Below are 57,671 nucleotides of genomic sequence, written 5' to 3' on the forward strand. Positions count from 1 at the left end.
TATTTCTCGCTCGCAAAGCACATCAGGTGCATGCGGCCAAGCCGGACCAGCTTGACGTCGAGCGCCGCCGGCCGGGAGAGGTGGATGGCGACGTCGGCCTCGTGACGCGACACGTCGGCCGAGCGCATCGCGCAATAGAGATCGACCATGACGTTGGGAAAGCTCTGCTGAAATTCGACCAGCCGGGGCGCCAGCCAGAACGTGCCGAGCCCCTCGGTCACCGCGACCCGGACCTCGCCCGACGCAGCGCCGGCGAGACCATCGCCCGCGCGCAGCAACTCGAATGACGCGGCCTCCATGTGCTCGACGGCGGAGACCACCAGCGCGCCTTCGTCGGTCAGCCGAGCGCCGTGGACATCGCGCGTGAACAGCGTCGCGCCGATCTGCCGCTCGAAATCATCGATGCGTCGCCGTACGGCATTGATCGAGAGCGTCAGCCGCTCGGCCGCGGAGCGAAAGCTGCCGGCCCTGACAACCTCGAGGAATATCCGCGCTGCATCCCAGTCGGTGAGGCTTGCCTGCGCCGATTTGCTCACGGTCGACTTGGCCGGGGCGGCCCGGCCCGTCGCAGTTCTTGCCGGCTTGCTCGCCGTTGCGCCCTTGGCGCCGCCACTCTCTCGGCTCAGTTCAATGCTCGATCCTGCCCCAGCAGACGAGCCGCCGTGCTCCCCTGGTGCCAGCGTCGCAGGGGTCTCGGCTAGTTCCCGGCGTTCCTTCTGAGGAACGCCCCGTTCCGCCGCAACGCGCATACAAGCTCTCTCCGCCTGCTAGAGTGATTCCGACAAATTACGGGCAGGGCACGTTCGTGCCATGATTTGGTTGAGCGATCGAGGGTCGATGAGTCTGCCACCTTCAGTTCTCTGCAGCATGGTCTTACCGCCAGCAGATGCGCGGTCTGACACATCATGTAGGACAGGGACACGCTTAACGCGAGTCGAACCTAAGATCGACGGTTTTTGCCTCGACCGCAATGAAATGGTATTCGAAGATGGGCCGTTGTCATGCTATCGTGATGAACGGATCGTGGCGCTAATTCATCGAATGCCGGGGAGCGGTGATGTCTCTTCACCCTGCGTCATGCCAGGACGCCGTCGTGCCGTCCCAGGGGGTAGGTGCATGGCTCGGCTGAGCCGCATCGGCAAAGCGCAGGGGAGCAACGACATGACGTATTTGGAAGCCATCCGCGAGTCGGGAGTTGCTCGGCTCCATCTCGTCGCACGCTACTAGAACGGAAACGACGCCTGTGGCCAATTCAGACGAACAAATGCTTGCAGTGCTTGCGTCCCTCGAGCAGTGCCGCGCCATGCTCGCGGCGACGGGCAATCGCGAATCGGCGCATTTGGTCTCGGTTGCCATCCTCGACCTGCGCATGAAGCTGAACCGTCTGAGCGAGGACGATCTGAAATCGCTTTGCGATGAGATGGTTCAAGCCGACAATCCCGACAAGCTGCGCGATGCGAAGCTGCAGCCAGGTCAGCGCCGGCCACCGTTGCTTCGAGTGGTGAAATAGCACAGTTCGGTGTGTGCACAAGGGTGCATTTGGCGCATTTGTGATATGTCGTGATCCCACGGTGAGGCGCGCGCCGGCTCGCAGACGAGCCGGTTGAAGCGAGGCGACACTCCCTATCGGGGCGGGGGACTTCGCCAATGAGGCCCCGATCCGGGGGCGTCGGGCTCTATCCTGGCGAAAGCCCGCAGGCCGTGATCATCGTTGACCGCCGTAACTTCGGCACGTCTGTTGCGTATTCCCCGCATCGGCGGCAAGAAGCGTCGTGCCCCGGCTTGCGCCTGGAGGGGCGTATCGCGGGACTCGCATGATCCAGAACGTATCGATTCCGGCCGCGTTCATTGCTGGCTTGGTCAGTTTTCTTTCGCCCTGCGTGCTACCGCTGGTTCCTCCGTATTTGATCTATCTCACCGGCGCCACGATCGAGCACATCGAGAGCGACGAGCCTCCGGCCGCGTCGCGTCGCGCCGTGATGATCTCGGCCGCACTGTTCGTGCTGGGCTTCTCCACCGTGTTCGTGATGCTGGGGGCGAGCGCCTCGCTGATCGGCGGCCTGATCCGGGCCTGGTCGGAGCAGTTGTCCATCCTCGCCGGCGTCGTCATCATCGTGATGGGCCTGCACTTCCTCGGCCTGACGCGGATCTCGTTCCTGATGCGCGAAGGGCGGCTGCCGATCCCCAAGCCGGTCGGCCTGTGGGGCGCCTATGTCATGGGGCTCGCCTTCGCCTTCGGCTGGACGCCGTGCATCGGGCCGATCCTGGCGGCGATCCTCTCGATCGCAGCTGCGGAGACGACGGTCGCCAAGGGGGCCGGGCTTCTTGCCGTCTATTCCGCCGGCCTCGGCATTCCGTTCCTGGTCGCGGCGTTCATGATCGAACAGTTCTCGGCGCTGTTCATCCGCATGCGTGGCCATCTCGTGAACATCGAGCGCGCGATGGGCGTGCTGATGATCGCCACCGGCATCGGCTTTCTCACTGGCGCGGTCTCGACCTTCAGCATCTGGCTGCTCGAGACGTTCCCGGCGCTGCAGAGGTTCGGCTGACGCGGCTCAATCGTCGAGCTTGCAGGTGATGGTGTAGACCACGCCCGGCGGCAGGAAGTCGACCGTGGCCTCGCCGCCGAGCTGATCGCGCGCGCTGCGCTCGATCAGGCGGGAGCCGAAGCCGCGCTGGATCGGCGCCGAGACCACCGGGCCGCCGGTTTCCTGCCACACCAGCCGCAGCCGTGCCGGCAGCTTCTTCGCCGCGTCGGCCGCGTTCGCCAGCTCCCAGGACAGATCGACCGTGCCGGTGTCGTTGGAGAACGCACCATATTTGGCGGCGTTGGTTGCGATCTCATGCACGATCATCGACAGCACGACGGCGAGCCGCGGCGACAGCGCCACCTTCGGGCCGGAGATCCTGATGCGGTCGGGCGTGTTGAGGCGGTAGGGCTTGAGCACGCGCTCGATCACGTCCTGCAGCTCAGAACCCTGCCATTTCTCCTTGCTGAGCAGATTATGCGCCTCGGCGAGCGCGCCGAGCCGGCCCTCGAACTTCTCACGCTCAAGGCGGCTGGCGCTGCGGAAGGTCTGCACCGCGATCGCCTGCAGGATCGCCAGCGTGTTCTTGACCCGGTGATTGAGCTCCTCGATCAGCAGGTCGTGCAGCATCTCGGCGCGCGCGATCGTCGTCGCCATCCGCACCGCGAAGGCCAGACCGATCGCCAGCATGATGCCGCCGAGCAGGCTGGTGACGGCGAGGTTGCGCCACAACGGCGCAACCAGCGAATCCTCGGCGATGCCGGCGCCGATGGTCCATCCGGTGAGGGTGGAATGGGTGAAGCTCGACAGCAGCGGCACGCCCTCGAGCGATACGCTCGACAGCGTCGCCTCCTGCTCGCTGCGCATGCGATCAAACACCGAGGGCGAGGCCTGCTTGCCTATCGTCTCCGCCGGATTTGGCACGCGTGCGAAGACGGTCGCCTGGCGGTCGAGCAGCGACAAGGTCCAGTCCGGATTCGGCCGCTGCTTTTCCAGGATGGTCTGGAACATCTCGATCGGCGGGCTGAACGAGATGTCATAGACGACCTCGCCGTCGCGAAAGACGGGCACCTCGACGGTGACGATCAGGCTCTTCTTCACGACGCCGTAGAACAGGTCGGAATATTGCGGCTGCCGGGTCTCGAACACGCGGCGGGTGATCTCGCGGTTGTTGCGCGTCGGCAGGTGAGCCGTATCCGTCGTCGCCGACGAGAACAGCTGGCGTCCGTTGCGGTCGGCGACCACGATCGTGCCGTTCTTGCCGTACTGCTCGAGGAAGCCCGTCGCGATCGGCCGGAAGCGTTCGAAATCGCCGGTGGTCAGGGCATCGGTCAGCGCCAGGACCTGAACGCCGCCAGTCATGCGCTGCATTTCGGCATCGAGCGTCAGCCGGATGCTGCGCACCGTCTCCAGCACGCGCTGACGGGCGTCGCTGCGATCCTGCATGTAGCTGTGCAAGACGATTCCGCCTGCGAACAGGATGAGCGGCAGTGTGGTCCCTGCGACCAGAAGAGCAAGCCGGATCGGCAGGGAGAGTTTTGGCACGGATGCCCCGTTTGAGCTGGCGCTGCTGATCGCCGTTGGGACTGACGCAGGCGGGAGACGCGTCGGGCGGAGGCGAATTTGTGCGGCGAGCGCATATCAGGCTGGAGCGGCTGCCTCCGCAAGGGCTCGGCGGTTGCAGCCGTTCACATGACTGTCAGCATAAGAGAGCACCGCGTGCACGCCAAGCGCAACGCGCGGGGATCGCCGGTTCCCTGAGCGGCTTTACCGCCACGACGCCGCTCCTAGACGTTGCTTTCGGTGATCGCCGCGTACACCATCGTGCGCAGCTCGCGGCGGATCGGGTAGGCGCTCGACGGCAAGACCTGGGTCATGAAGATCGTGATCAGCTCCTCGGCCGGGTCGATCCAGAACGCCGTGGAGGCCGCACCGCCCCAGGCATATTCGCCGGCGCTGCCGGGAATCAACGTCTTGGCCGGATCCATCGTCACCGAGAAGCCGAGACCGAAGCCGATCCCGTTATAGGCTGCTTCCGCGAACATCGAGCGCGACAGCGCCGGCAGGTCGACGCCGCCCGGCAGATGGTTCGAGGTCATCAGCTTCAGCGTCTTCGGTCCGAGCAGCCTGACGCCGCCGAGCTCGCCGCCATTGAGCAATGCGCGGCAGAACGTCAGATAGTCGGCCGTGGTCGAGCACAGGCCGCCGCCGCCGGAGATGAAGTCGGGCGGGCTCAGGAACGAGCTGGTCGCCGGGTCGTCCTGCAAGGTCAGGCCGCCCTTGCGATCGGCGGCGTGGAACGACAAGGCGCCGCCGGCATCGGCCGAGTAGCACGCCGCCAGCCGGTGCGCCTTCGCCGCGGGCACGTGGAAATCGGTGTCGCTCATGCCGAGCGGATCGAAGATGCGCTGCTTCAGGACTTGCTCGAACGGCTGGTCGGCGATCTTGCCGACGAGATAGCCGACCACGTCGGTCGAGACCGAGTAGTTCCAGGCCTCGCCCGGCGAGAATTCGAGCGGAATACGCGAGAGATCATCGATCATCGACTGCAGCGTTCCCGCCTTTTCGACTGCGCCGATCTTGGCGTCGCGATAGGCGGCATCGACGTTCGATCGCTGCTGGAAGCCGTAGGTCAGGCCGGAGGTGTGGCGCAGCAGGTCGACGATCAGCATCGGCCGCGACGGCGGCCGGCTGACAAAGGCCGGCGCGGTGCCGGCGACGAACACGCCGAGATTCTTCCACTCCGGAATGTATTTCGCGACCGGCTCGTCGAGCGCGACCTTGCCTTCCTCGACCAGCATCATGAAGGCGACCGAGGTGATCGGCTTGGTCATCGAATAGATGCGGTAGATCGTGTCGTCCCTGACCGGGACCTTGCGCTCGACGTCGGCATAGCCGAGCGAGCTCGCATGCACGATCTTGCCGCGGCGATAGACCATCAACTGCGTCCCGGGAAAGCGGCCGGCCTCGACATAGCGCTGCCGCAGATGGGCATCGATGCGATCGAGCGCGGCTTTCGACATGCCGACGGTTTCGGGCGAGGCGGGTGTCGGGGCGAGCATCGGGCGTCTCCGCTATGATCGGTTTCTGGCGGCCTGCGCGAGGATCGGCCGCGCATCCCGTTTGTTCCGGGTGATAGCCGAAAATCGCGCCGCGTCCAATGGCAGGCCAGGCATGCGTCGTGTACCCTTTGCGCCGGGAGGAATTGGCAATGACACAATTCAATGAAGGCGAGCTCACGGAGGCCGTCGTCGCGAGCCTCGAACGGACACCCGATCCGCGCGCGAAATTCCTGCTGCAGGAATTGGTGAAGTCGCTGCACGATTATGTGCGCCGGACGGAGCTCACTTTCGACGAATGGGCCGCCGCCATCGACTTTCTCACCCGCACCGGACAGACCTGCACCGCAAGCCGGCAGGAGTTCATCCTGCTGTCCGACGTGCTCGGCGTGTCGATGCTGGTCGACGCCATCAATCATCGCGACCGGGCAGGGGCGACGGAGACGACCGTACTCGGCCCGTTCTACGTCGGCGAGCACAAGGTGACGCCCCACGGCACCGACATCTCGGCGGATCTCAAGGGCGAGAAGATGTTCGTCCAGGGACGGGTGACCGATCTGGCGGGTGCCCCGCTGGCAGGCGCCGCGGTCGATGTCTGGCATGCCGACGACGAGGGCTTCTACGATTCGCAGCGGCCGTCCTATGAAAGCGATGGTCCGTCGTCGCGGGCGCGCTTCATCACCGATGCGGATGGCCGCTTTTTCTTCCGCACCATCCTGCCCTGCAGCTATCCGATCCCGACCGACGGTCCGGTGGGACGGATGATCCTCGAGACCAAGCGTCATCCGATGCGCCCGGCCCATGTGCATTTCCTGGTGGACGCCAAGGGCTACGAGCCGCTCATCACCCATGTCTTCGTCGGCGGCGACGAATATCTCGACAGCGACGTCGTCTTTGGCGTCAAGGACGAGCTCATCGCCCAGGTCGAGCGGCGCAGCGACGCTGTGATGCCGGACGGCAAGCTGGCCATCGGGCCATGGCACTTGATGACCTACGATTTCCGCATGAAGCCGGGAGCGGGCGTGGCGCCGAGGCCGCTTGGCGCGATCGCGCCTGAACCCGCCTGATCCGCAGCCGGCAGGTCCGCCTACCAGCCGCCGTGGCGAGCCGCGAGCAGGATGATCACTGCGATCGCGAGCAGCGCAGTCGTCGCCTTCCAGAACAGCAGCGGATTGCGCTCGATCAGGGGCGTCCGGCCGCCGCCGATATAGGCGGGATTGGGGTGCCGAAGGTCGAAGACGAATTCCGAGAGGCTCTCGTAACGTTTGGCGGCGACGGGATGGACGGCGCGCCGGAGTGCGCCATCGATCCAGAGCGGGACGGTTTGGTCATCGCCGGAGGCCGGGTGATAAAGCACCTTGCGAAACTGCGCCCGGGTTCGTGCACGTGCCATCTGCGCGCCGTAGGGCAGCCGGCCCGTCAGCATCTGGTAGGCGATCACGCCGAGCGAGAACTGGTCGGACCATTCGGAGCCGCCCTCGCCGAGAAAATATTCCGGCGCCGTATACTGCTGGGTGCCGAGGATGCTGTCGTGGTCGGCAGCCGGATCGGCCTCGACCACGCCGCTGACGCGCACCGATCCGAAATCGATGATCTTCACCGTCCCGGTCCGGTCGATCATGATGTTTGCAGGCCGCAGATCCTGGTGCAGCACTTCCTTGCGATGCAGCGCCTGCAGCCCCCTGGCGATCTGCTCGATGATGTCTCTGACGGCATCGAGATCGGCTTTGGGATGGTCGATCATCCATTGCGCCAGGGTCTGGCCTTCGACGAATTCGGTGACGACGTAGAGATGATCGCGGCGACGCGTCGATGGGAAGGCCTTCAGCACGTGCGGGTTGTCGATCCGCCGCGCAATCCAGTCTTCCATCAGGAACCGTTTGAGATAGGCCGGGTCGCCGCGCAGGTCGATCGAAGGCACCTTGAGGGCGACGGCGAGCTCCGTCTCGACGTCGACGGCCAGATAGATGTGGCTGCGGCTGCTGGCGTGGATCTCGCGCACGATCCGGTAGCCCTCGAAGATCATCCGCGCGTCCAGCACCGGCGCCGGCGGCAGCTGCTCGGCCTGGACCGGAATCTCGGCGGCATCGCCGGCACCGAGTTCGTCGATCCGCACGATCTGGATCGTGAGATTGTCCGCGCTGCCCTGCGCCAGCGCCTCAGCGACGATGATACGGGCCGCCTGGTCGAGGTCGTGGGAATTCTCTTTCAACACGTTGGCGACAAAACGCTTGCCCACGTGTTCGTGAACGCCGTCGGTCGCGAGCACGAAGATGTCGCCGCGCTCGATCCGAATGGCCTGATAGTCGATTTCGACCTCGGGATTGACCCCGAGCGCACGCCCCAGATAGCTCTGCTGCGACGAGATGATGACGCGATGATCGTCGGTGAGCTGTTCGAGCGAATGGCCTGCGGGGCGATAGATGCGACAATCGCCGATATGGAAGAGATGCGCCGTGGCCGCCTTGATCACCACCGCGCTGAGCGTGCAGACGTAACCCTTGTCGCGGTCATAGGCGTATTGGCTGGCTCTGGTCTGGGCGTAGAGCCAGGAGTTGGCCGCGGCGATCACGCGTCGCGCCGAGGTCTTCACCGACCAGGCATCCGGCGTACAATAATAGTCGGTCAGGAAGCTCTTGACCGCCGACTCGCTCGCAATGTGGCTGACCTCGCTGCTGCTGATCCCGTCCGCGATGGCGATCGCGATGCCCTTCAGGCTGAGCGCCGGCTCATCGGGAATCAGTGCGCCGTGGAAGTCCTGGTTGCCCGGCTTCTGCCCTTTGTCGGAATGCGCTCCGATGGTGATCCGCAATGGCATTTGGGCTATCGAGCGATTTGAGGAGAGTCCGACCTTAACTGAAGCCGGGCTCTCCAAGGGAGACGGAAATCAGGCCGCGACGCGGGCTGCGATCTTGGCATCACGCTTCGGCTGCGTCCTGATGTGAGTGGCATAGAGCGTCAGGCCGGTGAACGAGAGACCGCCGACGAGATTGCCGAGCACGGTCGGGATCTCGTTCCAGATCAGGTAGTCCATGATCGAGAACTTCGCATGGAGCATCAGCCCCGACGGAAACAGGAACATGTTCACCACCGAATGCTCGAACACCATGTAGAAGAACACCAGGATCGGCATCCACATCGCCAGCACCTTGCCCGGGACCGTCGTCGAGATCATCGCGCCGACCACGCCGGTGGAGACCATCCAGTTGCACAGCATGCCGCGGATGAACAGCGTCGCCATGCCGGCCGCGCCATGCGCCGCGTAGCCGAGCGTCCTGCCTTCACCGATATTGCCGATGACAGCGCCGACCTTGTCCGGCTCCTGCGTGAAGCCGAACGTGGTCACGAATGCCATCATGAAGGCAACGGTCAGTGCTCCGGCGAAATTGCCGATGAAGACGAGGCCCCAGTTGCGCAGCACGCCCGCGAGGGTCACGCCCGGACGCTTGTCGATGAGCGCCAGCGGCGACAGCACGAACACGCCGGTCAGCAGATCGAAGCCCAGCAAATAGAGCATGCAGAAGCCGACCGGAAACAACAGCGCGCCGATGATCGGCTGGCCTGTGTTCACATTGATGGTGACGGCAAACCAGGCCGCGAGCGCCAGGATCGCGCCAGCCATGTAGGCGCGGATGACGGTGTCCCGGGTCGACATGAAGATCTTGGACTCGCCTGCGTCCACCATCTTGGTCACGAATTCTGAAGGCGCGAGGTACGACATTCAAACGTCCTTTGTTTGCTCTCGGGAATAGATTGCGCGCTGCCTTGCGAGAGGTTCTGGCTCTCGCGGGACATCGCCACGGGCAGGCGGATCGGATGTCGAATGCGGGGAAGGGCGTCACGACGACCGCGCCGAGGTGACCCCGGTCGCGAGCGCGCGTCCGTCCCGGAGATCAGGCGCCATCGGCCTCGACAGTCCGGCGAACCGCAGTCATCGTTGACTTGTAGGCGTCGAAGCAATGCCTGTGCCAATTTTGACGCCAATCAAAAGATCATCGATTTCAATCGATTACGTTTGGACGTCCGGGCCGCGGCTGCTTGAAAGGGCTGATTTGCTGCCCTGGTGCTCATGGAACAATCGCGCCATGCCCACTTTGTGTGCGGCGCACACAAAGTGGGCGAATCGCAAATTTTGGATGCGGCCTTCTGCCTCTGATGGATTTGCTGTGTGCAGTTAAACGATTGAATTTACTTGTAAATTCAAAATTGATGCGTTGGCACGAAGCTTGAAAGAGCATTCGCGACGCCATCGATGCCGTCCGCGCAATCCTCATCCGAATCGTGACGCTGCCCCTTCCGAGGCCACCTCGGAACACGCGCCTTCGTGCGTGGCGCAGCGACCCGCAACGGACGGCCTTTTCACCCATCGAGCGCTCTTCAGACAAAGGACGACAGCACTCATGACGAAGACTGCCAATCCTGCTCGCCGCAACGGCTTCAGCCGTCGTCAGCTTCTCAAGGCGGGCGCCGGCACGGCTGCGCTGCTAGCAGCCGCGAAGCTGAACTTGCCGGGCGGAGCGTTCGCCCAGGGGGCGGGGCCGGAAGTCGCCAGCGCCAAGCTCGGCTTCATCGCGCTCAGCGATGCCGGTCCGCTGTTCGTGGCCAAGGACAAGGGCATCTTCGCCAAATACGGCATGCCCGACGTCGACGTACAGAAGCAGGCCTCGTGGGGCACCACGCGCGACAATCTCGTGCTCGGCTCTGAAGGCAACGGCATCGACGGCGCGCACATCCTGACCCCGATGCCGTACCTGATCTCCTCGGGCAAGGTGACGCAGAACAACCAGCCGACGCCGATGTACATTCTGGCGCGGCTCAATCTCGATGCGCAGTGCATCTCGGTCGGCAAGGAATATGCGGACCTCAAGCTCGGCCTCGATACCGCGCCGTTCAAAGCCGCGCTGGAGAAGAAGAAGGCCTCCGGCAAGTCCGTGAAGGCCGCGATGACCTTCCCGGGCGGCACCCACGATCTCTGGATCCGCTACTGGCTCGCCGCCGGCGGCATCGATCCCGACAAGGACATCGAGACCATCGTGGTGCCGCCGCCGCAGATGGTGGCCAACATGAAGGTCGGCACCATGGACTGCTTCTGCGTCGGCGAGCCGTGGAATGCGCAGCTCGTCAACCAGGGTATCGGCTACACCGCCGTCACGACGGGCGAGATCTGGAACAAGCATCCCGAAAAATCCTTCGCGATGCGCGCCGCCTTTGTCGACAAATATCCGAAGGCCGCGAAAGCGTTGACGATGGCGGTGATGGAAGCGCAGCAGTGGGCCGACAAGATGGAGAACAAGCAGGAGCTTGCGACCATCATGGCCAAGCGGCAGTGGATGAATTGCCCGGTCGAGGACGTCGCCGGACGCACGGCCGGCAAGTTCGACTACGGTACCGGCAAGGTCGTCGACAACTCGCCGCACATCATGAAGTATTGGCGCGACTTCGCGTCCTATCCATTCCAGAGCCACGATCTCTGGTTCATCACCGAGGACATCCGGTGGGGCAAGTATGAGGCTGGCTTCGACGCCAAGTCGCTGATCGCCAAGGTCAACCGCGAGGACATCTGGCGCGAGGCCGCCAAGGAGATGAACGTCGCAGCCGCCGAGATTCCGACCTCCAAGTCGCGCGGCAAGGAGACCTTCTTCGACGGCAAGGTGTTCGATCCGGAAGATCCCGCCGCCTACCTGAAGTCGCTGTCGATCAAGCGCGTCGACGCCTGATCAGGACCTCCCGCTGCGCGCGCAAGGCGCGCGGCCTCTCTCATTGCACGGAGAAAGATTTCCGATGTCCATGCCAGCGTTGACCAACGATAGCGCTCCCCAGGTCGTGCCGACCGCGGCGGCGTCCACCTCGGCGTCCATCGTGACCATGACGCCCAAGCAGGCGCCGAAAGCCGAACGCTATGGAAAGATGGCCCGCGAGGCCGCGGTGCGCGTGGTGCCGCCGTTGATCGTGCTGGCGCTGTTCCTGCTGATTTGGGAGCTGGTCTGCCGCCGGGCCGGCTCGGCGCTGCCGCCGCCCTCCCGGGTGTTCAGCGATACCCGCGAGCTGATCTTCGATCCGTTCTTCGATCATGGCGGCATCGACAAGGGACTGTTCTGGCATCTCGAGGCCAGCCTGCGCCGCGTCGCCTTCGGCTACGCGATTGCTGCCGTCGTCGGCGTCGGTGTCGGCACGCTGATCGGCCAGTCGGTGTGGGCCATGCGCGGCCTCGATCCGATCTTCCAGGTGCTGCGCACGATCCCGCCGCTCGCCTGGCTGCCGCTGTCGCTGGCGGCGTTCCGCGACGGCCAGCCGTCGGCGATCTTCGTCATCTTCATCACCTCGGTATGGCCGATCATCATCAACACCGCGGTCGGCATCCGCAACATTCCGCAGGACTATCGCAACGTCGCCGCGGTGGTGCAGCTCAATCCGCTGGAGTTCTTCGCCAAGATCATGATTCCGGCGGCCGCGCCCTACATCTTCACCGGCCTGCGCATCGGCATCGGCCTGTCGTGGCTCGCGATCGTCGCGGCCGAGATGCTGATCGGCGGCGTCGGCATCGGTTTCTTCATCTGGGACGCGTGGAATTCCTCGCATATCAGCGAGATCATCCTGGCGCTGTTCTATGTCGGCATCATCGGCTTCGTGCTCGACCGCCTGATTGCGGTCGTCGGCAAGATCGTCACCCGCGGCACCGCGACGAATTGAGAGGTAGAGATCATGGCCTATCTGAAGCTCGACCACGTCGACAAGACCTTCACCCGCGGCACCGCCACCACCGAAGTGCTGAAGGACATCAACCTCTCGATCAACAAGGGCGAATACGTCTCGATCATCGGCCATTCCGGCTGCGGCAAGTCGACGATGCTCAACATCGTTGCGGGGCTCACCACGGCCACGACCGGCGGCGTGCTGCTGGAGGAGCGCGAAGTCAATTCGCCGGGACCCGACCGCGCCGTGGTGTTCCAGAACCACAGCCTGCTGCCCTGGCTGACGGTCTACGAGAACGTGCGGCTCGGCGTCGACAAGGTGTTCGCCAAGACCAAGACCCGCGCCGAGCGCGACGCCTGGACCATGCACAATCTGAACCTGGTGCAGATGGCCCATGCCAAGGACAAGCGGCCCAACGAGGTCTCCGGCGGCATGAAGCAGCGCGTCGGCATTGCCCGTGCGCTCGCCATGGAGCCGAAAGTGCTGCTGCTCGACGAGCCGTTCGGCGCGCTCGACGCGCTGACGCGGGCGCATCTGCAGGACTCGGTGATGGCGCTGCACCAGAAGCTCGGCAATACCATCCTGATGATCACGCACGATGTCGACGAGGCGGTGCTGCTGTCCGACCGCATCGTGATGATGACCAACGGCCCGAGCGCGCATATCGGCGAGGTGCTCGAGGTCGCCCTGCCGCGGCCGCGCAAGCGGCTCGAGCTGGCGACCAACGCCACCTACGTCAAGTGTCGCCAGCGCGTGCTGGAGTTCCTGTATGAGCGGCATCGCTACGTCGAGGCGGCGTGACGATTGGAAAGCGGAGAGCGCATCGAACCGCTCTCCGCGTCGGGCAACTAACGGGTTCTCGTTTCCATCATAAGGATTTCCCATGACGCCGTCTCAGATCGCATTGGTTCAGAATAGCTTTGCCAGGGTCGCGCCGATCTCCGATCAGGCCGCGACCATCTTCTACGATCGGCTGTTCGAGGTCGCGCCGCAGGTGCGCGCGATGTTTCCCGACGATCTCACCGAGCAGCGCAAGAAGCTGATGGCGACCTTGGCGGTCGTCGTCAATGGATTGACGAATCTGCCCGCGATCCTGCCGGCGGCAAGCGCGCTCGCCAAGCGCCACGTCGATTACGGCGCCAAGCCGGAGCACTATCCGGTGGTCGGCGCCGCGCTGCTGTGGACCCTCGAGAAGGGACTTGGCGACGGCTGGACGCCCGATGTCGCCGATGCCTGGACCGCGGCCTACGGCACGCTGTCCGGCTACATGATCGCGGAAGCCCATGGCAAGGCGCAGGCGGCGGAGTAGGCGCTTTGAGTGAACCGCTCGTCATCGTCGGCAACGGCATGGCTGCCGCAAAGCTGGTCGAGGAATTGTCGCAGACTGCGCTCGGCCGCTACGCGATCGCCGTCATCGGCGAGGAGCCGCGGCTCGCCTACAACCGCGTGCTGCTGTCGTCGGTGCTGGCCGGCGAGGCCGCGTCCCACGAGATCGAGCTCAAGCCGGCGGCCTGGTGGCGCGAGCGCGGGGTAACGTTGAAATACGGTGCGCGCGTCACCGCCATCGATGTCGGCCGTCGCGAACTGCGGATCGAGAACGACGAGAACGTGGCGTTCTCGCGCCTGGTCCTCGCCACCGGCTCGCTGCCGCTGCGGCTGCCGGTGCCGGGCGCCGATCTGCCGGGTGTGCACACATTCCGCGACAGCCGGGACACGGACGTGCTTCTGGCGCTGGCGGCGAAGAAGGGGTGCGTGGTGGTCGTCGGCGGCGGGCTGCTCGGGCTGGAAGCGGCCTATGGCCTGGCGCGTGCCGGCGCCAGGGTGACGCTGTTGCATCTGATGGACCGGCTGATGGAGCGGCAGCTCGATGCGCCGGCCGCCGCGTTGCTCAAGTCGCTGGTGGCGCGCAAGGGCATCGAGGTTCTGCTCAATGCCAGCACCGCGGCCATCCATGGCGATGGTCGCGTCGAAGGAGTCGAGCTGGCCGATGGGCGGCGCCTTGCCACCGACGCCGTGGTCTTCGCGGCCGGCATCCGGCCGAATGTGACACTGGCGAAGGAGGCGGGGCTCGCGGTCAATCGCGGCATCGTCGTCGACGACGCGATGCAGACCTCGGCGCCCGGCATTTTCGCGCTCGGCGAATGCGCCGAGCACCGTGGCACTTGTTATGGGCTGGTCGAACCTGCTTATGAGCAGGCGCGGGTGCTGGCGCGGCATCTCGCCGGCCGCCAGGCGGCCTATGGCGGCAGTGTCGTCTCGACCAATCTGAAGGTGTCGGGTGTGTCGGTGTTCTCGGCCGGCGACTTCATGGGCGCCGAGGGCAGCGAGGCGATCGTGCTCAACGACGCCAGGCGGGGCATCTACAAGAAGCTCGTCATCGCCGAGGGACGCCTCACCGGCGCCGTGCTGATCGGTGAGACTCAGGACGCGTTGTGGTATCGCGACCTGATCCGGAGCCGCGAACCGGTCGCAGCGATCCGGACAGCGATGATGTTCGGCCGCGCGGGGGCGCGGCCGCAGGCAGCGTGAGAAGGGGCCACGCACGACGATGACGACGCTCGATCCGAAGCTGCCGATGGTGCGCACCGCCTGTCCTTATTGTGGCGTCGGTTGCGGCGTGCTCGCCACGCCCGACGGTCGCGGCGGCGCGGCGATCTCCGGGGATCCTTCGCATCCGGCCAATCTCGGCCGGCTCTGCTCCAAGGGCTCGGCGCTCGGCGAGACGCTCGGGCTGGAGAGCCGGCTGCTGTACCCGATGATCCGCTGCAAGGGCGGAATGCAGCGGGTGGCCTGGAGCGATGCGCTCGATCACGTCGCGACCCGGCTGAAGCACATCGTCGCCCGCGACGGCGAGGATGCAGTGGCGTTCTATCTCTCCGGCCAGATGCTGACCGAGGACTACTACGTCGCCAACAAGCTGATGAAGGGCTTTCTCGGCTCGGCCAATGTCGACACCAATTCGCGGCTGTGCATGGCCTCGTCGGTCGCCGGCCACCGCCGTGCCTTCGGCGCCGACACCGTGCCCGGCACCTATGAGGATCTCGATCAGGCCGATCTGCTGGTCTTCGTCGGCAGCAACGCCGCCTGGTGCCACCCGGTGCTGTACCAGCGCATGCTGGCCAACAAGCAGGCGCGCGGCGCCAGGTTCGTGGTCATCGATCCACGTCGCACCGACACGTCGAGCGAAGCCGATCTGTTCCTGGGATTGAAGCCCGGCGCGGATGCGGCGCTGTTCTCCGGCCTGCTGGTGCATCTCGCCGACAGCGGTGCGCTCGATCACGACTACATCAACGCTCACACCGGCGGCTTCGACGAGACCCTGGCCCGCGCCCGGAGCCTCGCCGGCAGCGCCGCGGCGACCGCGCTCGCCACCGGCCTGTCCGAGGTCGACGTCGCCGCCTTCTTCAAGCTGTTCCGCGATACTCCCAAGGTCGTCACCCTCTATTCGCAGGGCGTCAACCAGTCGGCGCAGGGCACCGACAAGGTCAACGCGATCCTCAACTGCCATCTTGCGACCGCGCGCATCGGCAAGCTGGGCATGGGGCCGTTCTCGCTGACCGGCCAACCCAATGCGATGGGCGGCCGCGAGGTCGGCGGGCTCGCCAACCAGCTCGCGGCCCACATGGGCTTCACGCCGCCGGACATCGACCGCGTCCGCCGCTTCTGGAAGGCCAAGGACATCGCCACCCATGAGGGTCTCAAGGCGGTGCAGATGTTCGAGGCGATCGCGCGCGGCGAGATCAAGGCGCTGTGGGTGATCGGCACCAACCCCGCGGTGTCGCTGCCGGACGCCGATCTGGTCCGCGCCGCGCTCAAGAAGCTCGAGCTGCTCGTCGTGTCCGAGAACGTCCGCTCCAACGACACCGTCGATGCTGGCGTCCACGTGCTGCTGCCGGCGCAGGCCTGGGGCGAGAAATCGGGCACGGTCACCAACTCCGAGCGCCGCATCTCGCGCCAGCGCGCCTTCCTTGCGCCGGCCGGCGAGGCCATGCCGGACTGGTGGATCCTGAGCGAGGTCGGCAAACGGCTCGGCCACGCGGGCGCCTTCAATTACAACTCTGCGGCGGACGTGTTCCGCGAGCACGCGGCGTTGTCGGCGTTCGAGAACGACGGCACGCGCGACTTCGACATCGGCGCGCTGGCGACGCTCACCGACGACGAATACGACGCGATGGCGCCGGTGCAATGGCCGGCGCGCGCGGGCAGGCCGCCCGAGCCGCGCTTTTTCGCCGAAGGCGCCTTCTTCACCAACGATCGCAAAGCGCGCTTCGTCGCGCCGGAGGTGCCGGCGCTGCGCGGCGAGACCACCGCCGCCCGCCCGCTGCGCCTGAACACCGGTCGCATCCGCGACCAGTGGCACACGATGACGCGCACCGGCTTGAGCCCGCGGCTATCAGCGCATCTGCCGGAGCCGTTCGTCGAGGTGCACCCGGATGACGCGCTGCGCTATGGCCTGATGCATGACGGTTTCGCCAAGGTCACGACCGAGCACGGCCAGTGCATCCTCAAGGTCGTCGTCAGCGAGCGCCAGCAGCGCGGCATGCTGTTCGCGCCGATCCATTGGAGCGCCACCAACTCATCGCATGGCCGCGTCGGCGCGCTGGTCGCCTCCTACACCGATCCGTTCTCCGGCCAGCCCGAGGCCAAGGCGACCCCGGCTGCGATCAGTTCTTATGAGTACGTATTCCGCGGCTTCATCCTGTCGCGCAACGAGCTCACGCTGCCGTCCAACCTGTGGTGGGCGCGCGCGACGGTGCAGGGCGGCTTCGGCTATCTGTTCGCCGACAACGGCGATCTGTCGCGCTGGCCGGCCTGGTTCAAGGCGCGCGCCACCGACGATGTCACGGACTACATGGATGTCGGCGGCGGCGTCTATCGCGCCGCGTCGTTCGCCGACGATCGCATCGAAACCTGTTTGTTCGTCGGCCCCGGCCATGATGCTGGCGACTGGAACGTCGTGAAGACGATGTTCGCCGCCGACCGCCTCGACGACGACCAGCGTCGCACGCTGCTGTCCGGCCGCGCGCCCGACGGCGTCGGCGGCGGCCCGATCGTCTGCGCCTGCTTCGGCGTCGGCCGCGACACCATCTGCGATGCGATCACGGCAGGTGCGCGCACGCCCGCCGCCATCGGCGCGCAGCTCAAGGCCGGCACCAATTGCGGCTCGTGCATTCCGGAGATGAAGCGGCTGATCGCGCAGACGGCCACGGACGCCCCGCCCATCGCGGCGGCGAGCTAGCCGAGAACACTGTCGTTCCGGGGCGAGGCCAACGGCCTCGAACCCGGAATCTCGACATGGTGGAAATGAAACAGCGCAAGACAAGCTCGGGATTCCGGGTTCGACGCTGACGCGTCGCCCCGGAATGACGTGGGTGTGGAAGCGTGTCAGATGCCTTGAGCAGGGAGGGCACCCAATCGACGCCGTGCGCCTCATCCACTATGCTCCCGCGCATGAAGCACAAGACATTCGGAACCGGCGGCGGCGGCGTCTCCGTCATCGGGCAGGGCACTTGGTATCTCGACCACGCCGATCGCCGCCGCGCCATCGCCACGCTGCGGCGCGGCCTGGATCTCGGCATGAGCCACATCGACACCGCCGAGATGTATGGCGATGCCGAGCTCGTCATCGCCGAGGCCATCGCCGGCCGACGCGACGAGGTGTTCCTGGTGTCGAAGGTGCTGCCGAGCAACGCCTCGCGCAAGGGCACCGTCACCGCCTGCGAGCGCTCGCTGCAGCGGCTGAAGACCGACCGGCTCGACTGCTATCTCCTGCACTGGCCGGGCTCCTATCCACTCGCGGAGACGGTGGCGGCGTTCGAGGAGCTCAAGGCGGCCGGCAAGATCGCGTCCTGGGGCGTCAGCAATTTCGACGTCGACGATCTCGACGAACTGCTGGAGGTCGCAGGCGAGGGCAAGATCGCCTGCAACCAGGTGCTCTATCATCTGCAGGAGCGCGCCATCGAGCATGCCGTCATCCCGTGGTGCGGCCAGCATGGTGTTGCCGTGGTCGCCTACTCGCCGTTCGGCCATGACGACTTTCCGGAACGCCGCGGCGCCGGCGGCGAGGTGCTGCAGCGGATCGCGGAGCAGCATGGTGCAACGCCGCGCCAGGTCGCGCTGGCCTTCCTGACGCGGGCGTCGTCGCTGTTCGCGATCCCCAAGGCGTCGCGGCCCGAGCATGCCGAGCAGAATGCGGCGGCCGGCGACATCGAGCTCACCGCGGCCGAGATCGCCGCGATCGATCGCGCCTTTCCGCGCGGGCCGAAGCCGCGTGGCCTGCCCATGCTGTAATGCAGCATCACGGAAAATTACGGATGTTTGCTACCCCGGCGCGTAGCAACGCATAAGTGCTGCCCGCTTCGATGGGTTGTCGCGGCGTCGCGATTGGCGTCTTGTCGGCACTCACCGAATCGTCCTGTTTCCAAACTTCCGAGTTCGACCGTGACCCCGCCACCGAGTGCGGCCGCCGCCGCGCGCCTCGACGACGTGCCGACATCCGTGCAGGAGAAGCCGCAGGCCACGCGCAAGCGCGCGCCCGCGCGCGCCGACCGGCCGTTCCGCGGCATCGCGCTGATCCTACTGTCGACCGTGTTCCTCGGCACCTCGGACGTCACCGCGAAGTATCTGTCGAAGACGCTGCCCTCGATCGAGATCACCTGGATCCGCTTCGTGGTATTCGCAGCGATCATGGTGCCGGCGATGATCCCGGGCTCGCCGCTGTTCGCGATGCGCACCGAGCAGCTCAAGTTCCAGCTGCTGCGCGGCGTTGCGCTGCTCGGCTCGTCGCTGATGTTCATCACCGGTTTACGCTATCTGCCGATCGCCGAGGCCTCCGCGACCGGCTTCGTCGCGCCGCTGTTCGTCACCGCGCTGTCAATCATCTTCCTCAGCGAGAAGGTCGGCCTGCGCCGCTGGGTCGCAACCGCGGTCGGGCTGTGCGGCGTGCTGATCATCCTCCGCCCCGGCACCGGCGCGTTCCATCTTGCCGCGCTGTTCCCGATCGTCTCGGCGTTCGCCTGGGCCTGCACGCTGATCATGACGCGGATGATGAGCGGCCGCGAGCACGCCATCACCATCATGACCTATTCCTCGATTGCCGGCGTCTGCGTGCTCACGGCAATCGTGCCGTTCGTATGGACCACGCCGTCCTGGCAGGACATCGGCTTCGGCGTGCTGGTCGGCGTCGCCTCGACCATGGGGCAGTGGATCGTGGTGCTGGCATTCCGCTATGCCGACGCCTCGGTGCTGGCGCCGTTCTCCTACACCCAGCTCCTGTGGGTCAGCATCCTCGGCTTCCTGGTGTTCGGCGAGGTGCCGGACGTCTGGACCATCGTCGGCGCCGCCTTCATCGTCTCCAGCGGCCTCTACACCGCCCATCGCGAGCGCGTCCGCCGCTCGCAACTGCTCCAGGTCGCCGGCGAGAGCTCGCCGAATCCGTGAGCCATCGGTCGCACGCCCCCGGGCCATTACCGGGGAGCGACTTTTTGGGTGGATGCGTTGCGTGTCCGCTACACCTGCGATCAAACGCGTAACGCACTGATTTCAAACAAGAAACAGGAGCGCCGTCGATCTCGGCGGGCGCCGTGCGCCTGCTAGGTCTTGGATTGCATCACGGGTGCAGAGCAAGATCGGGGGATTGCGTGCGGAGGCGGGTCGAAACGGCGGTGTGTCGGACGGCGCGGGCCGTGTGGGGCGCGCTGGGGCTCATGCTCGGGCTCTGTGGGCTCGGGCTGACGACGTCGGCGCTGGCCCAGACCGACTACACCTGGGGCGGCACCGGCTCGTCCACCGCGACCTCCGACTACAATCTCTCGACCAACTGGGAGAGCCCGCCGGCCGGCGCGCCGCCGGCATCGAGCGGCCAGGAGGCGCTGTTCGGCGCCACCGGCGCATCGACCATCACGGTCACCGCGCCGATCAATCCGGATTCCTGGATCTTCCTCAGCAACGCCCAGTCCTATTCGATTGGCGGCGCCGACGTGAATTTCGGCGTCGCCGGCTCCGGCTGGGGCTTCATCAACAACGCCAATTCCGGCCAGACGATCACGATCGGCAACAATCTCGGCGAGACCGTTGCCGGCGTGCGCGCCGAGCTGCTCGGCAACAGCACCACCATCCTGCTCGGCACCAACTCCTATTCCGGCGGCACCTTCATCGGCAGCGTCGCGACGCTGCAACTCGGCGACGCCACCCACACCGCCCGCATCATCGGCGACGTTTCGAATTTCGGCATCTTCAACATCGTCAGGGCCGACACCTCCGGCATCACCTCGCTCACCAATAACGGCGGCACCACCAACTTCCTCGGCGCGAGCTCCGCCGGTGCGATGACGATCGTGAACCAGTCGATCGCCACGACCGCGTTCGGCGTCGCCGGCGGCACCGACACGGCCACGGCGGGGAACGCCGTGATCACCAACCATCAGGGCCGCACGCTGTTCAACGCCAACACCAGCGCCGGCAATGCGACGATCACGAACGATACGTTCAGCCTGCTGGCGTTCGTCAATGCCGCCACGGCCGCCAATGCGGTCATCACCAATGGCGGCAATTCGTACGTGATGTTCGGGATCGGCTTCGGCAGCGACACCCCGTCGGCCGGCAATGCCACCATCATCAACAACATGAACGGCCAGGTCCAGTTCAACGCCCATTCCACCGCGGCGAACGCGACCGTCACCACCAATGACGGCGGATCGACGCTGTTCTTCGATCACGCCAGCGCCGGCTCCGCCACGATCATCACCAATGATGGCGGCCGCACCCGCTTCCTCGACAATACGACCGGCGGCACCGCCCAGTTCGTCACCAATGGCACCGGCGTGGTCGATTTCTCCGGTAGCATGGGTGTCAATGGCGACGGCCGCATCACCGCCGGCTCGCTGGCGGGCTCCGGCAACTACTACATCGGCGCCTTCAACACACTGGTGGTCGGCGGCAACAATCTCTCCACCGAGGTCTCCGGCGTGATCGGCGACACCGATCCTTGCGGGTGCGGCACCATCGGCCCAGGCTCGCTGACCAAGGTCGGCAGCGGCAAGCTGACATTGTCCGGCATCAACACTTACACCGGCACGACCACGGTCGATGGCGGCATCCTCGCCGTCAACGGCGCCATCGCCGGCAGCAGCGTCACCGTGAATGCCGGCGGGACGCTCGGCGGCAACGGCATCGTCGGCAGCACGCTGGTCAATGGCGGCGCGCTCGCGCCGGGCAATTCGATCGGGCTGCTCACCGTGCAGGGCAGCCTCGTGTTCACGGCGGCCGCGAGCTACATGGTCGAGGTGTCGCCGGCCAATGCCGACCGGGTCAACGTGACGGGCACCGCGACGCTCGGCGGCGCGACCGTGCAGGCGAGTTTCGCGCCCGGCAGCTATGTCAACAAGCAGTACACGATCGTCAACGCCGCCGGCGGCATCAGCGGCACCTTCAACACGCTGATCAACACCAACCTGCCAGCCAACTTCTCTTCGAGCCTGAGCTACGACGCCAACAAGGTCTATCTGAACCTGACGCTCGGCACGGCCGGGACCAACACCAACCAGCAGAACGTCACGGATACCACGACCGGCTATTTCAACCGCACCGGCGGCATCCCGCTCGCTTTCGGCGCGCTGACCCCAGCCGGCCTGACGCAGGCGTCCGGCGAGATCGCCACCGCCTCGCAGCAGGCGATGTTCGACTCGATGAAGATCTTCCTTGGCCTGATGACCGATCCCTTTGTCGCCGGGCGCAGCGCGAACGCATCTAGTCCGGCAGCGGCGTTCGCCGACGCAGGGCAGGGCGCTTCGCCTCGCGATGCCTTCGCGCGCATGCCGGTGAAGGCCACACCGGCCCAGCGCTTCGATGAGCGCTGGAGCACCTGGGCGGCGCCGTTTGGTGGCGGTTCGTTCGCCGACGGCAATGCCGCGCTCGGCTCGAACAACGCCACCATCCGCGAGGTCGGCTTCGCCGCGGGCGCCGATTACATCGTGTCGCCGAACTGGCTGGCCGGCTTCGCGCTGTCGGGCGGCGGCACCAGCTTCGGCGTCAATGGCGGCGGCAGCGGCCGCTCCGACCTGTTCCAGGCCGGCGCCTTCGCCCGCTATCGCAGTGGTCCGGACTATCTCTCCGCGGCGCTCGCCTATGGCTGGCACGACGTGACCACCGACCGCACCGTGACCGTCGCCGGCGTCGACCAGCTCCGCGCCCGCTTCGATGCGTCGGCCTATTCGGCCCGCCTCGAGGCCGGCCGCCGCTATGCCACGCCGTGGGGCGGGATCACGCCCTATCTCGGCGGCCAGGCGACGGCTTACGTGCTGCCGTCCTATGCCGAGCAGGTGCTCTCCGGCGCGGGCACCTTCGCGCTGAGCTATGCCGGCAAGACCGTGACGGATGCGCGCACCGAGCTCGGCGCGCGCGTCGACCGGTCGTTTGCGCTCGCCGACGGCGTGCTGTCGCTGCGCGGCCGCGCCGCCTGGGCGCACAATTTCAACCCCGATCGCACCATGACCGCGGGCTTCCAGGCGCTGCCGGGCACGAGCTTCGTCGTCAACGGCGCCGCGCAGTCGCGCGACCTCGCGCTCACCACCGCCTCGGCCGAAGTCGCCTGGCGCAACGGCTGGTCGGCGGCCGCGACCTTCGAAGGCGAGTTCTCGTCCATCAGCCGCTCCTACGCCGGCAAGGGCGTGGTGCGCTACAGTTGGTGATTGCGCGACGTCGTGTGGCTTGGAGCCGGCGTGCACCGATGCTAGGGGTGCGCTGAGCAACAAGAACAACAGGGAGCACGACGCCATGATCAACCTGACGCCCGAGACCGTCCTGCCCGACGACGGCACCAGCGGCACGCTGGTTGGCCGGGTCTGGCGCCCTGACGTGGACGGACCGGCCGTGGTCGCGGTGCGCGATGACGGTGTTTATGACGTCACCTCGGCTTTCCCCACCGTCAGCGCGCTGTGCGAGCAGGATGATCCGGCGACGGCGCTGCGCGGCATGGGCGGGCAGCGCATCGGCGACCTCGCCGCCATCCTCGCCAACACCCCGCCGGATCGCCGCGATCCGGCCAAGCCGTGGCTGCTGGCGCCGGTCGACCTGCAGGTCCTGAAGGCGGCCGGCGTCACCTTCGCGATCTCGATGCTGGAGCGCGTCATCGAGGAGCGGGCGCGCGGCAATCCGGCCTCGGCCGAGGCGATCCGGAAAGAGGTGGTGCGTCTGGTCGGCGACGATTTCTCCAAGCTCAAGCCCGGCTCCGACCAGGCGATGCACCTCAAGCAGGTGCTGATCGAGCAGAACGCCTGGAGCCAATATCTCGAGGTCGGCATCGGCCCCGATGCCGAGGTCTTCACCAAGGCGCCGACTTTGTCGTCGGTGGGGACCGGCATGGATGCCGGGCTGCATCCGAAATCGACCTGGAACAATCCGGAGCCGGAGGTCGTGCTGGCGGTGTCGAGCCGCGGCCGGATCGTCGGCGCCATGCTCGGCAATGACGTCAACCTGCGCGACTTCGAGGGCCGCTCGGCGCTGCTGCTGTCGAAAGCCAAGGACAACAACGCCTCCTGCGCCATCGGCCCCTTGCTGCGCCTGTTCGACAAGACCTTCACGCTGGATGACGTCCGCAAGATGGACGTGGCGCTGAACGTGACCGGCAGCGACGGCTTCGTGCTCGACGGCCATTCCTCCATCAGCAAGATCAGCCGCGATCCGACCGACCTCGTCGCCCAGACCATCGGTGCCGTGCATCAATATCCCGACGGCTTCGCGCTGTTCCTCGGCACGATGTTCGCACCCGTCAAGGATCGCGACGCGCCGGGCCAGGGGTTCACCCACAAGCGCGACGACATCGTCACCATCTCGGCGCCCCAACTCGGCCGTCTCGTCAACCGTATGCGCAATAGCGACGAATGCGAGCCGTGGACCTTCGGCGTGGGTGCGCTGATGCGGAGCCTGGCGCGGCGCAAGCTGATCTGAGGCACGCAGCCTCCACACCCACGATGTCATTCCGGGGCGCGCGACAGCGCGAACCCGGTATCCATACGCCGCAGCGCTCGTGAGGCAGACGGCCTGAGTTACGATCGCGCTCCATCACGCAGGCTGGTGGTTATGGACTCCGGGCTCGCTCGCTTCGCGAGCGCCCCGGAGTGACGAAGAGACTGGGGGGCTCCTGCGTCACCTCACACGTGCCCCGAGGCCATCTGGCTGGCGGCGCGGCGCGGACGCTCCTGCAGCGATGAGGCGTCGCCCAGCGCGCGCTCGCGCACCAGCGACAGCGCGTGGTCGCGTTCGGCGGCCGTGCTGCGCCGTGGCTCCGACCGGCGCAGGCCCAGATCATCGTCGATCGGATCCTTCGGCACCAGCGACAGCGCCCGCTCGAACGGATCGAGCGACGCGTCACGCCCCCTGCCGCCGTCACGGCCCGGCTCAGGCTCGGGCGGACGTCGCGCCACGAGCGTCTTGATGCGCCCGATCAGGCCAGATGGCGCTTCCGGTGGCGCGGAATCGAACGGGTCGGCATAGAACGTCGCGCCGGCCTTCTCGACCATCCCGGCGAGCGCGGTCACCATGCGCGGCGAGCCGCAGGCATAGACGACGTCGGAGGCCGTCAGCGTCGGCATGTGCGGCTCGATCCGTCCGGTGCGGATCGAGGGATGATTGACCGGACCTTCCTCGACCGTCGGGATGATCGTGACGTTCGGCAGCCGCGCCAATTGCGCCAGGATCGGCGTCATGTAGAGCTGCGGCAGCTTCTTGGCGCCGGCAATGATCACCATCGGCCGGTTGCGGGACTCGCGCAGCGCCATCGCGGCGATCGCCCAGATCGGCGCGAAGCCGGTGCCGCTGCCGGCGAGGACGAGACGGCCGGTGCCGCCAGGGCGCAGGAACGCATGCCCATACGGCCCCTGGATGCGCAGCCGATGGCCGGGACGGATGCCGCTGCCGAGCGCGGTCGTGACGCGGCCGCCACGCACGCGCTTGATGTTGAGATGGATGACGCGGCCGCCGATGCGGCCGTCGAACGACGCCGTCGGGCTGTAGGCGCGTGCCGGATAGCCGTTGAAGGTGAACTTGAAGTACTGCCCGGGCAGATAGCTGATGCTCTTCTCCGGGGCGATCATCAGCTCCATGATGTCGGGCGCGACCTCGCGCAGGCCGACCAGCCGCGCCTTGCTGGTGTCGATTTCCGGCACGTCCTCCAGCTCGACGTCGAGATCGGAGACGACGCGCGCCTGGCAGGCGTAGATCATGCCCTGCGTATGCGTCTCGCCGCACACCGTCTGGCCCTTGGAGACGTGAACCATGCAGGTGCCGCAGGTGCCGGCGCGACAGTCGAACGGAATCTCGACGCCGTTGGCGAGCGCGCCATCGAGCAGCACGTCACCCGCGCGGACGCGGAACTGGCGGCCCTTGACGGTGACGGTCCTGAAGTTCGACATGGTTCACTCCTCGATCGGATACGCTGTGACGATGGTGGGATGAGACCGCGGGGATTCACGCCTTGCCGGGCGACACGCGGATGAGATTCTTGTTGGCGGTGCTCTCGAACCGGCTCGACCAGTAGTTCGACGCCATCACCGGCCGCTTCAGCCAGCTCACCTTCGGCGAACGCAGCACCAGGAACCAGAAGAAGAACGGCGTCGTGATGAGATGCGAGACCAGCGGAAACCAGTCCGGCAGCAAGGATGCCGGGCCGGGCAGGCGATACCAGTAGTAGGTGCTGATCGCGGCCGCCGCGAAGATGCGATGCATCCGGGTGCGGGCGGCGGGCCTGTAGCGCAGGATATGCTCGCCGATCCTGAAGACGACGTAGCTGACGAGCGCGGCGCCCAGCGGCCACACATAGGCGGTGATGATCGCGGCCTGGTCGACCTGCTGCGGCGGATAGTCCGGCACTTGATACCAGCCCCAGACGAAGCCGGGGAAGCTGCCGATGAGGAAGTTGCCGAGGAACTGCTGGACTTTGGTGGGCACGCCCGCCGTCGGCGTCAGTTCGGGCGTGGAGTCGGGACACGGATTGCTGCAGGCCTCGCAGATGTTGCAGCGGGCATTCTTGAAGGTCAGGGCAGGGTTGGTGCCGTAGAGCCGCTCGACGGGGTGGATCGGACACAGCGAGGTGCACCAGCCCGAGCGCATTTCGAACACAGAGCCCATCGCGAACGCCATGACCGCGGCCGACAGCAGCATGACCGCCGTCAGCGGACCGTCGACATTGAGTCCGATTCGTCGCATCGGCACGACGATGAACAGCAAGGTCACGCTGATCACCGCGAGCGTCGCCGCGCCCCATTCCGGCATCCGGATGTTCTGCGAGATGCCCATCTTGTTGGGCAACAGATGGAAGGTCGCCATTGGACAGATGTTGCGCCACAGGCCGGGCGAGATCGTCACCAGCGCGGGCGCGATCGGAATCAGGAGATTCCACATCAGGGCGATGCCGAGGGGAGGGAAGAACAGCAGCAGATTCACCAGCAGCACGCCGACGACCAGCATGACCGTCTGCATCGTCAGCCAGAATCGCCGCTCGGCCCGTCCGGTGCTGCGGCTGCCGGCCTGTGCGGCCGGCTGATATCTGGCGGGGGCCACCTTCACCGCCACGTGCGCGAGCGGCCGGGCATCTCGATGTTGCGAAGCGTAGTCGTGTCGGGGCGAACGTTGAGCGCTGTTGTTCTGCATTGCTTTCCAGGACGCGAGTTGGTCTTCACGATCGCGCCGACGTCACGTTCACAGGCGCGGAGTTGTTAGTCCCGCAATCCCTGTGACTTCGTGTCGCAGCGCATGCTGTGACGCAGAATCTGACGGCGAGATGTGGCGCTTTTTGACGGCCAATATGGACGTCCCTGGGCCATGCTGCGGTCGGCCTGCGGCCGTTTGATCTGGATCAAATCGAGGAACATCAAGGATTTGATCGGGGGCTGGAGCAGTTTTTCCAGATCGTTTGATCTGGATCAATGACAGCCTCGGCTGTGACGTAGTTCGGGCGTGATCAGGGCAGTGCGCAGATGATTTCGACGCTGCCATAACGACCCGACGGGCAAATCAGATCGCGCGCTAAAATCCTGTCCAGCCGTCAGGCAAAAAATAAATCGCTTGCCGATTTCGTATAATCAGCATTACAGTCCAGCCCCTTCCGTTGCGTCGGAGGGGACGTATCGCGGTCGTCATGGACGTCGGCAGCGGAATGCGATGGGCGTGTGTCGTTGCAGCGTGATCATTCGCGCCGACGAACAATGATGCACGCACGGTCAAGTCGCGCGGTCCTGGCACCCCGATGCTGGTGTCGCCGCGGCGGCGCGCGGACAGCGCGTCGTCGCGCACGGTGGCCAAAAGCCGGCGCACCGGGGAGAACGCGAAGCAGCCGTCAAAACCATCGCGCAGGGAAGGCCGGGTGTTTTCGGCCAGACCTGTGGTACCTGCCGCCTGCATTTTTTCCGCAGGCGGGCCACGGGCGCGGCCAGCGCCCGGCCTTCCCTGCGCCCTCTGTTATGAGGGCGATGAGATCAGCATGACCCGGGCGCAACGCGCCGCGGGAGTAAGAACGCATGTGACCATCCCGGTCGGTCCTGGACTCATGATTGTGGCAAACCCGATGACACAACAAGGGTCGTCATTCCGGGACGCGTCGCGCAGCGGCGCGGGCCCGGAATCCATACGCACGATCGTGGTTATGGATTCCGGGCTCGCCCTGCGGGCGCCCCGGAATGACGGCGCAGGGAGAGGGGCTCATGCGAGGTCTCTCATGGCCGAGCGCCAGAGATGGCCGAAAGTCTCGCTTGGCTCTCCGCTGTCGTCCCGGACAAGCGCGCGCAGCACGCGCAGATCCGGGACCCATAACCCCAGGGAGATGTTGTTGCGCACGATGTTGGACCAGTCGTTCTTCGCAACGTCTGCCGCGGAGTATGGGTCCCTGCGTTCGCAGGGACGACAGCTGAGGTCGTGGCGATGGCCTGCCTCACACCGGCAATGCGATGGAGTACTTCACCTGGCTCAGCGCAAAGCTCGACTCGATCGAGGCGATGCCGTCGAGCCTCGTCAGCTTGGTTTTCAGGAACGCTTCATAAGAGGAGAGATCGGCCGCGACCACGCGCAGGAGATAGTCGCGATTGCCCGTCATCAGATAGCACTCCAGCACCTCGGGCCAGGCCGAGATCGCCTTTTCGAACCGCTTCAAATCCTCCTCCTTCTGCCGCGCCAGCTTGATGGAGATGAAGACCGAAACGTGCAGCCCGAGCGCCTTCTGGTCGACGGTCGCGAGATAGCGGGTGATGACGCCGCGCTCCTCCAAGAGCTTGACGCGGCGGTGGCAGGGCGAGACCGACAGCCCGACCTTGTCGGCGAGCTCCTGCATGGTGATGCGGCCATCGGCCTGGAGATGGCCGAGGATCTTGCGGTCGATGGCGTCGAGGTCAGGCATTGGGATAAAATCGCTCAAAGTGGATTCTGAATGGGAAAATATCTCAACAATCGGCAACTGCACGCGAAAAATTGAGAATTATGGCCGGTGCGACAGGATTAAAATCGGCGAATCCAACAAGGCCCCGGGGAGCAGCGCGCCATGGCCACGCCATCCGCATCGTCAGACCGTCTCGACATCCTGAACGCGCTGACCCGCAAGGCGCTGTGGCTGTCGTCCTGGACCATCCACCACGCCAACCACATCCGGCCGAACACCGACGGCCTGAAGGTCGGCGGCCACCAGGCCTCCTCCGCCTCGCTCGCCACCATCATGTCGGCGCTGTACTTCTCGGTGCTGCGTCCGGAGGACCGGGTTGCGGTGAAGCCGCATGCGAGCCCGGTGTTCCACGCCATCCAATATCTGTTCGGCCGGCAGACGCGCGAGAAGCTGGAGAATTTCCGTGGCTTCAAGGGCGCGCAATCCTATCCGTCGCGCACCAAGGATGTCGACGATGTCGACTTCTCGACCGGCTCGGTCGGCCTCGGCGTCGCGCAGACTTTGTTCTCCTCGCTGGTGCAGGACTACGTGCACGCGCATGGCTGGATGAAGGACCGCCGCGAGGGCCGCATGATCGCGCTGGTCGGCGATGCCGAGATGGACGAGGGCAATATCTTCGAGGCGCTGGCCGAAGGCTGGAAGCACGGCCTGCGCAACACCTGGTGGATCGTCGACTACAACCGCCAGAGCCTGGACGCCGTCGTGCGCGAGGGCCTGTGGGAGAAGTTCGAAACCATGTTCCGCAATTTCGGTTGGGACGTGGTGATCGTGAAATACGGCCGGCTGATGCGCGAGGCGTTTGCCGAACCCGGCGGCGAGGCGCTGCGGCGCTGGATCGATAACTGCCCGAACGCGCTCTATGCGGCGCTGTGCTTCCAGGGTGGGGCTGCCTTCCGCAAGCACATCCAGGACGAGATCGGCGATCAGGGCGACGTGACCCGGCTGCTCGACAAGCGCACCGACGACGAGTTGCTGGCGCTGATGAGCAATCTCGGCGGCCACGACATGGCCAGCATGCTTGATGCCTTCGAGTCCATCGACCACGACCGCCCGGTGTGCTTCATCGCCTATACCATCAAGGGCGTCGGCCTGCCGTTCCAGGGCCACAAGGACAATCACGCCGGCCTGATGACCGTCGCCCAGATGGAGAAGTGGCGCGCGCAGCAGAACATTCGCCCGGGCCATGAGTGGGACAAGTTCGAGGGACTGACGCAGGATGCTTCGACGCTGGAGTCGTTCCTCGCGTCGGTGCCGTTCAATCGCGATGGCCGCCGGCTCGATGATGCGGTGTTCGACGTGCCGGAGCGGCTGACCTTCACCGCGGCGGCGCAGATGTCGACGCAGCAGGGCTTTGGCCTGATCCTCAACGATCTCGCCCGCAGCGACACCGCGCTGGCCTCGCGCATCGTGACCTCGTCGCCCGACGTCACCGTCTCGACCAATCTTGGCGCCTGGGTCAACCGCCGTGGCCTGTTCGCCCGCGCGGAGAAGGCGGATTTGTTCCGCAGCGAGAAGATCCCGTCGACCTTCAATTGGGCGGCCTCGCCGAAGGGCCAGCATATCGAGCTGGGGATCGCCGAGATGAACCTGTTCATCATGGCCTCGGCGCTTGGCCTGTCGCACGCCATCAACGGCGCGCGGCTGCTGCCGGTGGTCACCTTGTACGATCCCTTCATCGAGCGCGGCCTCGATGCGCTGAACTACGCCTGCTATCAGGATGCGCGTTTCATGGTGGCGGCCACGCCGTCGGGCGTGACCTTGGCGCCGGAGGGCGGCGCGCATCAGTCGATCACGACACCGTTGATCGGCATGGCGCAAGACGGGCTGTCGTCGTTCGAGCCGGCCTTCGTCGACGAGCTCGCCGCGATCATGAAATGGGGCTTTGCCCACATGCAGCGCGAGGCAGGCGAGGGCGGCTCGCTCTATCTGCGGCTGTCGACGCGCACCATCGATCAGCCGCAGCGGATCATGACGCCGGAGCTGGAATCCGACATCGCCGCCGGCGCCTATTGGCTGCGCAAGCCGGGACCGAATGCCGAGGTGATCGTCGCCTATACCGGCGCGGTCGCGCCGGAGGCGATCGAGGCCACCGGCTTGATCGGCGAGTCCCGCCGCGACGTCGGCCTGCTCGCGATCACCTCGGCGGACCGGCTGCATGCCGGATGGACGGCGGCGCGCAGCCTGCGGCGGCATCGGCGCGGCGTGCAACATCTCAGCCACATCGAACAACTGCTGGCGCTGCTGCCGCGCGATTGCGGCATCGTCACCGTGATCGACGGCCATCCGGCGACGCTCGGCTGGCTCGGCTCGGTGCGCGGCCATCGCGTCGAGGCGCTGGGGGTTGAGAAATTCGGCCAGACCGGGACGATCGACGACCTCTATCGCCACAATGGGATGGACGCCAACGCGATCATCGATGCGGCCGAGAGCCTCACTGGCGCGCCGGTGCGGCATCGCAAGATGGCAGTGTGAGGGCGGGCCAAAAACGGGGACGCCGTCTCCCTCACCTGGATGAAGGAGACGGCGTCGCAACTTGGATCAAATGTCTACGTACTGAAAGGCTGCGCAATAAGAACTGGCGAAAATATCGGTTCTGAAATCTTATCCGGCGTCCTTTCGAGATGCCGGGATGTCTATGAAGAGGAGATTAGCCAGAGCGATCGAACGGCGATGTGAAGCAGTTCACATCTTGGAAATGAATCTTCGACGGCGGGAATTCTGCCATCCGGAATGATGGCGATCTGGAGGGGGCGAAGGGGACACGCGGTTGCTGCGATGCAAAATGGAGCGGCGACGAAACGCAGGCCGGTCGGCTTGCGCCGGTCGCGGCCTTGCTCCTATATCCGCGGGACGCAACCCCGGTCCCCGCATGTGGCGGGTTCATCCCGCGGATCGCGCGTGCCAGGATGCCGGCCGCGTGCTGCCGCCCCCTCCAGATGCTTCCACGTGAAGAGGTTTTCCGATGGTCAATCGCCTGCAATTCTACATCGACGGCGCCTGGGTCGATCCGGTCGTCAAGAAGTCCACCCAGGTCATCAATCCGGCGACCGAGGAGGCGATGTACGAGGTTGCGCTGGGCTCCAAGGCCGATGTCGACAAGGCCGTCGCCGCCGCCAAGCGCGCCTTCGAGACCTTCTCACAGACCTCGCGCGAGGAGCGCGTCGCGCTGCTCGAGAAGATCATCACGATCTACAAGGGCCGCATGAAGGAGATCGGCGCCGCCGTCTCCGACGAGATGGGCGCGCCGCTGCCGATGGCGGAGAAGCTGCAGGCCGGCGCCGGCCTCGGCCATCTGATGTCGACGCTCGACGTGCTGAAGAAGTACGAGTTCGAGGAGACGCTGCCGGCATCCGTCGTGGTGCGCGAGCCGGTCGGCGTGGTCGGCATGATCACGCCCTGGAACTGGCCGCTGAACCAGATCGCCTGCAAGGTCGCGCCGGCGCTGGCCGCGGGCTGCACCATGATCCTGAAGCCGTCGGAATTCACTCCGACCTCGGCGCTGATCTTCGCCGAGATCCTGCATGAAGCCGGCGTGCCGAAGGGCGTGTTCAACCTGATCAACGGCCTCGGGCCGGAGGTCGGCGCTGCGATGAGCGAGCATCCGGACATCGACATGATCTCGTTCACCGGATCGACCCGCGCCGGCATCGACGTCGCCAAGCGCGCGGCGCCGACCGTGAAGCGCGTCAGCCAGGAACTCGGCGGCAAGTCGCCGAACGTGATCCTGGAGGGCTCCGACTTGGTGAAGGCGGTGACCGGCGGCGTCATGCACATGTTCAACAACTCCGGCCAGTCCTGCAACGCGCCGTCGCGCATGATCGTGCCGGCCGCGCGCATGAAGGAAGTCGCTGCCATCGCGAAGGGCGTCGCCGACAAGACCAAGGCGGGTGACCCGCGCGGCGAGGGCACCACGATCGGCCCGGTCGTCAATCGCGGCCAGTGGGACAAGATCCAGGCCCTCATCAATAAGGGTATCGAGGAGGGCGCGACCCTCGTCGCCGGCGGCCCGGGCCTGCCGGAGGGCGTCAACAAGGGCTTCTATGTGCGGCCGACCATCTTCGCCGACGTCAAGCCTGAGATGACGATCTCGCGCGAGGAAATCTTTGGACCAGTGCTCGTGATCATCGGCGCCAAGGACGAGAACGAGGCGGTGCGTATCGCCAACGACACGCCCTATGGTCTTGCCGGCTATGTCACGGCCCCGACGATCGAGAAGGCCCGCGAGGTCGGCCGCAAGATCCGCGCCGGCAACGTCAACCTGCAGGGTGTCCCGAACGACCGCACCGCGCCGTTCGGTGGCTACAAGCAGTCCGGCAACGGCCGCGAATGGGGCCGGTTCGGTCTCGAGGAGTATCTCGAGGTCAAGGCCATCGCGGGCTACAACGCGGCTTGATTGGTCTCCGTCATTGCGAGCGCAGCGAAGCAATCCAGGGGCCGGGAAGGAAGTCTGGATTGCTTCGTCGCTTCGCTCCTCGCAATGACGGCCAATTATCCCCCCAGCGCGCCCTGCGTGTTGACGTAGAGCGCGTAGATCGACTGGCTGGCGGCCATGAACAGGCGGTTGCGCTTGAGGCCGCCAAAGCAGAGGTTGGCGCAGCGCTCGGGCAAGGCGATGCGGCCGATCGGGGCGCCGTCGGGTGCGAACACCATGACGCCATCGAGCTCGGGCGAGCCCATCCCCCAGCCGCACCAGAGATTGCCGTCGACGTCGCAGCGCATGCCGTCCGGCGTGCCCGGACCGGCATCGATGTGGACGCGCTTGTTGGCGAGCTTGCTGCCATCGGCGGAGACGTCATAGGCGAGGATCTTGCGGTTCGGTACGCCGCGGGATTCGACGATGTAGAGGATGGATTCATCGGGCGAGAAGCACAGCCCGTTCGGTCCCAGCACGCCCTCGGCGACGATGGTCGCCCGGCCCGTGGCCGCGTCGATCCGGTACACGTTGGCGTCGATCTCGGACTCGGCCTTGTAGCCCTCGTAATTGCCGAGCAGGCCGAAGGTCGGATCTGTGAACCAGATCGAGTCGTCCGATTTGACGACGACGTCGTTTGGCGAGTTCAGCCGCTTGCCGTCGAAGGAGTCGATCAGCACGGTGATGGAGCCGTCATACTCGGTCCGCGTGACGCGGCGGCCACCGTGCTCGCAGGTGACGAGACGGCCCTGGCGATCCCGGGTGTTGCCATTGGCGAAATTGGAGGGCTTGCGAAACACCGAGACCGCGCCGCTTTCCTCCTCCCATTTGAGGATGCGCTGGTTGGGGATATCGCTGCACAGCAGATAGCGCCCGTCGCCGAACCACACCGGCCCCTCGGCCCAGCGCAGCCCCGTGGCGAGCCGCTCGACCGCGGAGAGCTTGAGCCAGTATTTCTCGAAGCGCGGATCCAGCGCCTGGATCGCCGGATCGGGATAGAAGGTGGCAGGGCGCCAGCCCTGCGCGTGAGCGTTTCCGTCGGACATTTGGCCGGTCCTGTTATTGCGCGGTTGCGATCTCTGCTATCATTGGCTCGCCACAACCGCAAACCTGCGGACCCAACACGAGGGATGAAATGCCACGTATCTTGATGACCGGTGCGAGCGGTGGAATCGGCACTTCCTTGCGGAAGCTGCTGCCGCCGATCTATCCGGACCTTCTGCTCAGCGACCTGAAACCGCCTGCCGATCTTTCCAGCCAGGAGACCTTCAAGGCGGCCAATCTTGCCGACCTCGCCCAGGTCGAGGCGCTGTGCGAAGGCGTCGACGGCATCATCCATTTCGGCGGCTATTCGGTCGAGGGACCGTGGAACGACATCCTGCAGGCCAACATCATCGGCGGCTACAACCTGTTCGAGGCGGCCCGCCGCAAGGGCGTCAAGCGCGTGGTGTTCGCCTCGTCGAACCATGCGGTCGGCTTCTATCCCCGTCACCGCAAGATCGACAATGACGTGCAGCCGCGTCCCGACGGCCGCTACGGCGTCAGCAAGGTGTTCGGTGAGGCGCTCGGCTCGCTCTATGCCGACAAGCATGGGCTGAAGGTGACCTGCATCCGCATCGGCAATTTTGGCGACAAGCCGCTCGACAAGCGCCGGCTGTCGATCTGGCTCAAGCCGGAAGATCTGGTGCAACTTTGCCGCATCGGCCTCGAGCATCCCGACATCCATTTTGAAGTGCTCTATGGCGCATCGCTGAACGAGCGCGCCTGGTGGGACAACCAGCGTGCCTATGACCTCGGCTATCGCCCGACCGGCCGCGCGGAGGATTTCCGTGAGCACGCCTTGGCCGAGCAGGCCAAGCTGCCCGCCGATCCGATCGGCGACTATTTCCAGGGCGGCGCGTTCTGCACCACTGAGTTCGACGGCGACACCAGCCGGATCATCGACTGGGGTTGATCCGACCTCGTCATTCCGGGGCGCGTCCGCAGGACGCGAACCCGGAATCTCGATGTGAGAGCGCAAGACAATGTCTGGATTCCGGGTTCGCGCTTCGCGCGCCCCGGAATGACGTTGAGAATGAAAGAAGAGAAGACCATGACCGATGGATTGCGCAAGGGACTGACCGCTTACGGCGATGCCGGCTTCTCGCTGTTCCTGCGCAAGGCCTTCATCAAGGCGGCCGGCTATTCGGACGACGCGCTCGATCGCCCGATCGTCGGCATCACCAACACCTACAGCGACTACAATCCGTGCCACGGCAACGTGCCGCAGATCCTGGAGGCGGTGAAGCGCGGCGTCATGCTGTCGGGCGCGATGCCGTTCGTGTTTCCGACCATCTCGATCGCCGAGAGTTTTGCGCATCCGACCTCGATGTATCTGCGCAATCTGATGGCGATGGAAACCGAGGAGATGATCCGCGCGCAGCCGATGGATGCGGTGGTGGTTATCGGCGGCTGCGACAAGACCCTGCCCGCGCAGATCATGGCTGCGGTGTCGGCCGATCTGCCGACGGTGGTCATTCCGGTCGGGCCGATGGTGGTCGGGCATCACAAGGGCGAGGTGCTCGGCGCCTGCACCGACTGCCGACGTCTCTGGGCGAAGTATCGCGCCGGTGAGATGGACGGCAGCGAGATCGACGCAGTCAACGGCCGGCTCGCTCCTTCGGTCGGCACCTGCATGGTGATGGGCACGGCCTCGACAATGGCCTGCATCACCGAGGCGCTCGGACTGTCCTTGCCGATGAGCGCGACCATCCCGGCGCCGCATGCCGAGCGCTTCCGCTCGGCCGAGGCCAGCGGCCGGGTCGCGGCCGAGATGGCCAAGGTGAAGGGACCGAAGCCGAGCGAACTGCTGACCCCTGCGGCGTTCCGGAATGCGCAGGTGGTGCTGCAGGCGATCGGCGGCTCGACCAACGGGCTCGTGCATCTCACCGCCATCGCCGGCCGGACGCCGCATAAAATCGACCTCGATGCATTCGACAGCATCGGTCGCGAGGTGCCGGTGCTGGTCGATCTCAAGCCGTCCGGCGATCACTACATGGAGCATTTCCATCACGCCGGTGGCGTGCCAAAGCTGATGAAGCAGCTCGGCGATCTCATCGATCTCGATTGCCGCTCGATCACCGGCCAATCGCTGCGCGACATCGTGGCCGCCGCCGAGGACGTGCCGGGGCAGGACGTGATCCGCGCGCGCGACGACGCGATCAAGCCGGAAGGCGGCCTTGCCGTGCTGCGCGGCAATCTGGCGCCGCGCGGCGCGGTCATCAAGCATTCGGCGGCAAGCCCCAAGCTGCTGCAGCACACCGGGCGCGCCGTCGTGTTCGAGTCGATCGAGGACATGACCTTGCGGGTCGATGCTCCCGATCTCGACGTCTCGGCCGACGACGTCCTGGTGCTGCGCAACGCCGGGCCGAAAGGCGCACCCGGCATGCCGGAGGCGGGGTACCTGCCGATCCCGAAGAAGCTCGCGCGCGGCGGCACGAAGGACATGGTGCGCATCTCCGATGCGCGCATGAGCGGCACCGCCTTCGGCACCATCGTGCTGCATATCACCCCGGAGTCCGCGGTTGGCGGCCCGCTGGCTCTGGTGCGGAGCGGCGACATGATCCGGCTCGATGTTCCCAAGCGCAGCATCGACCTGCTGGTCGACGACGCCGAGTTGGACCGGCGTCGCGCTGCGCTGAAACAAGCCGCAACGCCCGAATGGGCGGAGCGCGGCTATGCGCATCTCTTCCATGAAACGATCCTGCAGGCCGACGACGGCTGCGATTTCGATTTCATGCGCCGGAAAGGGAAGGGGTGAGCGCAGTCCTACTTTCCCTTGCTGGTGAACCGCTTCACGGCGGCGCGGAATTCATCCGTGTGCATGCAGTTGATGATGGCATCGCGTTCGGCCGCGAGCTGGTCTTCGACCGAGCTGGTTGGCGCGCGATGGATCAGCGCCTTGGTCGCCGCGATCCCCGCCGGCACATTCTGCGCCAGCCGCGCAGCCAGCGCGTCGGTGGCTGCCGCGAGCTCGGGGGCGGGGACGACTTTCGCGACCAAGCCCCATTCATGGGCCTGCGCGGCCGTGAAGCTGTCCTCCGCCAGGAAGATCTGCAGCGCCCGCCTGATGCCCACAGTGGCGACCACGCCAACTGTACCGCCGCCGTCGGGCGACACGCCGAGCTTGGCATAGGCCGGCGTGAAGCGCGCGTCCTCGGCGGCAATGCAGAGGTCGGCGGCGAAGGCGAGCGACATCCCCGCGCCGGCGGCGGAGCCGTGCACGCTCGCCAGCACGATCTTGGGCATGCGCCGCAGGCTCGCGATGAAGGCATGGTAGTGATGCAGCAGTTCGCTGACGACAGGCGTGATGGCGTCGGCCTCGGCGGCAGCGCCGATCGTCTGCAGGTCGCCGCCGGCGCTGAAGGCGCGGCCTTCGCCTTTCAGGATCAGCACGCGGATGGTGTCGTCGGCCTCGACCTGGGCCGCAAGCAGCTCCAAGCGCTTCGCAATCGCAAGGTTGATGGCGTTGAACGCTGCCGGGCGGTCGAGCGTGATGGTCGCGATCGGACCTTCGACGCTCAGGCGGGCAGGTTCCGCTACGGCGTCCGACATTCATACCTCCCGGGCGTGGTTCTTGTTGCCGCATTTAAACCGTATGGCGGGACCGGTGACAATGCCGGACAAGTCTGCCAAAACCCGGTTCCGTCGGCGTGGACAATGACAGAATGGGGCAGGGTGCAGTGACGAAGGGACCGGTGGTGATCGTGGGTGCGGGGCATGCGGGATTCCAGCTCGCGACCTCGCTGCGTCAGGCAGGCTTTGCCGATCCGATTCATCTGATCAACGACGAGCCGCATCTGCCGTATCAGCGCCCGCCGCTGTCGAAGGCGTATCTGAAGGGCACCGGCGGTCCCGAGACCCTGATGTTCCGACCGCAGAAGTTCTACGCCGACCAGACCATCGATCTCGTCTACGATCGTGCCGTCGCTGTTCAGCGCGATCAGCGCCGGGTGCTGCTCGCCTCCAGTAGGACGCTCGACTATGGGCACCTCGTGTTCGCGACCGGTGCGCGCAACCGGCTGCTCGACATTCCCAACGCCAATCTCCCAGCGGTGCGCTATCTGCGCATTCTCGACGACAGCGAAGCGCTGCGAGGCTTGCTCGCCGATGCCAAGCGGGCCGTCGTCATTGGCGCCGGCTTCATCGGTCTTGAATTCGCAGCGACTGCGCGGATCAAGGGCCTCGAGGTCGACGTGCTCGAACTCGGCGCCCGGGTGATGGCGCGGGCAGTGACCGCCGAGATCTCGGACTACTTCCAGAAGCAGCATGCGGAAGCCGGCGTGCGCATCCATCTCGGCGTGCAGGCCACCAGCATCGAGGCCGACGGCAACAAGGTCACCGGCGTCAGCCTCAGCGATGGTCGGCACATCCCCGCTGACCTCGTCGTGGTCGGCGTCGGCGTGCTGCCGAATGTCGAGCTCGCTGCCGAGGCTGGATTGCAGGTCGCCTCCGGCATCGTCGTCGACGAATATCTGCTCACCAGCGATCCGCACATCTCGGCCATCGGCGACTGCGCCCTGTTCGTCAGCCAGCGCTTCGGCGGGACGCTGCGGCTGGAGTCGGTGCAGAACGCCACCGATCATGCCCGCTGCGTCGCGGCGCGGCTGACGGGCGACGTCAAGCCCTATGACGGACAGCCGTGGTTCTGGAGCGACCAGGGCAATGACAAGCTCCAGATCGCGGGGCTCACCACCGGCTATGACCAGGTCGTTCTGCGCGGTGACCCGGCGCAAAAGGCGTTCTCCGCGTTCTGTTACAAGGAGGGCCGACTGGTCGGCATCGAGTCGGTCAACCGCGCCGGCGACCATATGTTCGGCCGCAAGTTGCTGGCTGCGGGCGGCACCTTGGATGCAGCCAAGGCCGCTGATCCCAGCTTCGACCTGAAGAGCGCTCTGGCCTAGAGCCACGCGCGAACCTCCTCCTCGGTCGGCATCGACGGGCCGGCGCCCATGCGCTGCACCGAGATCGACGCGGCAACGTTGGCATAGCCGATCGCATCCGCAATCGCCGCGCCCTGCGACAGCCGCGCGGCCAGCGCACCGACGAAGCAGTCGCCGGCGCCGGTGGTGTCGACAGCCTTCACCGCGCGGCCTTCGACCAGCCGGGCCTCGGCACCAGAAACCGCGACCGCGCCACGCGCGCCGAGCGTGACGCAGACCGTCTGGTCGTCGCGAGGCTTGAGCGCGCGAACCGCCTCATTCACCTGCTGCGGCGTCGGCGCGTCGCCAAGCTCGATGCCGGCCAGGAAACCGAGCTCGGTTTCGTTGAGCACGAGGACATCAACCAGCGCAAACAGCGTGCTGTCGAAGGCGCTCGCGGGGGCGGGGTTGAGGATCGTGGTGGCGCCGGCCGCTTTGGCACGCTGGAAGAACGCGGCAATCGTCGCTTGCGGGATCTCGAACTGGCTGACGGCCACGTCTCCCGAGGCGAGAGACACCTGCGCCACATCGTCGGCGCTGACCTCGGCGTTGGCGCCTGATATCACCACGATCGTGTTGTCGGCCTTGGCCAGCGTGATGATCGCGGTGCCGGTCGACGCGCTGGCGCTGTCCTTCACGGCCGTGAGATCGATGCCCTGAGCCGTGAGAAATGCCCGCAGCTGCTCGCCGAAGGCGTCGCGGCCGAGCCGGCCGATCAGCGCCGTCGGCACGCCGAGCTTGGCCGCGGCGACCGCCTGGTTCGCTCCCTTGCCGCCGGGAAAGTACATCACCGACCGGCCGGCGACGGTCTCGCCGATGCGCGGATGGCGCTCGGCCGCCGCCACCACATCCATGTTGATGCTGCCGGCGACGACGACCCGCCCCATCCGCCTGCCCCCCACAACCGCTAGACGCGGGCTTCGAATTCCTGCCGGACCAGCTCGATATCGGCGAGGGTCGGCAGTCCGGCCTCGTTGCCGAGCTTCTGGATCTTGAACGTCGAGGCCGCGCGGGCGAACTCGAAATGCTCCTTCCAGCCCTTCGCCGGATTGGCGAGATACGAATACACATAGGCGCCGTGGAAGACGTCGCCCGCGCCGTTGGTGTCGATCACGCGCTCGCGCGGAATCGGATAGGCCGGCAGCGTATGCACGGCGCCGACCTCGTCATACCAGAGCAGGCCCTTTTCGCCCTGGGTGACGCCGCCGATGCGGCAGCCGCGGCTCTTCAGGTAGTCGAGCATCTTCTCCGGCGTGAGGTCCATCTGCTCGCACAGCCGCTCGGCCACGATCGCGACGTCGATATATTCCAGGAGCTCATGGGTGTTGGTGCGCAGGCCGCCGCCGTCCAGCGAGGTCAGGATGCCGGCCTCGCGGCACAGCTTGGCATAATGCAACGCCGCGTCGGGCTGGTGGCCGTCGACATGCAGCGCCTTGCAATTGCCGAGATTGAGCAGCGGGAACGGGTGGATATGCGCATCGTCGCGGCAGCGCACGATGGCGCGCTTGCCGTCCTTCGGCATGATGAAGGACAGCGAGGAGGCATTGACCTTCCGGGGATGGACGGAGATGCCGTATTTCGCGGTCATGTCCTGGAACATCCGCCCGAGCCAGTCATTCGCGACGGTGGCGATCAGGTCGGGCACGATGCCGAGCTTGGCGCAGCAAAATGCCGCAGTCACCGCATTGCCGCCGAACGAGACGGCATAGTCGGACGCCACGTGCTTCTCGTCCCCCGTCGGCATGTGGTCGGTGATGAACGTCACGTCGATGTAGGTCTGTCCGATGAAGAGGGCCTGCATTGCCATTTCTGTCTCACTAAGGGGTGATCGCGGCCCCGGCGCCGCAGATTAGCAAGCGGTCAAGGCGGATCAACGCTGAAATTCTTCGTCAAATCGTCACCTTGGTGGTTGAGATCGGCCGTCTGCTACCGGTGGCCCCCTGCCGCCGGCGCTCGGGTCGCGCTATGGTTGCCGGCCTGCAGAAGCGCAGATTCGGGAGTGGAATATGACTGTCTATGCGGGTCCGGTCTTCGAGATGGCCACCAATCAGTTCAACGTGATCGCCGACCACCTTGGCATCCCAGCCGACGAGCGGGACCGGCTGCTCTTGCCGAAGCGGGCGATCACCGTCTCGTGTCCGATCCACAAGGATGACGGCACGATCGCGGTCTATGAAGGCTACCGGGTCCAGCATCTGCTGACGATGGGGCCGACCAAGGGCGGCACACGGTTCGCTCCGACGGTCGACATTGGCGAGGTTGCCGCGCTCGCGATCTGGATGAGCTGGAAATGCGCGCTGGTCGGGTTGCCCTATGGCGGCGCCAAGGGCGGCATCAACGTCGATCTCTCCAAGCTGTCGAAGCGCGAGCTCGAATCGCTGTCGCGCCGCTACATGCAGGAGATGATCCCGTTCGTCGGCCCGCATACCGACGTGATGGCGCCCGACATGGGCACCAACGAGCAGGTGATGGCGTGGTTCATGGACACGTATTCCATGTACCAGGGGCAGACGGTGATGGAGATCGTGACCGGCAAGCCGGTGTTCTCCGGCGGCACGTTGGGGCGCCGCGAGGCGACCGGCCGGGGCGTCGCCCATGTGTCGCGGCGGGTGATGGATGAGCTGGGCATCGACCCGACCAAGTCCACCGCGGTCGTGCAGGGCTTTGGCAACGTCGGCTCCTATGCCGCGCTCGGCTTCCACCAGATGGGCACGAAGGTGATTGCGGTCAGCGATCACACCGGCGCCCTCCATGATCCGCGCGGTCTCGACATCCCGGCCTTGATGGCGCACGCCGCCAGGCATGGCAGCATCGCCGGCTTCTCCACCGAGCTCGCCTTCGATCCGCGGGAGATCCTGACCTTGGCCTGCGACATTCTCGTGCCGGCCGCGGTCGAGCGGGTGATCGACGCCAAGGTGGCGGCGAACCTGAAATGCCGCGTCATTGCGGAAGCCGCCAACGGCCCGACCACGCCGGACGCCGATCTGGTGCTCGACCAGCGCCGCAACGAGATCTTCCTCATTCCCGACATTCTCTGCAATTCCGGTGGCGTCATCGTCAGCTATTTCGAATGGGTGCAGGACCTGCAGCAGCTGTTCTGGGAGGAAGAGGAGGTGATGCGCAGGGAGTACCAGATCCTTGACCGTGCGTTCGAGCGCATGCTGACGCGCGGCAAGGCCGACGGCATCTCCCACCGGACCGCGGCGATGGCGATCGGCGTGGAGAAGGTGCGCGCCGCCAAGAACTCGCGAGGGCTGTTTCCGTGATCACCGGGCTCGACCACGTCGTCGTCCTGCTGCAGGACATCCAGGCCGGCAGCGCCGCGTTCGAGACGCTGCTGGCGCGCAAGCCGTCCTGGCAGAATTCGGGCGAGGGCGCCGATCGCGTCCTGTTCACGCTCGACAATATGAGCCTCGAGCTGATGGCGCCGGCGGGCCAGGGCGTGGCCGCCGACCGCATCCGCAACGTGATCAAGATCTGGGGCGAGGGGCTCGCCAGCATCTGCTTTGCCACCGGGGACATCGGCAAGATGCATCGGCGGCTCGAGCGGGTCGCGCTGAAGCCGGATCCGATTGCCGAGGTCGACAGCACCGACCGCATCTCGGGCCAGACGCTGCATTGGAAGCGCACCCGCGCCATGACCGATCTCACGCGTGGCGTGCGCATGTTCTTCCTCGAGCTCGCCGAGCCGCGCCCGCCGTCCATCAAGACCGCCGATACGGCCGTGCTCGGCCTCGACCATATCGTGATCTCGACCGAGGATCCCGAACGCGCCGCCGCGCTCTACGGCGCGCGGCTCGGCCTCGACATGGCGCTCGACCGCAGCCATCAGGAATGGGGCCAGTTGATGTTCTTCCGCTGCGGCGACCTGATCGTCGAAGTGGTGAAGCGGCCGGTCGCCGGCAACGACAAGGCCCATGACAAGCTGTGGGGCCTGAGCTGGCGCGTCGCCGACATCGAGGCGACGCGCGCGCGGCTGCTCGCCGCCGGCCTGCAGGTCTCCGAGCCGCGCGCCGGCCGCAAGCCGGGCACACGGGTGATGAGCCTCTACAGCGGCACCTGCGGCATCCACACGCTGATCCTGGAGAAGACGCCGCGCGCGGCGGAGCGAGGTCGAAGCGGAGCCGACGGCGTCATGGGCCAGCCGCCCGTGATATAGGTCGGAACGGCATTCGGAGTCTTTGCCACGCCGATGATCTCTCCTTCCGAACCGGCTCCGGCCACTGTGTCCCGTCCACGCCGCATCTTCATGCTCGGCGCGACGGGAACGATCGGCCGTGCCACGGTACGCGCGCTCGTCGCGCGCGGGCACGAGGTGGTCTGCTTGGTGCGTCCGCGCCATGACGCCGTGAAGATCGCGGGCGCCACGGTCAGGACGGGGGATGTCACCGATCCCGTCTCCCTCGCACGTGACGGCTTTGGCGGTGAGCGGTTCGACGCCGTGGTGTCCTGCATGGCCTCGCGGACCGGCGTGCCCAGGGATGCCCAGGCGATCGACGACCAAGCTCATGTGAACGTGCTGGATGCCGCGCGGAGTGCCGGTGTGAGTCACTTCGTCCTGCTGTCCGCCATCTGCGTGCAGAAGCCGCTGCTGGCGTTTCAGAGGGCCAAGCTGGCGTTCGAAGCGGATCTGATGGAGCAGGGGCTGACCTACTCGATCGTCCGCCCGACCGCGTTCTTCAAGTCGCTGTCGGGACAGGTCGCGCGGGTGAAGCAGGGCCGGCCCTATCTGGTGTTCGGCGACGGCCGGTTGACGGCGTGCAAGCCGATCAGCGACGGGGACCTCGGCGACTATCTGGCCGGATGTCTCGATGACGAGCGCCGCTGGAACCGGGTGCTGCCGATCGGCGGCCCAGGCCCCGCCATCACGCCGATCGAACAGGGCGAGCATCTGTTCGCGCTGCTCGGACGCAAGCCGCACTTCCGGCACGTCCCGGTGGCGCTGCTCGATGTCATCATCGGCGGGCTCGATATTGCCAAGCGGATCGTGCCGTCGCTGGCCGACAAGGCGGAGCTCGCCCGCATCGGCCGCTACTACGCGACCGAGTCGATGCTGGTGCTCGACCCCGCCACCGGCCGCTACGACGCCGACGCCACGCCGTCGACCGGATCGGAGACGCTGTTCGACTACTACGCCAGGCTGATCCGCGGCGAGGCGACCGCCGAGCGCGGCGATCACGCTGTGTTTTAACCTCGATCTCTCCGCGTCATTGCGAGGAGCGCAAGCGACGAAGCAATCCAGAGTCGCGGGCGCGGCCCTGGATTGCTTCCGCCGTCGCCCTTCGGGCTTTGGCGGACAGGTCGCTTCGCTCGCAATGACGGAGAGATGAGACATGCGGTCTTCTTCTCGCGGCGCGTTTCGCGTCCGAGCTTTACCGTTCGTCCTGCCCTCTTCGAGAAGAGGGCACGGGGAATGCCGGGCGCTGGCCGCACCCATGGCCCGCCTGCGGAAAAAATGCAGGCGGCAGGAACCACAGGTTCAGCCGAGAACACCCGGCATTCCCCGCGCGATGGTTGAACGGCTGCTTCGCGCTCTCCCCGGTGCGCCGGGCTTTCTGGCCACCGTTGTCCGCGCGGCGCGTGAGCGCCAGCGCAGGCGTGACACCAGCGTCGGGGTGTCAGGACCACGCGACTTGACCGTGCGCATCGCTGCCGTTCGTCCGCGCGAGGTTCACTCGCGCGCAGCACCGACACGCCCACCGCATCCCGCACCCGACGTTCGTGACGACCGCGAAGCGTCCCTCGTGTGAGGCGGGACGGGAGAACATATACACGAATTCTGAAAAAAAGAAAGAAGATTCTTTCGACGGGTGAGTGTCGGCGGAAGCGGGCGGGGATCACCCTCTTTGTGTCGCCGGTCGGACCTTCCGACAGCCGCGCGTAGGGCGGATTGCGGACTGAATTGCTTCGGTCACGCCGCGCAACGTGATCCTCGCCTCAGCCGACCACACACGGCACGTTCGCAAACCCGCGAAACCGCACCCGGCCGCCGCGCACTGGCTCGCCCTCGAGCTGATAGTTCGGAAACCGCGCCAAGAACCGCCCAATTGCCACGGCGCCCTCCAGCCTTGCCAGCGCCATCCCTGCGCATTGATGGGCGCCGGTGCCGAAGGCGAGGTGGCGGTTGGCGAGGCGGGTGATGTCGAAGCGTTCGGGATCGTCGAACTGGGCGGGATCGCGGTTGGCGGCGCCGATGCACAGGGTGACGGAGGTGCCGGGTTCGAGCCTGACCCCGCCGAGTTCGACCGCTTCCGTGGTCATGCGGTTGCCGAGCTGGTTGGAGCTCTCGTAGCGCAGGATCTCTTCGACCGCGGTACGGATCAGGTTGGGGGCCTCGATCAGCCTCCTGCGCTCGGCCGGATGCTGGCCCAGCAGCACGAGGCCGTTGCCGATCAGATTGGTGGTGGTCTCGTGGCCGGCATTGAGGAGGAAGATGCAGTTGTGCAAGAGCTCCGTCTCGCTCAGCCGCTCGCCGTCGGCCTCGCCCTGGATCAGCCGGGTCAGCACGTCGCGCTCGGGATTGCCGGGAGCCGCGCGCCGCCGCGCGACCAGGTCTTTGAGATAGGTCAGCATGTCGCCGACCGCCTGGTTGCCACGGGCGAATTGCTCGGCCGACAGCACCGGCTCGAGCGCGCCGAGGATGGCGAGCGACCAGTCGCGCAAGGGGGCGCGCTCCTCGTGCGGCACGCCGAGCAGATTGCCGATCACCTCGATCGGGATCGCCGCGGCGAAATCCTCGATCAGCTCAAAGCGGTCCTTGGCGGCGATCCGGTCCAGCAGTCCGTCGACCAGCGCGATCAGCGCCGGCTCCATCTCGGCGATCGCGCGCGGCGACAGCGCGCCCATGATCAGGCGGCGCACCCGCGTGTGCGCCGGAGGATCGTTGAAGACGAGGCTCGTCGTGTGATGCTCGTACAGCAGCGAGTTGCCGTATTTGGGCGCGAACTCGCGCTTCTTGTCCGACGAGAACGTCCTGGTTGCCTTGTAGGCGGTGACCAGATCGTCGTAGCGGGTGAGGAAGTAGGAGCCGTTGCGCATGCGCTTGACCGGGGTGTGCCGGCGCAGCGCGCGATAGGTCGGGTAGGGATCGGCGTAGAACTCCGGCGTCAGGCTCTCGAGATCGAACTGGCTGGCGAGCGCTGCGTCGTCGGTCATGTCTGGTCCTCCCGGCCGATTCTTGTTTTTGTCCCGGCGACCGTCGCACGGCGAGCGGCGGAAGAAAATGTGCCCGCCGCGGTGGTCCCCGCGCGGCCTTGCGTCCACCGATGGAGCGGTGCCCCAGATCCGCCGCTTTGAGAGGTATAGAATTGCCTTTGGCGCCGGTGAAATCCCGCCTGCAATTTCAGGGACTTGGCCGCCGACCCTGCTGCGCCGCGGCATCTTTCTTGACATAGATCAAGTGAGTATTTACTCACGGCCGATGTCCACTTTGCGCATGACAAGCGATCTCCGGAGGCAGCTGATCCTCGGTGCAGCCAAGCGCTGCTTCGCGCGTCATGGCTATGCCGGCACCACGACCAAGAGCGTGGCGGCCGCGGCGGCGATCTCGGAAGCGCTGCTGTTCAAACATTTCCCCTCCAAGGCGGCGCTCTATGCGGAGATCCTCACCGAGGAGTGCGAGACCGATCCGGATTTCGAGGTGCTGCTCAGCCAGGAACCTTCGACCGCGACGTTGGTCATGCTGATGGCCGGGATGGTCCGGCATTTCCTCGGCATTGCCGACGGCCCCAATGAGGAAGAAGAGCAGCGGCTGCGGCTGATGGCGTCGAGCCATCTCGACGATGGCGAGTTCGCAAGGCTGCTGTATACGAAGATCGATGATCTGATCGGCGCCAAGTTCGTTAACTCTCTGGACAGCGCCGTTGCCTCCGGTGACGCCGTGCGATTGGCGGCCGCGCCGCGCGATCTGTTCTGGTTCGCGCATCACACGGTCTTGATGGCGGCATTGACGCGGCTTCCATCCATTCCCTGTGTGCCGTATGGAACTGCGGCGAGCCTGGAGCGCCAGCTCAGCGAATTCATCCTGCGCGGCATCGGACTGACCGACGCCGCCATTGCGTGCTACCTCGATCACGAATTGTCGCAACCTCCGGCCCGGCCGGCGACGGCAGAAAGTGCATGACATGAACATTGCGACGGAACCCAAGCTCTCAGGAAAGCCGGTCCACGGCAAGCCGCGCAAGCGCACCCGCCCGGTGCTGTGGTTCATCGTGGTTGGCGGCCTGCTCGTGGCGCTGGTCGGCGGTCTCGTATGGTTCAACATGTTCCGCGACAAGATGATCGCGCAGTTCTTCGCCAACATGAAGCCGCCGCCGCTCAACGTCAGCGTCGCGACGGCGAGTTCGGAGACGGTGCCGAACCTGTTGACCGCAGTCGGCGATCTCGCCGCCGTGCATCAGGTCAACGTGACCTCGGACGTCAGCGGCCGCATCACCGACATCATGTTCACGCCGGGCTCCACGGTGAAGCAGGGCGCGCCGCTGGTGCAGCTCTATGACGCGCCGGATCAGGGCGATCTCGCCAACTACAAGGCCCAGGTGACTGTGGCGCAATTGTCGCTTGATCGCGCCAAGCAGCTGGCGTCGCGCCAGTTCGGGCCGCAGGCGACCGTCGACCAGGCCCAGGCCGCCTACGACCAAGCCCAGGCCGGCATCGCCAAGACCGAGGCGCTGATCGCGCAGAAGCTGGTGCGCGCGCCGTTCGACGGCGATCTCGGCGTCCGCAAGGTCGAGGTTGGCCAGTATCTCAGCGCCGGCACGCAGATCGTGTCGCTGACCGATCTGTCGGAGCTGTGGGTGAATTTCACCGTGACGGAGAAGGACAGCGGCCAGCTCAAGGTCGGCCAGACCGTCCGCATCGGCGTCGATGCCTATCCGGGCCGGACCTTCGAAGGCAAGATCACCACGATTGAGCCGCAGATCGCGACCGACACGCGCAACATCCGCGTGCAGGCGACGATCGCCAATCCGGAGCGCATCCTGAAGCCGGGCATGTTCGCCACCGCCACCGTGGTGCTGCCGGAGAAGCCGCCGGTGCTGACGGTGCCGGAGACCGCGGTCGACTACACGCTCTATGGCGACTCGGTGTTCGTGATCAACGAGAAGAAGACCGACGACGGCAAGACCGCGCTGACGGCCGACCGCATCTATGTGCAGACCGGCGACCGCATCAACGGCCGCGCGGTGATCCTCAAGGGCCTCAAGGAAGGCGATCGCGTCGTCGCCGTCGGCCAGCTCAAGATCCAGTCCGGCGCCGCGGTCGCGATCTCCACCGATCCGCTGCCGCCGGTCCCGGCGAAGCCGCCGCGCTACTGAGCGACCTCTGATCCAATGCTGGGCCGCCCTGAGGCGGCCCGCCCGGACCTCATCTGACTTCTGCTGACGGGATTGCCGCGATGCGTTTCACCGATATCTTCATCAAGCGCCCGGTGCTGTCGGTCGTGGTCAGTCTGCTCATTCTGCTGCTCGGCCTGCGCGCCGCCTTCGTGCTGCCGATCCGGCAATATCCGAAGCTGTCCAACACCGTCGTCAACGTGACGACCGTCTATCCCGGCGCCTCCGCCGACCTGATGCAGGGCTTCATCACCACGCCCTTGGAGCAGGCGGTCGCATCCGCCGAGGGCGTCGACTACATCACCTCGTCCTCGGTGCAGGGCACCAGCACGATCCAGGTGTTCATCAAGCTCAATTTCGATCCGAACCAGGCGCTCACCGAGGTGCTCGCCAAGGTGAACTCGGTCCGCTACCTCATTCCGAAGGAATCCAACGATCCCATCGTCACCAAGACGACGGGACAGACGACCTCGGTGATGTATCTCGGCTTCTCCAGCGAGGAGCTGTCGGGCTCGGCGATATCAGACTATCTGACGCGCGTGGTGCAGCCGGTGCTGTCGACCGTCGATGGTGTCGCCGCGGCGAACATCCTGGGCGGGCAGACCTTTGCGATGCGGATCTGGCTCAATCCGGAGAAGATGGCCGGCCGCAACGTGTCGCCGACGGACGTCGCGGCGGCCATCGCCGCCAACAACTTCCAGTCCGCGGCCGGACAGGCGAAGGGCTATTTCATCGTCTCCAACGTCACGACCAACACCGGCCTCACCGACGTCAACCAGTTCAAGCGGATGATCGTCAAGGCCAAGGACGGCGGCTTCGTCCGCATGGAGGACATCGCCACCGTCGAGCTCGCCGCGCAGAGCACCGACGCCAGCGTCGCCTTCAACGGCGAGCGCGCCATCTTCATCGGCGTCGACGCGACGCCGCAGGGCAATCCGCTCAACATCGTCAAGGGCGTGCGCGCGCTGTTCCCGGACCTCGAGCGCAATTTGCCGCCGTCGATGAAGATGAAGGTGGCCTACGATTCCACCAAGTTCATCCAGTCGTCGATCGACGAGGTCGAGCACACGCTCGGCGAGGCCGTGCTGATCGTCATCGTGGTCATCTTCCTGTTCCTGGCGTCGCTGCGCTCGGTCATCATTCCCGTCGTGACCATCCCGCTGTCGCTGATCGGCGTCTGCACGATGATGCTGGCGCTCGGCTTTTCCATCAACCTGCTGACCCTGCTCGCCATGGTGCTGGCGATCGGCCTTGTCGTCGACGACGCCATCGTGGTGGTGGAGAACATCCATCGCCATCTGGAGGAGGGCAAAGCGCCCGTGCAGGCCGCATTGCAGGGCGCCCGCGAGATCGTCGGTCCCGTCGTCTCGATGACGATCACGCTGGCTGCGGTGTATGCCCCGATCGGCTTCCTCGGCGGTCTCACCGGCTCGCTGTTCCGCGAATTCGCGTTCACGCTCGCCGGCTCGGTCATCGTCTCCGGCGTCATCGCGCTGACCCTGTCGCCGATGATGTGCTCGGTGCTGCTGCGCAGCGCCGAGGAGGGCCGCTTCGCGCGGCTCGTCAACCGGGTGTTCGGCGCGATGACGCGCTGGTACGGCCGCCAGCTCGACCGCTCGCTCGACTACCGGCCGGTGACGGCGCTGTTCGCGCTGACGATCCTCGGCCTCGTCGGCTTCCTCTACATGCACACCTCGAAGGAGCTGGCGCCGGAGGAGGATCAGGGCATCGTGTTCTCGATCACCAAGGCACCGAAATACGCCAACATCGACTACATCAACTTCTACACCGACAAGGTCGACAAGGCGTTCCAGAAGTTCCCCGAGACCGACCTTCGCTTCGTTCTGAACGGCATCCTCGGCCCGCAGGGCGGCTTTGCCGGCATGCTGCTCAAGCCCTGGGACGAGCGCACGCGCTCCTCGATCAAGCTGAAGCCGCTGGTGCAGGCGGAGCTGTCCAAGATCGAGGGCATCAACGCCTTCGCCTTCAACCTGCCGGCGCTGCCGGGCGGCCCCGGCGGCCTGCCGGTGCAGATGGTGATCAGCTCGACCAGCGGCTTCCAGGCGGTCTATGAGCAGATGGCCAAGCTGAAGGACGCCGCCCGCAAGAGCGGCATGTTCATCGTCTCCGACAGCGACCTCGAGTTCAATCAGCCGGTGGTCAAGGTCTGGATCAATCGCAGCAAGGCGAGCGATCTCGGCATCACCATGCAGTCGATCGGCAACACGCTGGCCGTACTGCTCGGCGGCAACTACATCAACCGCTTCAACCTCGAGGGCCGCTCCTATCAGGTGATTCCGCAGGTGCCGCGCGACAAGCGGATCTCGCCGGAATCTCTGTCCGGCTACTATGTCGCGACCTCGGCCGGCCAGCAGGTGCCGCTGTCGACCGTCGTCAACATCGAGACCGCGACCGACCCGAACTCGCTGACGCATTTCAACCAGCTCAACTCGGCGACCTTCTCCGCCGTGCCGATGCCGGGCGTCACTGTCGGGCAGGCGGTCGACTTCCTGGAGAAGCAGGCCAAGAACCTGCCGTCCGGCTTCAGCCACGACTATCTCGCCGACGCCCGTCAATACGTCCAGGAGGGCAATCAGCTCGCCATCACCTTCGGCTTCGCGTTGGTCATCATCTTCCTGGTGCTGGCGGCGCAGTTCGAGAGCCTGCGCGATCCGCTGGTGATCATGATCAGCGTGCCCATGGCGATCGTCGGCGCGCTGATCCCGCTGTTCTTCGGGCTGGCGACCATGAACATCTACACCCAGGTCGGCCTGCTGACGCTGGTCGGCCTGATCACCAAGCACGGCATCCTGATGGTGGAGTTCGCCAACGAGCTGCAGCTCAACGAGGGGATGGACCGCCGCACCGCCATCGAGACGTCCGCGCGCATCCGCCTGCGGCCGATCCTGATGACCACGGCGGCGATGGTCACCGGCCTGATCCCGCTCTTGACCGCGACCGGCGCCGGCGCCGCCAGCCGCTTCTCGATCGGCCTCGTCGTCGTCGCCGGCATGTCGATCGGCACCTTGTTCACACTGTTCGTGCTGCCGGCCGTCTACACCGTCATCGCCACCAACCACCAGGCCGCCGCCAAGTCGCTGCGCGCCCGGCAGATCGCCCAGTTCGACGCCGAGACCGACCACGCGCTGAAGGCGACGTGAGCGGGCAGTTTCTTTGGGGGGCTGAAGATCAACGGCGGCTGCTCCTGGCAGTCGCCGTTTTTGTCGGGCCGTCTCTTTCTCCCCTTACTGTCGTCACGGCCGGCGGCGCCCGCCGCGGCGCTCAGCACAGCGGCCTCTTAAAGAACAGATGGTCGAGCAGGATCAGCAGAGCGGCGATGCCGATGATGATGAAAAACGCGAAGGCGTAATGCAAGGACCGATGGAAGTGCGCGCGATAGGCGCGGGAATATTCGTCGGCAGTCACACGGCGGAGCGTGAACCAGCCGCGCCATTCCGGTGCATGGCTCGCCATCAAGACCCGCTCGCGAAACGCCAGCGCCCAGATTACGACGCCAGCCCCCATGTCGACGATCGTCAGCAATCGCAGGAGATCCTCAGCCATTCGAGCTAGCATGGAGAGGCCTCGCTCACTCGTCCTGCTGCGGATCGAGCGCGTCGCGCAGGCCGTCGCCCAGCAGGTTGAGCGACAGCACGACCAGGAAGATCGCAAGCCCCGGCCAGATCGCCATCCACGGTGCATTGGTGAGGAAGCGCTGGGCGGCGTTGAGCATGCTGCCCCAGGACGGGGCCGGCGGCTGCTGGCCCAGGCCTAGGAATGACAGCGCGGCCTCGGCGATGATGGCGGCGGCGACCGACAGCGTCGCCTGCACCAGCAGCGCCGGCATGATGTTCGGCAGGATGTGCCTGACCGCGATCTGCAGGTCGGTATCGCCGACGCTGCGGGCGGCCTCGACATATTCCTCGACCTTGACGCTCATCACCTCGCCGCGGGTCAGCCGGACGAAGATCGGCGTCGCCGAGATGCCGATCGCGATCATGGCATTGCCGAGGCTCGGCCCCAGGAACGCCGCCAGCGCGATCGCCAGGATCAGGAATGGGCAGGCCAGCATCGCGTCGGTGATGCGGCTGATCAGGGCATCGAGGAAGCCGCCGCGGTAGCCTGCGATCATGCCGATCGGGACGCCGATCGCCAGCGCGATGGCGACCGAGATCGCTCCGGCCAGCAGCGAGGCCCGCGCGCCGTAGATCACGCGGGCCAGCACGTCGCGGCCGAGATCATCGGTGCCGAGCCAATGCGCCGCCGACGGCGCCTTGCGCACCAGCGCCCAGCTCGTCTTGATGGGATCGTAGGGCGCCACCACCGGCGCGAGCACGGCGAGCAGGATGAAGGCCGTGATCAGGCAGAACCCGACCATGGCGCCTTTGCGCTTCACCAGTCGGCGCAAGGTGCGCTGCATCGGCCGCTCGAGCGGAGCGAGGGCGCGTGCCCCGTGCGGAGCTGACAGCGTCGTCTCGGCCATCTCAGCTCCTCAGCCGCGGATTGACGAGGACATAGGCGAGATCGGCGATCAGGTTCAGCATGATGTAGACGGTGGCGGTGACCAGCACGACGCCCTGCACGACGGCGTAGTCGCGATTGAACACGGCATCGACGATCAGCTTGCCGAAGCCGGGGATCGAGAAGATCTGCTCGGTCAGCACGGCGCCGGACAACAGCGTCCCGAGCTCGAGCGCGCCCAGCGTGATCACCGGCGTCAGGGCATTGCGCAGCGCGTGGCGCAGGATGACCTGGCGTTCGGAGATGCCCTTGGCGCGCGCGGTGCGGATGTAGTCGCTGCCCAGCACCTGCAGCATCGCGCTGCGGGTGTGGCGCATCAGGATCGCGGCGATGGCGTTGCCGAGCACGAAGGCCGGCATGATGGTGGCGGCGAGGCTGGCCCGCCAGTCCTCGGCGGGCGAGACGTAACCGGAGGCGGGGAGCCAGCCGAGCTGGATCGAGAACAGGAAGATCAGCATGATGCCGAGCCAGAAGTTCGGCGTCGAGATGCCCCACAGCGCAAACAGGTTGGCGGCATAGTCCCAGGCCGTCCCGCGCTTCACGGCGGAAACGATGCCGGCGGGAATGCCGATCAGGAACGCGATCACGATCGCCATCGAGGCGAGCTGCAGGGTTACGGGCAGCTTCTGCAGGATGAGGTCGCGCACCGGCATCTTGATGCGCAGCGACTCGCCGAAATCGCCCGAGAGCACGCCCTTGATCCAGTAGCCGTACTGAACCGGAAGCGGCTGGTCGAGCCGATACTGTTTGCGGATCTGCTCGATCACCGCCGGATCGCGCTCCTCGCCGGCCATCACCAGCGCGGGATCGCCGGGCAGGAGCTGTTGCAGCGAGAAGATGAGGATGGAGACAAAGATCAGCGTCGGGATGATCTGGGCGATGCGGCGGGCGAGGAACGTCAGCATGATCTGCGTCCCTCGCGGCAGTCACCCGGCGCGTCATCGGAAACCGGTCGTGCTCCCAGCGTTCCCTCCCCCACAAGGGGCGAGGGAGCGCAGCGCGCGCGAGGCGTCGCGGTCGCGTCCCAACGAAGGGGGGCCAAGTGACTGCTCACTTCAGCTTCAGGCCGATCACGCGCACCAGGCCGTCCGGCATCTGCTTGTAGCCCTCGAGCTTCTTGGTGTGCGCGATCAGGATGCGTCGGTGGTAGAGGTAGAGAATCGGCTCGTCCTCGATCTCGAGCTTGGTCAGCTTCTCGTAAAGCGCCTTGCGCTGGGCCATGTCGGTCACCAGCCGTGCGTCGCTGAGCGCCTTGTCGGCCTCGGCGTTGGCCCAGACGCTGTAGTTCTGCGGCGCGTTGCTGTGCAGGAACACGTAGCTGTTGCCGTCGGGATCGATCCGGCCGCTCCATGACAACATGAACGCCTGATAGTCGCCGGCCTCGGCCTGCTTCAACGAGGTCGCAAACTCCGTCACTCGGATCTTCATGTCGAAGCCGGCCTCGGCGGCCATCGACTGTACGACCTGGGCGGCCGCCTCGGTCTCGGCGCCCTTCGGTACCATGAAGTCGACCGCGACAGGCGTCGTCACGCCGGCCTCTTTCAGCAGCGCCTTTGCCTTCTCGACATCGCGGGCACGCACCGGGAAGGCCTTCTGATAATAGGGATGCGAGGGATTGACCCACTGGTTGCCCGGCATGAATTCGCCGTTGAAGACCACCTGGTTGAGCGCCTCGCGGTCGATCGCGAGATCGAGCGCCTGGCGCACCTTCGCGAACTGGCTGAGTGGGCCCTTGGCCTTGTCCTTGCCGATGTTGAGCGTGATGCCCTGATAGCCGAGCTCGATCGCGGTCGACAGGGCAAGCCTGGAATCGGCGCGCACGTCCTTGATGTCGGTGGCGAGCACGCGCTCGATCAGGTCGAGGGCTCCGGACTTCAGGTTCGCCAGCCGCACCGTGGCGTCGACGATCGGCTGGTAGACGATCCTGTCGATGAAGACGTTGTCCTTGTTCCAGTAGTCGGCGAACTTCTCGAACACGATGCGGTCCTGCTGGACGCGCTCGACGAACTTGTACGGACCGGCGCAGACCGGATGCAGGCCGAACTTGTCGCCGGCCTCTTTCGCGGCCTTCGGCGACACCATCATGCCGGCGCGGTCGGTGAGCTGGGCGATCAGCGGCGAGAACGGCGCTTTCAACACCAGCTTGATCGTCAGGGGATCGACGACGTCGACATGATCGAGCGACGCCAGCTCGGGCTTGCGGAACGAGCCGGGGAAGGTGAGGTGGCGGTCGAGCGAGAATTTGGCGGCCTCGGCGTCGAACGGCTCGCCGTCATGAAACTTCACGCCGGGCCGGAGCTTGATGGTGACCTCCTTGCCGTCGGCGGAGGTCTGCTGCGACAGCGCGAGCTGCGGCACGATGTTGAGCTTGTCGTCGATGTCGAACAGCTTGTCGCAGGCCGCGGCGAAGACGATGCGGCCGACATAGGTGCGGGCCATGGTCGGATCGAGAACATCGGGGTCCTCGGCAAGGCCGATGCGCAAGGTGGTCTGCGCCTGTGCGACCGGCCCCCAAGAGGCCACGACAACGGCCGCAACCGCGGCCACGCACCAGTTCCTCATCATCCGATTTCCCTCACGAAGATGCAGCCTGCATTGTTGCACTATCCATACCAACCCCGGTCACGCGCCGTCCTTCCGGCTCGGTCATGTCTGGTTCGCGAGCGCAGCGGCGATGCCGGCATCAATCGTGGCGCGATCCGTAATCCCTGCCGGATTGTCGCGCGTCGGCATGAACTGCCGGAACACCGCCCAATGCTTGCGGCTGACGCCCTCCAGGCGTGCGAGCTCGGCGAGCGGATCGGCGTGATCGTCGACACGCAGATCGAGCTCGGACCACTCCTCCTTGCCGTGGACCAGGAGGGCGGCCGACTGTTTGCCGCGCTTGTCACCGCCGGCCGCCTCACCGGCCTTCATGGCCGCGATCAGACGCTCCGCGAAGGGCAGGGCGTGGCTGGCGATAAACGCGTTCGCGGTTTCGTTCAGCACCTGCGGGCCGGCCAGCATGTTGCCGGCAATCGAAAAGCCACGGCCTTCGAGATGGCCGCACCAGTCGATGCAGTCGCGGCCGGTGTGGGCGGCAGTCTGGCCGTTGTGATCGAGGATGTGGAGCTGGCGGCTCTCGCGGCCGGGATCGGCAGATGTCAGCAGTTGCACGATCTCGCGCGGATGCCGGCCGTCGCGCAGCAGCGTGACGCCGTCGATGCCGTAATAGGGATTGACCAGCGCCTGTGTGGCGATGCCGCCGTGGCCGGCGACGATGAAGGGCACGCGCGCGCCGACGGCGAAGAAGCGGGTGGCGACGGCGATGCCGATCCGGCCGGTGAGATCGTCCTTGGCAATGATCGACCAGGTCATCGGCGTCTCGCTGTCATCGTCCGGCGGCGTAGCCCTGCATGCCCCGTGGATTGGCCGCGGCGCGGCGGCGGCGGCCGACGCGTGATGCGGCCGTGAGCCGGCCTTCCGACCAGTCCGGCCCGACCTCGACGACATGGCCGCGACGGCGCAACTCCTCGACGGTCGCCTTGGGCACGCGGCCCTCGACCACGAGCACGCCGGGGCGCGCGGTGCGCGGCCAGAACGAGATCGGGAAATGCTCGGAGTGCCACGCCGGCGCGTCGATCGACTCTTGCAGGTTCATGCCGGCATGGACGTGGCGCAGGAAGAACTGCGTGTTCCACTGGTCCTGCTGGTCGCCGCCGGGCGAACCCCAGGCCACATAAGGCTCGCCGTCGCGCAGCGCCATGGTCGGCGACAGCGTGGTGCGCGGACGCTTGCCCGGCACCAGCGCGGCCGGATGATCCTCCTCCAGCCAGAACATCTGCGCGCGCGTCCCCAGGCAGAATCCGAGTTCGGGAATGACGGGCGAGGATTGCAGCCAGCCGCCGGAGGGCGTCGCCGAGATCATGTTGCCGTCCCGGTCGATGATGTCGAAATGCACGGTGTCGCCGCGCACCTCGCCGAAGCGGCCGACGGTCGGCTCGCCCGAGCCCATTGCGCCGACGGCCTCGCGGCGGCCTTGGGCCTCGCGCAGCTTCACCTTGGCGCCGTAGCCGTCGAGCGTGCCGGGACGCAGCTCGAGCGAGGCCTTTTCGGTGATCAGCTTGCGGCGCTCGTCGTTGTAGGCATCCGACAGCAGCGTCTCGATCGGGATGTCGGCGAAAGCAGGATCGCCGTAGAACGCCTCGCGATCGGCGAAGGCGAGCTTCGCGGCTTCGATCTGCCAATGAATGAAATCGGGGCCGGTCGGATCGAGGCCGTCGAGCGCAAAGCCCTTGAGCAGCGCGAGCTGCTGCAGCAGCACCGGGCCCTGGCTCCAGACGTCGGCCTTGCACACGGTGTAGCGGCCGTAGTCGTAGGTCAGCGGCGCCTCGATGGTCGGCTGCCAGCGCGCCATGTCGTCGGCTGTCAGCACGCCCTTGTGGCGCGAACCCGAGACGTCCATCACTTCCTGCGTCCGGCAGAAGCGGTCGATGGCCTCGGCGACGAAGCCCTGCGACCAGGCCTTGCGCGCGCGCTCGATCTGCGCGTCGCGATCAGCACCCGCGCTTTCGCCTTCACTGAGGATGCGTGCGTAGGTTTCCGCGAGCTGTGGATTGGTGAACAGCGTGCCCGGCCTCGGCACCTCGCCATTGGGCAGATAGAGCGCGGCCGAGGTCGGCCAATGCGTCTTGAACAGCTGCTCCACGGTCTGGATCGTCGCCGAGATGCGCTCGACAAGCGGATAGCCGTCGCGCGCGTAGGA

At 66.0% G+C, this 57,671-nt stretch carries 44 protein-coding genes (2 of these 44 running past the window's edge); 24 read left to right on the forward strand and 20 right to left on the reverse strand.

Features of this window, described 5'->3' with window-relative positions:
- Positions 1-749 carry the 5' portion of a LysR family transcriptional regulator gene (locus tag QX041_RS01590; protein ID WP_315715722.1) on the reverse strand. 472 nt of this gene lie to the left of the window's left edge, so only the first 749 of its 1,221 coding nucleotides appear in the window; its start codon is at positions 747-749; its stop codon lies beyond the left edge, outside the window.
- Positions 750-1,264: 515 nt separating this feature from the next.
- Between QX041_RS01590 and QX041_RS01595 the strand changes: the two genes are divergently transcribed.
- Complete coding sequence (locus QX041_RS01595; RefSeq protein ID WP_315737708.1) at positions 1,265-1,510, forward strand: hypothetical protein; 246 nt, start codon at positions 1,265-1,267, stop codon at positions 1,508-1,510.
- Between the two features lie 304 nt (positions 1,511-1,814).
- Positions 1,815-2,549, forward strand: coding sequence for a cytochrome c biogenesis CcdA family protein (locus tag QX041_RS01600; RefSeq protein WP_315715723.1), 735 nt, complete (start codon positions 1,815-1,817; stop codon positions 2,547-2,549).
- A 6-nt stretch (positions 2,550-2,555) separates the two neighbouring features.
- On the opposite strand, the gene QX041_RS01605 is transcribed toward QX041_RS01600, so the two are convergent.
- Together QX041_RS01605 and QX041_RS01610 are read right to left on the reverse strand one after the other, a co-directional pair.
- A complete protein-coding gene (locus QX041_RS01605; RefSeq protein WP_315715724.1) occupies positions 2,556-4,073 on the reverse strand; it encodes a sensor histidine kinase in 1,518 nt (505 codons plus the stop codon).
- Positions 4,074-4,315: 242 nt separating this feature from the next.
- Entirely contained in the window at positions 4,316-5,590 is a 1,275-nt protein-coding gene (locus tag QX041_RS01610) for a serine hydrolase domain-containing protein (RefSeq protein ID WP_315715725.1), read from the reverse strand.
- A 149-nt stretch (positions 5,591-5,739) separates the two neighbouring features.
- On the opposite strand from QX041_RS01610, the gene QX041_RS01615 reads away from it, so the two are divergent.
- Complete coding sequence (locus tag QX041_RS01615; RefSeq protein WP_315715726.1) at positions 5,740-6,654, forward strand: dioxygenase; 915 nt, start codon at positions 5,740-5,742, stop codon at positions 6,652-6,654.
- A 20-nt stretch (positions 6,655-6,674) separates the two neighbouring features.
- Here the strand turns inward: QX041_RS01615 and QX041_RS01620 are convergent, their stop codons facing one another.
- On the reverse strand, positions 6,675-8,405 hold the full coding sequence (locus QX041_RS01620) for a bifunctional protein-serine/threonine kinase/phosphatase (RefSeq protein WP_315715727.1): 1,731 nt from the start codon (positions 8,403-8,405) through the stop codon (positions 6,675-6,677).
- A 69-nt stretch (positions 8,406-8,474) separates the two neighbouring features.
- On the reverse strand, positions 8,475-9,308 hold the full coding sequence (locus tag QX041_RS01625) for a formate/nitrite transporter family protein (protein ID WP_315715728.1): 834 nt from the start codon (positions 9,306-9,308) through the stop codon (positions 8,475-8,477).
- A 679-nt stretch (positions 9,309-9,987) separates the two neighbouring features.
- On the opposite strand from QX041_RS01625, the gene QX041_RS01630 reads away from it, so the two are divergent.
- The 10 genes from QX041_RS01630 to QX041_RS01675 all read left to right on the forward strand — a co-directional run bounded on the left by QX041_RS01630 (position 9,988) and on the right by QX041_RS01675 (position 24,226).
- Positions 9,988-11,304 (forward strand): CmpA/NrtA family ABC transporter substrate-binding protein, encoded by a 1,317-nt coding sequence (locus QX041_RS01630; RefSeq protein WP_315715729.1) that lies wholly within the window; start codon positions 9,988-9,990, stop codon positions 11,302-11,304.
- A 64-nt stretch (positions 11,305-11,368) separates the two neighbouring features.
- Entirely contained in the window at positions 11,369-12,277 is a 909-nt protein-coding gene (gene ntrB / locus QX041_RS01635) for a nitrate ABC transporter permease (protein WP_315715730.1), read from the forward strand.
- 9 nt (positions 12,278-12,286) lie between these two features.
- The gene (locus tag QX041_RS01640; protein WP_315715819.1) at positions 12,287-13,081 is read left to right on the forward strand and encodes an ABC transporter ATP-binding protein; all 795 of its coding nucleotides are present in this window, start codon (positions 12,287-12,289) and stop codon (positions 13,079-13,081) included.
- 82 nt (positions 13,082-13,163) lie between these two features.
- Positions 13,164-13,589: a globin family protein gene (locus tag QX041_RS01645; RefSeq protein WP_315715731.1), complete on the forward strand. Its 426-nt coding sequence runs from the start codon at positions 13,164-13,166 to the stop codon at positions 13,587-13,589.
- Positions 13,590-13,594: 5 nt separating this feature from the next.
- Positions 13,595-14,809, forward strand: coding sequence for an NAD(P)/FAD-dependent oxidoreductase (locus QX041_RS01650; protein ID WP_409977925.1), 1,215 nt, complete (start codon positions 13,595-13,597; stop codon positions 14,807-14,809).
- Between the two features lie 19 nt (positions 14,810-14,828).
- Positions 14,829-17,519, forward strand: coding sequence for a molybdopterin-dependent oxidoreductase (locus QX041_RS01655; protein WP_315715732.1), 2,691 nt, complete (start codon positions 14,829-14,831; stop codon positions 17,517-17,519).
- Positions 17,520-17,731: 212 nt separating this feature from the next.
- Positions 17,732-18,571 carry an aldo/keto reductase gene (locus tag QX041_RS01660; RefSeq protein WP_315715733.1) on the forward strand — a complete coding sequence of 280 codons (840 nt, stop codon included), beginning with the start codon at positions 17,732-17,734 and terminating at the stop codon, positions 18,569-18,571.
- Between the two features lie 195 nt (positions 18,572-18,766).
- Positions 18,767-19,720, forward strand: a complete 954-nt coding sequence (locus QX041_RS01665; RefSeq protein ID WP_315715821.1) for a DMT family transporter — start codon at positions 18,767-18,769, stop codon at positions 19,718-19,720.
- Between the two features lie 245 nt (positions 19,721-19,965).
- On the forward strand, positions 19,966-22,968 hold the full coding sequence (locus tag QX041_RS01670) for an autotransporter domain-containing protein (RefSeq protein WP_316164335.1): 3,003 nt from the start codon (positions 19,966-19,968) through the stop codon (positions 22,966-22,968).
- Between the two features lie 85 nt (positions 22,969-23,053).
- Entirely contained in the window at positions 23,054-24,226 is a 1,173-nt protein-coding gene (locus tag QX041_RS01675; protein WP_315715735.1) for a fumarylacetoacetate hydrolase family protein, read from the forward strand.
- 203 nt (positions 24,227-24,429) lie between these two features.
- Here the strand turns inward: QX041_RS01675 and QX041_RS01680 are convergent, their stop codons facing one another.
- From QX041_RS01680 to QX041_RS01695, 4 genes are all read right to left on the reverse strand, one after another.
- Complete coding sequence (locus QX041_RS01680) at positions 24,430-25,689, reverse strand: 2Fe-2S iron-sulfur cluster-binding protein (protein WP_315826404.1); 1,260 nt, start codon at positions 25,687-25,689, stop codon at positions 24,430-24,432.
- A gap of 55 nt (positions 25,690-25,744) precedes the next feature.
- Entirely contained in the window at positions 25,745-26,848 is a 1,104-nt protein-coding gene (locus tag QX041_RS01685) for a ferredoxin (RefSeq protein ID WP_315754163.1), read from the reverse strand.
- 453 nt (positions 26,849-27,301) lie between these two features.
- Entirely contained in the window at positions 27,302-27,676 is a 375-nt protein-coding gene (locus QX041_RS01690; RefSeq protein WP_316164336.1) for a hypothetical protein, read from the reverse strand.
- A 526-nt stretch (positions 27,677-28,202) separates the two neighbouring features.
- Positions 28,203-28,664: an Lrp/AsnC family transcriptional regulator gene (locus QX041_RS01695; RefSeq protein ID WP_006613390.1), complete on the reverse strand. Its 462-nt coding sequence runs from the start codon at positions 28,662-28,664 to the stop codon at positions 28,203-28,205.
- A 141-nt stretch (positions 28,665-28,805) separates the two neighbouring features.
- Here QX041_RS01695 and QX041_RS01700 point away from each other — a divergent pair, with 141 nt between their 5' ends.
- Both QX041_RS01700 and QX041_RS01705 read left to right on the forward strand, forming a co-directional pair.
- Positions 28,806-31,175 carry a transketolase gene (locus tag QX041_RS01700; protein ID WP_316164337.1) on the forward strand — a complete coding sequence of 790 codons (2,370 nt, stop codon included), beginning with the start codon at positions 28,806-28,808 and terminating at the stop codon, positions 31,173-31,175.
- A gap of 490 nt (positions 31,176-31,665) precedes the next feature.
- Positions 31,666-33,096 (forward strand): aldehyde dehydrogenase family protein, encoded by a 1,431-nt coding sequence (locus QX041_RS01705; RefSeq protein ID WP_315754729.1) that lies wholly within the window; start codon positions 31,666-31,668, stop codon positions 33,094-33,096.
- A 95-nt stretch (positions 33,097-33,191) separates the two neighbouring features.
- Here the strand turns inward: QX041_RS01705 and QX041_RS01710 are convergent, their stop codons facing one another.
- Positions 33,192-34,160: an SMP-30/gluconolactonase/LRE family protein gene (locus QX041_RS01710; RefSeq protein WP_315715742.1), complete on the reverse strand. Its 969-nt coding sequence runs from the start codon at positions 34,158-34,160 to the stop codon at positions 33,192-33,194.
- A gap of 89 nt (positions 34,161-34,249) precedes the next feature.
- Here QX041_RS01710 and QX041_RS01715 point away from each other — a divergent pair, with 89 nt between their 5' ends.
- Both QX041_RS01715 and QX041_RS01720 read left to right on the forward strand, forming a co-directional pair.
- A complete protein-coding gene (locus QX041_RS01715; protein ID WP_316164338.1) occupies positions 34,250-35,068 on the forward strand; it encodes an NAD(P)-dependent oxidoreductase in 819 nt (272 codons plus the stop codon).
- A gap of 138 nt (positions 35,069-35,206) precedes the next feature.
- Positions 35,207-36,913 (forward strand): IlvD/Edd family dehydratase, encoded by a 1,707-nt coding sequence (locus QX041_RS01720; protein ID WP_315826401.1) that lies wholly within the window; start codon positions 35,207-35,209, stop codon positions 36,911-36,913.
- Between the two features lie 8 nt (positions 36,914-36,921).
- Here QX041_RS01720 and QX041_RS01725 read toward each other — a convergent pair whose 3' ends face one another.
- Positions 36,922-37,707 carry an enoyl-CoA hydratase/isomerase family protein gene (locus QX041_RS01725; protein WP_316164339.1) on the reverse strand — a complete coding sequence of 262 codons (786 nt, stop codon included), beginning with the start codon at positions 37,705-37,707 and terminating at the stop codon, positions 36,922-36,924.
- Between the two features lie 113 nt (positions 37,708-37,820).
- Between QX041_RS01725 and QX041_RS01730 the strand changes: the two genes are divergently transcribed.
- Complete coding sequence (locus QX041_RS01730) at positions 37,821-39,056, forward strand: NAD(P)/FAD-dependent oxidoreductase (protein ID WP_316164340.1); 1,236 nt, start codon at positions 37,821-37,823, stop codon at positions 39,054-39,056.
- On the opposite strand, the gene rbsK is transcribed toward QX041_RS01730, so the two are convergent.
- Together rbsK and QX041_RS01740 are read right to left on the reverse strand one after the other, a co-directional pair.
- Positions 39,053-39,961, reverse strand: a complete 909-nt coding sequence (gene rbsK / locus QX041_RS01735) for a ribokinase (protein WP_316164341.1) — start codon at positions 39,959-39,961, stop codon at positions 39,053-39,055. The genes QX041_RS01730 and rbsK overlap by 4 nt on opposite strands.
- 20 nt (positions 39,962-39,981) lie before the next feature.
- Positions 39,982-40,875, reverse strand: a complete 894-nt coding sequence (locus QX041_RS01740; protein WP_315715822.1) for a sugar kinase — start codon at positions 40,873-40,875, stop codon at positions 39,982-39,984.
- A 205-nt stretch (positions 40,876-41,080) separates the two neighbouring features.
- On the opposite strand from QX041_RS01740, the gene QX041_RS01745 reads away from it, so the two are divergent.
- The 3 genes from QX041_RS01745 to QX041_RS01755 all read left to right on the forward strand — a co-directional run bounded on the left by QX041_RS01745 (position 41,081) and on the right by QX041_RS01755 (position 44,265).
- Positions 41,081-42,340 carry a Glu/Leu/Phe/Val dehydrogenase gene (locus QX041_RS01745; RefSeq protein ID WP_316164342.1) on the forward strand — a complete coding sequence of 420 codons (1,260 nt, stop codon included), beginning with the start codon at positions 41,081-41,083 and terminating at the stop codon, positions 42,338-42,340.
- Entirely contained in the window at positions 42,337-43,233 is an 897-nt protein-coding gene (locus QX041_RS01750; protein ID WP_316164343.1) for a VOC family protein, read from the forward strand. The genes QX041_RS01745 and QX041_RS01750 overlap by 4 nt, the downstream gene beginning before the upstream one ends.
- A 90-nt stretch (positions 43,234-43,323) precedes the next feature.
- The gene (locus QX041_RS01755; protein ID WP_316164828.1) at positions 43,324-44,265 is read left to right on the forward strand and encodes an NAD(P)H-binding protein; all 942 of its coding nucleotides are present in this window, start codon (positions 43,324-43,326) and stop codon (positions 44,263-44,265) included.
- Between the two features lie 746 nt (positions 44,266-45,011).
- Here QX041_RS01755 and QX041_RS01760 read toward each other — a convergent pair.
- Positions 45,012-46,229 carry a cytochrome P450 gene (locus QX041_RS01760; RefSeq protein ID WP_316164344.1) on the reverse strand — a complete coding sequence of 406 codons (1,218 nt, stop codon included), beginning with the start codon at positions 46,227-46,229 and terminating at the stop codon, positions 45,012-45,014.
- 280 nt (positions 46,230-46,509) lie between these two features.
- Between QX041_RS01760 and QX041_RS01765 the strand changes: the two genes are divergently transcribed.
- The 3 genes from QX041_RS01765 to QX041_RS01775 all read left to right on the forward strand — a co-directional run bounded on the left by QX041_RS01765 (position 46,510) and on the right by QX041_RS01775 (position 51,567).
- Positions 46,510-47,196, forward strand: a complete 687-nt coding sequence (locus QX041_RS01765) for a helix-turn-helix domain-containing protein (RefSeq protein ID WP_315715751.1) — start codon at positions 46,510-46,512, stop codon at positions 47,194-47,196.
- A 1-nt stretch (position 47,197) separates the two neighbouring features.
- Positions 47,198-48,388, forward strand: a complete 1,191-nt coding sequence (locus QX041_RS01770) for an efflux RND transporter periplasmic adaptor subunit (RefSeq protein WP_315715752.1) — start codon at positions 47,198-47,200, stop codon at positions 48,386-48,388.
- An 80-nt stretch (positions 48,389-48,468) separates the two neighbouring features.
- Positions 48,469-51,567 carry a MexW/MexI family multidrug efflux RND transporter permease subunit gene (locus QX041_RS01775; protein WP_315826394.1) on the forward strand — a complete coding sequence of 1,033 codons (3,099 nt, stop codon included), beginning with the start codon at positions 48,469-48,471 and terminating at the stop codon, positions 51,565-51,567.
- A 121-nt stretch (positions 51,568-51,688) separates the two neighbouring features.
- Here the strand turns inward: QX041_RS01775 and QX041_RS01780 are convergent, their stop codons facing one another.
- The 6 genes from QX041_RS01780 to QX041_RS01805 all read right to left on the reverse strand — a co-directional run.
- On the reverse strand, positions 51,689-51,949 hold the full coding sequence (locus tag QX041_RS01780; RefSeq protein WP_316164345.1) for a hypothetical protein: 261 nt from the start codon (positions 51,947-51,949) through the stop codon (positions 51,689-51,691).
- Between the two features lie 46 nt (positions 51,950-51,995).
- Positions 51,996-52,826, reverse strand: coding sequence for an ABC transporter permease (locus QX041_RS01785; RefSeq protein ID WP_315715824.1), 831 nt, complete (start codon positions 52,824-52,826; stop codon positions 51,996-51,998).
- Positions 52,827-52,890: 64 nt separating this feature from the next.
- Complete coding sequence (locus QX041_RS01790) at positions 52,891-53,832, reverse strand: ABC transporter permease (protein WP_315715755.1); 942 nt, start codon at positions 53,830-53,832, stop codon at positions 52,891-52,893.
- Between the two features lie 145 nt (positions 53,833-53,977).
- Positions 53,978-55,492 (reverse strand): ABC transporter substrate-binding protein, encoded by a 1,515-nt coding sequence (locus QX041_RS01795; protein ID WP_410051843.1) that lies wholly within the window; start codon positions 55,490-55,492, stop codon positions 53,978-53,980.
- Between the two features lie 81 nt (positions 55,493-55,573).
- The gene (locus tag QX041_RS01800) at positions 55,574-56,284 is read right to left on the reverse strand and encodes a DUF1028 domain-containing protein (RefSeq protein WP_316164346.1); all 711 of its coding nucleotides are present in this window, start codon (positions 56,282-56,284) and stop codon (positions 55,574-55,576) included.
- A gap of 13 nt (positions 56,285-56,297) precedes the next feature.
- A protein-coding gene (locus tag QX041_RS01805) for a gamma-glutamyltransferase family protein (RefSeq protein WP_316164347.1) crosses the window boundary here: on the reverse strand, positions 56,298-57,671 show its 3' portion. The gene runs 429 nt beyond the window's last position; the window shows 1,374 of its 1,803 coding nt (coding positions 430-1,803); its start codon lies off the right edge, out of view — the gene reads right to left on this strand; its stop codon occupies positions 56,298-56,300.

Source organism: Bradyrhizobium sp. SZCCHNRI2009 (assembly GCF_032485115.1).
Taxonomy (GTDB): domain Bacteria; phylum Pseudomonadota; class Alphaproteobacteria; order Rhizobiales; family Xanthobacteraceae; genus Bradyrhizobium.

Bases quoted from the DNA above. Each gene is read 5' to 3' on its own strand.
- rbsK (WP_316164341.1), bottom strand. From the start codon at position 39,961: ATGGGGCGGGTCGTCGTCGCCGGCAGCATCAACATGGATGTGGTGGCG.
- QX041_RS01765 (WP_315715751.1), top strand. From the start codon at position 46,510: ATGACAAGCGATCTCCGGAGGCAGCTGATCCTCGGTGCAGCCAAGCGC.
- QX041_RS01655 (WP_315715732.1), top strand. From the start codon at position 14,829: ATGACGACGCTCGATCCGAAGCTGCCGATGGTGCGCACCGCCTGTCCT.
- QX041_RS01680 (WP_315826404.1), bottom strand. From the start codon at position 25,689: ATGTCGAACTTCAGGACCGTCACCGTCAAGGGCCGCCAGTTCCGCGTC.
- QX041_RS01595 (WP_315737708.1), top strand. From the start codon at position 1,265: ATGCTTGCAGTGCTTGCGTCCCTCGAGCAGTGCCGCGCCATGCTCGCG.
- QX041_RS01615 (WP_315715726.1), top strand. From the start codon at position 5,740: ATGACACAATTCAATGAAGGCGAGCTCACGGAGGCCGTCGTCGCGAGC.
- QX041_RS01755 (WP_316164828.1), top strand. From the start codon at position 43,324: ATGCTCGGCGCGACGGGAACGATCGGCCGTGCCACGGTACGCGCGCTC.
- QX041_RS01790 (WP_315715755.1), bottom strand. From the start codon at position 53,832: ATGCTGACGTTCCTCGCCCGCCGCATCGCCCAGATCATCCCGACGCTG.
- QX041_RS01660 (WP_315715733.1), top strand. From the start codon at position 17,732: ATGAAGCACAAGACATTCGGAACCGGCGGCGGCGGCGTCTCCGTCATC.
- QX041_RS01715 (WP_316164338.1), top strand. From the start codon at position 34,250: ATGCCACGTATCTTGATGACCGGTGCGAGCGGTGGAATCGGCACTTCC.
- QX041_RS01705 (WP_315754729.1), top strand. From the start codon at position 31,666: ATGGTCAATCGCCTGCAATTCTACATCGACGGCGCCTGGGTCGATCCG.
- QX041_RS01630 (WP_315715729.1), top strand. From the start codon at position 9,988: ATGACGAAGACTGCCAATCCTGCTCGCCGCAACGGCTTCAGCCGTCGT.
- QX041_RS01740 (WP_315715822.1), bottom strand. From the start codon at position 40,875: ATGCAGGCCCTCTTCATCGGACAGACCTACATCGACGTGACGTTCATC.
- QX041_RS01785 (WP_315715824.1), bottom strand. From the start codon at position 52,826: ATGCAGCGCACCTTGCGCCGACTGGTGAAGCGCAAAGGCGCCATGGTC.
- QX041_RS01720 (WP_315826401.1), top strand. From the start codon at position 35,207: ATGACCGATGGATTGCGCAAGGGACTGACCGCTTACGGCGATGCCGGC.
- QX041_RS01625 (WP_315715728.1), bottom strand. From the start codon at position 9,308: ATGTCGTACCTCGCGCCTTCAGAATTCGTGACCAAGATGGTGGACGCA.
- QX041_RS01795 (WP_410051843.1), bottom strand. From the start codon at position 55,492: ATGATGAGGAACTGGTGCGTGGCCGCGGTTGCGGCCGTTGTCGTGGCC.
- ntrB (WP_315715730.1), top strand. From the start codon at position 11,369: ATGTCCATGCCAGCGTTGACCAACGATAGCGCTCCCCAGGTCGTGCCG.
- QX041_RS01760 (WP_316164344.1), bottom strand. From the start codon at position 46,229: ATGACCGACGACGCAGCGCTCGCCAGCCAGTTCGATCTCGAGAGCCTG.
- QX041_RS01610 (WP_315715725.1), bottom strand. From the start codon at position 5,590: ATGCTCGCCCCGACACCCGCCTCGCCCGAAACCGTCGGCATGTCGAAA.
- QX041_RS01710 (WP_315715742.1), bottom strand. From the start codon at position 34,160: ATGTCCGACGGAAACGCTCACGCGCAGGGCTGGCGCCCTGCCACCTTC.
- QX041_RS01620 (WP_315715727.1), bottom strand. From the start codon at position 8,405: ATGCCATTGCGGATCACCATCGGAGCGCATTCCGACAAAGGGCAGAAG.
- QX041_RS01645 (WP_315715731.1), top strand. From the start codon at position 13,164: ATGACGCCGTCTCAGATCGCATTGGTTCAGAATAGCTTTGCCAGGGTC.
- QX041_RS01775 (WP_315826394.1), top strand. From the start codon at position 48,469: ATGCGTTTCACCGATATCTTCATCAAGCGCCCGGTGCTGTCGGTCGTG.
- QX041_RS01690 (WP_316164336.1), bottom strand. From the start codon at position 27,676: ATGCAGGCGGCAGGTACCACAGGTCTGGCCGAAAACACCCGGCCTTCC.
- QX041_RS01770 (WP_315715752.1), top strand. From the start codon at position 47,198: ATGAACATTGCGACGGAACCCAAGCTCTCAGGAAAGCCGGTCCACGGC.
- QX041_RS01700 (WP_316164337.1), top strand. From the start codon at position 28,806: ATGGCCACGCCATCCGCATCGTCAGACCGTCTCGACATCCTGAACGCG.
- QX041_RS01600 (WP_315715723.1), top strand. From the start codon at position 1,815: ATGATCCAGAACGTATCGATTCCGGCCGCGTTCATTGCTGGCTTGGTC.
- QX041_RS01695 (WP_006613390.1), bottom strand. From the start codon at position 28,664: ATGCCTGACCTCGACGCCATCGACCGCAAGATCCTCGGCCATCTCCAG.
- QX041_RS01745 (WP_316164342.1), top strand. From the start codon at position 41,081: ATGACTGTCTATGCGGGTCCGGTCTTCGAGATGGCCACCAATCAGTTC.
- QX041_RS01675 (WP_315715735.1), top strand. From the start codon at position 23,054: ATGATCAACCTGACGCCCGAGACCGTCCTGCCCGACGACGGCACCAGC.
- QX041_RS01725 (WP_316164339.1), bottom strand. From the start codon at position 37,707: ATGTCGGACGCCGTAGCGGAACCTGCCCGCCTGAGCGTCGAAGGTCCG.
- QX041_RS01800 (WP_316164346.1), bottom strand. From the start codon at position 56,284: ATGACCTGGTCGATCATTGCCAAGGACGATCTCACCGGCCGGATCGGC.
- QX041_RS01730 (WP_316164340.1), top strand. From the start codon at position 37,821: ATGGGGCAGGGTGCAGTGACGAAGGGACCGGTGGTGATCGTGGGTGCG.